The organism is Gordonia sp. 852002-50816_SCH5313054-c (assembly GCF_001665925.1).
GTDB lineage: Bacteria > Actinomycetota > Actinomycetes > Mycobacteriales > Mycobacteriaceae > Gordonia > Gordonia jacobaea.
On the sequence record NZ_LZTE01000019.1, the window covers coordinates 1 to 56,697 of the forward strand.

Here is a 56,697-nt window from a genome sequence, read left to right on the forward strand (position 1 = left end):
TGTCGACGGCGTGGTGGGTGTGCGGTCGGGTGGCGGCGACGACGAGCATGTCGTCGGCGATCGATTCGCCGATGCGGTAGGCGAGAAGTGCGGTGCGTGCTTCGGCTTGGCGTGCCAGCCGTTGGGTGGTGCGGGCGACGTCGTTGAGTTCGACGCCGGAGAGGTGGCCGATGGTGTCGAGGTCAGCGGCGGTGAACGACAGGGGCGAATCAGGGGACGGTGACGTCGGGACGTGGTCGCCGTTTATGTTGTCGATGATGTCGGTCATGGCCACCCCCTTTTCGCCGCTATGTCGTCGATCGCTTATGTGTTCGATCTGACAACAACGCTACAGGGTGGGTACGACAATTCGGACACGCGGAAAACTCAGTCGGCGAGCCCCGGCACCCACTTCTCCATGATTGCCCGGTAGGGAGCCTCGGCGTCGAGTTGCGAGGCGATGCCGACGCAGCCCGCGAGGACACGGAACACCATCACATACTGCTTGGGCACGTTGAGGTTTCGCGATGTCTTGTACACGTCGCCCCGCACGTCGGTTGCCTTGCCCGCGGCGCGTTGGAGCCACTTGCGGGTGAAGTGGAATGACTCGGTGTAGAGCGGATCGACGTAGGGCTTCAGGTAGGCCTCGATGTCGGTGGGGCTGACCCGGTCGGCGCGGGACCGCAGGATGAAGCCTGCCTTGATCATCTCCTCGGTCAGCTCGTCGTACTGCTTGTCACGAGCGAGTCGCAGGATGGGACCGGTTTCGGGAGGTAGACCGTTGGGGTAGTGGCCGACGGCGCCGAAGTCGAGTACGCCGAAGCGACCGTCGTCGGTAATGAAGAAGTTGCCCGGATGCGGGTCGCCGTGCAGCAGTCCGACGCGGAACGGCGAGCTCACCTCGAACGTCGCCATGCGTGCGGCGGCCTCGTTGCGGGTGGCCTGATCGCCGGAGGTGATGATTTTCGACAGTGGTGTGCCGTCGAGCCACTCCGACACGACCACCTTGGGCGCGCTCGCGATGACCTTCGGGATGACGAAATCGGAGTCGCCGTCGAATGCCTTCGCGAAGGCGCGCTGGTTGTCGGCCTCGCCGAGATAGTCGAGTTCGGCCTCTGTGCGGTCGATGAGTTCGTCCATCATCGCTTTGACGTCGGTCCCGGGCGAGAGTTTCTGCAGCAGTCCCGACATCCTCGACAGCGTCTTGAGGTCGGCCTTCAACGCGTGGTCGGCGCCGGGATACTGCACCTTGACGGCCACTTCGCGGCCGTCGGACCAGACGCCCTTGTGGACCTGACCGATGCTCGCCGATGCCGCGGGCTCGTCGGAGAATTCGCGGAAACGCTGACGCCACTTGGTGCCGAGTTGTTGGTCGAGAACCTTGTGGACCTTCGGCGCGGGTAGCGGGGGAGCCTCGGCCTGCAGTTTGGTGAGTGCTTCACGGAAGGGTTCGCCGAACTCGTCGGGGATCGCGGCCTCCATGATCGACATGGCCTGGCCGACCTTCATCGCGCCGCCCTTGAGCTCACCGAGCACCGAGAACAACTGATCGGCGGCCTTCTCCAGGAGCTCCTGGTTGACCTCGTCCTTGTCTTTTCCGACCATCCGTTTGCCGAAGCCGGCGGCCGCTCGACCTGCCATACCGATGGGTAGCGTCGCCAACCGTGCGTTGCGACGATGCTGCCCGCGTGTGATGTCGGTCATGGTTTTGTGGTGTCCTTTCCCCATCACAGGATAGAGGACCGACCTGAGGATCGGCCTCAGCCATCAAGCCCCATCACCCGGCGGCGACGTCGTATTGGCACCGGCACAACGGATGCGGAACCCACGTTTTGGTGACGATCCTCGTCGTCGGCTCGGAATGAAGTTCGACGGTGCGCCCGAACAGCTCGGGTGGTCGCGCGCCCAGGGGTGCGCAGATCGCCACGGACAGTTGCTCGATGTGCTCATGGGCAAGGGCGGCGGTCGCCCGAACCGTGGCGGGCCGGCCGTGACCGGAGACCCGCACCAACTGCGCCGCGACGATCGGCCACTCGGGGTCACGGTCAGCGCGATGTAGGTCGATGCACGACAGGCAGCTCGTGAGTCCCGGCAGCACCAACGGTCCGACGATCCCGACCCCGTCACGCATCCGCACCTGAAGATGAGGCCGTCCCGCGTCCATGAGGCCGGAGACGAGCATTGTGTCGTGCACGAGGTAGTCGGTGAGCACCACCAGATCCGTCGGCCACCCCGACACCGGATGCTCGGGCGACGGCCGTCCGCTCGACCGCGTGACGGAGAAACCCGAGTCGGCCAGGGACGTCGCGAGATGCGAGCCCAATGGCCCCGAGCCGTGGACGCGGATGCGACGCAGCCGGTCGTCGATACGCCGAGGCGACGCCGCAAGTCCCTGCAACGCACGGCCCGCCGCGACCAGATGTTCGAGCAGGGTGGACAGGTCGTCGGGCGTCAGGCCTGTCGCGGCGAGATCGGTCGTGACATCGGACATTCGCTGTGGACTCTCGAGCTTCACGAGTAGATTCGCGAGTTGCCGCGCCGACACCTCGCGGTCGAGTTCGACCACGATGCCGCTGTCGGGGCCACTACCGATCTGCAGCCGATTTCCCGGACGGATGACCACGACGGTGCCCGGAATGACAACCGGCAGAGACTCATCCGACTCAACTGCAATCGACTGAGGGGCGGCCGCCGTAGGTGTCAGCAGTTCACGTGCACGTCGCGCCATGCGGCAACTCTGCCAGCAGAATCGGGGCGCGTGCCGAGCAGCGCGACGTTATCCACAGCCGACGCAGCGCGCCGGCCTTCATGCACAGATGTCGAGGACGTCAGGCGTTGCCGTCGTCCTTCTTGTCATCGCCGGACTCGCCGTCGGACTCGGGCTCGTCGCCGGAGTCTTTCGCTGCCTCTTCGGCGAGCGTGCGCTCCAGTTCGGCGATCGCCTCGTCGATGCCGCCCACGTCCCCGCCGATGACGCGGTCGATGAAGCCCGCGGGATTGTCGAGGTCGTCGGCGTCGGGCATCAGATCGGGATGCGCCCAGACGCCGTCGCGATTGTTGATGTCGCTGGCCTCGGCGAGTTGGCGCCACAGGGCCGACGCCTCGCGCACCTTACGGGGACGCAGCTCGAGTCCGACGAGCGTCGCGAACGTCTGCTCGGCGGGACCGCCGGACGCGCGACGTCGACGCATGGTCTCGGTGAGCGCGGCCGTGCTCGGGATTCGATCAGAAAGTGCTTGTGACACAACCTGTTCCACCCAACCCTCGACGAGGGCGAGCAGAGTCTCAAGCCTGCTCAGCGCAGCCTTCTGCTCGGGAGTCGTCGTGGGCTCGAACGACGCCGACGAACTCATCAGCTCCTCGAGCTTCGACGGATCGGAGAACAACTGCGCCGGATCGATGTTCGCGGTGAGGTCGGTGATGCCGCTGAAATCGACGGTGATGCCACGCGCGTACTCCTCGACCGTCGCGAACAGACGCTGACGCAGCCACGGCACATGCGTGAAGAGGCGCAGATGTGCAGCCTCACGTGCGGCGAGGAAGACGACGATCTCCTGTGCCGGCTGCTCGAGTCCTTCGGCGAACGCCGCGATCGCCTCGGGGAGCAGCACGGCCTCACCCTCGGGTGCGAGGGGCAGACCGATATCGGTGGAGGTGAGAACCTCCTTGGCCAGTTGGCCGAGTCCCTGACCGAGCTGGGTGCCGAAGGCCATGCCGCTCATCTGGGTCAGCATGCCCATCATCGGGCCAGCGAACTGCGCTGCCTCGGGAGGCAGATTCTGCTCCCAGGTACGCGAAAGCTGTTGGGCGACGGGATCGCAGAGGCGCTTCCACGTCGGCATGGTCTCCTCGAGCCACTGCACCGGGGTCCACGCGACAGACTTGCTGACGCCACTGGGAAGTGTGGTCGCGTCGTCGAGCCAGACGTCGGCGAGACGCACAGCGTCGGTGACGGCGTTCGTCTCCCGCTCCAGGACTGGGGTGAAGTTCCCGATCTGCTGGCGGGCGAGATTCGACGCGAGGTCGTAGTTGACCGGCCCCGATCCCTTGCCCTGACCACCGAATCCGAAGGTCCCCGAACCCATCCCGCTGAGCATGCTCCCGAGCTGGCTGAACACCTGGCCGAGTGCCGCAGGGTCGAGGGACTCACCGCCGAGCGCGAAGCCGAACGGGTTCTGTGCGGAGTCGCCGCCACCAGAGGCGCCGCCGGACGCACCGCTGCCCTTGTCGTCGCGGTTCTTGTCGCGGTTGTTGTCGTCACCGTCGCCGGACGGGGAGAAACCGAAGGGCAAATCACTCATGGGTTCCACGGTACCGTCCGAGTCGACCGTGGGTGACCTGCGAGCCGTTCGCCTTGAGCGTAGTTCGCTCAATGATCTTCGACGCTGCGCGGCGTCGACTCAAGCGCGCCTGCTTGCGCCTGCCTGCATATCCCGCTCGCGGCGTCGATTATGGTGGGCGGAATGACAGGTCCCGCAACGATGGTGCGGCAGCATTCCCGCCGAATCGCCACCATCGCAGTGACGACGCTGCTCCTACTCATTCTCATCGTCGTCGGCACAACGGTGCAGGTGCCCTTCGTCGCCCTCGGACCAGGTCCGACCGTCAACACGCTGGGCAAGCTCGACGACAAGCCCGTCGTCGACATCACCGGTACCCCCGTCGACCCGACGAACGGAAACCTCAATCTCACGACGGTGTCGGTCAGCGACGGCCTCACCCTGTTCGACTCGATCCGTCTGTGGGTCTCGGGCCGCTACACCGTGCAGCCCCGTGAGCAGATCTTCCCGCCCGATCAGACGACGCAGCAGGTTCAGGAACAGAACCAGCAGCAGATGACCGGGTCGGAGAGCACCGCGACCGCAGCTGCGCTGCGCCATCTCGACCGTCCGACCAAGCTGATCGTCGACTCCGTCGCCGCAGACGGACCGTCGTCGAAGGTGCTTCGGCAGGGCGATCAGATCCTGTCGGTCGGCGGGGCGGCGGTGTCGACCTCGGAGGACGTGCAGTCGGCCGTACGCAAGCAGAAGCCGGGTGCGCAGATCCCGATCGAGATCGATCGCGCAGGCACCAAACAAACCGTGACGGTCACCACAGCCGCTCGTCCCGACGACAACGACGTCGCCTACATCGGACTCACCCCGGATGTGGTCAACGCTGACCCCAACCTGAAGATCTCCTACAACGTCGGCGACATCGGCGGACCGTCAGCGGGTCTGATGCTGACCCTCGCGGTGATCGATCGCCTCTCGCCCGGCGAGCTGACCGGCGGCAAGTTCATCGCGGGCACCGGGACGATCACCGACGACGGCACAGTTGGCCCCATCGGCGGGATCACACACAAGACCCTCGCCGCCCGCGAAGCAGGAGCCACCGTCTTCCTGGTGCCGGAACGCAACTGCACAGAAGCCAAGTCCGACGCTCCCGACGGCTTGCAACTGGTCAAGGTCAACTCACTCGACTCCGCGCTCTCGGCACTCGACGACGTACGCGCGGGCAAGGACGCACCCCACTGCTGATCCGGCGTCGACCCCGCTGAGTTCTACCCCTGCGCCTCGCGGTCGTCGAGCGTGGCAGCTAACGCCGACTGCAGCGTCGATGCCAGTTCTGGATGCGTGAGCAATTCCATCGGCGCGTCGGGATCGTCGTCGGGGGCGGGCTGTAACCGCATCAGCGACAGCGTTTTTCCACCGCGCAGGGCGCCGACGGCCAGGCGTGCTGTGCGGGCCGACGGATGTTTGCGGGCCGCGGCGCGCGCTGCGGACTCGCTCGCGGCGGGATCGGCGAGGAGTGGTTCGAATGCGGAGTCGAGGTCGCCTTCGGCATCCGGCGGCAACACGACGATCTCCAGAACCAGCGCCACGCCTTCCACCGGCGGGCTCCACGTCGCCGTCGCCAAGAACTCCTCGAGCTGTGCGTACGGTTCGTCGCCCGCGGAGACCTCGAGTGGCTCCTGCGCGACGGGACTAAGCGCGGAATCGTCGTCCTCGGCGACCAGGCCCGGATTCTGCTCGGCGATCAGACTCGTCGGCACCAGAGCGAACAACTGCGGCGGCTGACCCCACCCGCCGAGTTCGACGTGATCGAGTATGTCGTGCAGTGCGCGGCCGAGATCGTCGGGGGAGAACTGGCCGAGGTCGGTGTGCTCGTCGGTCATGGCTGTCAATACTGCCTCGTGTGCCACGAAGACGTACCGGGACCATGGGATCCGATGGCTCTCGCGCGAGGACAGTACAGTGAATGCCACGATCGCGCTGTGAGGTGCGGCAGCCCCGGAGATGTCCGAAATGACCGAACCGGGTACGCCCTGCAATGATCGCGCTGAGAACAACGATCGCACCGAGAACGATGGCACTGGGAGAGTGGGTTAGTGGGCGTACGCGGGCCGGCGGGCATGCCGACACTGTCGCGCAGAAGCAAGATTGCCATCGGGGTGGGTGTCGCCATCCTCGTGGTGTTGTTGGTGGGGCCACGGCTCGTCAGCATCATCACCGACTGGCTGTGGATGTCCGACGTCGGATACACCGAGGTGTTCTCCACGATCGTCTGGACACGCATCGCGCTCTTCCTGATCGTCGGCGTTCTCGCCGGCGGTCTGATCTTCGGAGCCGTTGCGCTGGCTTATCGGTCGCGTCCGGTTTTCGTGCCCGCGAGCGGTCCGAATGACCCACTGGCCCGGTACCGGGCCTCGATCATGGGCCACATCCGCTGGTACGCGATCATCCCGCCGATCCTCATCGGACTGATCTTCGCGCTCGTCGCGCAGGGGTCGTGGGCCACGGTGCAAACCTTCCTGCACGGAACCGAATTCGGGCAACGCGACGCACAGTTCGGCCTCGACGTCGGGTTCTACGCCTTCGACCTCCCGTTCTATCGGTTCGTGCTCAACATCCTGTTCGTGGTCGTGGTGATCTCCTTCTTCGCGAGCCTGATCACCCACTACCTCTTCGGCGGCATTCGTCTCGGTGGCGGAGGCAACTCGATCACCAACGCCGCGCGTATTCAGTTGGCAGTCCTCGCGGGAACCTTCTTGGTGCTCAAGGCGGTGTCGTATTGGTTCGATCGATATTCGCTGTTGTCGAGTCAGCGCAAGCAGGAGATCTTCACCGGCGCGAGCTACACCGACATCAACGCGGTGTTGCCGTCGAAACTGATCCTCATGGTCGTCGCGATCATCTGTGCCGTCGCATTCTTTGCGGGCGCCGTGATGCGCGATCTGCGTGTCCCTGCGCTCGCGACCGTGCTGATGTTGTTCACCGCGCTTGTCATGGGCGTCGGTTGGCCGCTGGCAATGGAGCAGTTCTCGGTCAAGCCGAACGCGGCCCAGAAAGAACTCGAATACATCCAACGCAATATGGATGCGACGAAACAGGCGTACGGCCTCGTCGACGGGACCAACGTCGAATATCAACGCAATTGGACACAACAACCGGCCGATCCTGTCGCGGTCAACAATGACAGCGCAACGCTGTCGAACATCCGCGTCCTCGATCCCAACGTGATCGAGCCCGCATTCACCCAGCGTCAAAAACTCAAGAACTTCTACGGATTCCCGACGCAGCTCGCCGTCGACCGCTACACCGTCGACGGTCAGCAGCGCGATTTCATCGTCGCCGCACGCGAACTCGATCCCAGCAAGTTCGACGCCAACCAGCAGAACTGGATCAACAAGCACACCGTCTTCACACACGGCAACGGATTCATTGCCGCGCAGGCGAACACCGTCGACGAAGCGTCGTCGGATGCCGAGAGTGATCGTGGTGGTCTGCCGGTGTTCGCGGTGAGCGACCTGGAGAATTACCAGACAGAAGACTACAAGGCCAATGCTCCGATCAAGGTGAGCCAGCCGCGCATCTACTTCGGCGAGCTGATCGCCAAGGTTGATCCCGACTACGCGATCGTCGGCTCCACAGAAGGCGACCGCGAGTACGACCTCGACGGCAAGAACTACACCTACAGTGCCGATTCGGGTGTCTCACTTGGCAACTGGTTCAACCGGATCCTCTATTCGGTCAAGTACACCGAACGCAACATCCTGCTGTCGAACGCGATCAACTCCAACTCGAAGATCATCTACAACCGTGACCCCCGCGACCGCGTCAAGAAGGTCGCACCGTGGCTCACCGTGGACTCCAAGACCTATCCGTCGGTGATGGCCGACGGGTCGATCAAGTGGATCGTCGACGGCTACACCACCCTTGCGACGTACCCGTACGCGCAGAAGACCTCGCTGCAGGATGCGACGACCGACGCCCAGGAGCTCAACCGCGGACAGACCGGCAGGACGCAGGTCAACAAGCAGGTGTCGTACGTGCGCAACTCGGTGAAAGCGACCGTCGACGCCTACACCGGCAAGGTGACCCTGTACGAGGTTGACCAGAACGACCCGGTACTCAAGACCTGGATGAAGGTCTTCCCCGGAACGGTCAAGCCGCGCAGCGACTTCGACAAGCAGGAAGATCTCAAGCAGCACGTGCGCTACCCCGAGGATCTGTTCAAGATCCAGCGTGCGCTGTTGTCGCGCTACCACGTGTCGGACCCGGGAACGTTCTTCCGCAGCAACGACTTCTGGTCGATCCCGAACGACCCGACAAAGGATGACGCGACCCAGCAGGGCCTGAGCCAGCCGCCGTACTACTTCACCGCGGCCTCGCCGCGTGGGCCGCAGGCCGAGTTCCAGTTGACGACCGTGATGAACGGCTTCAACAGCCGATTCCTCTCGGCGTACATGACGGCGTCGTCGGACCCCGACGACTACGGCAAGATCACCGTCAAGACGCTGCCGACGACCAAGCAGACCGTCGGACCGCAGCAGGCACAAGAAAACATGAAGAGCGCCGGACCCGTGGCATCCGACCGAAAACAGGTCGAGGACACCACCAAGGTCACCTACGGCAATCTGCTCACCCTTCCGGTGGGACAGAACGGCGTGCTCTACATGGAGCCGATGTACACGCAGTCGAAGACCGACGACTCCGCGATACCGAAGCTCTACCGCGTGCTGGTCTACTTCAACGCGGCCAGCGACGAGGCCCGCGTGGGCTACGCGGCGACGGTGGCCGAGGCGCTCAAGCAGGTGGGCATCTCGCCCGCCCAGGCGACGACACCCGAGAACGGGCCGGTCGATGTCGGCAACGATGGCCAACAGCCGATCGCGCAGCCGACACAACCGACCCAGCAGGGCCCTTCGTCACCTCAGCGTGAGGCCGCGGTGAAGGAGATCGGTGCTGCACTCGGCCAGCTCAAGGATGCGCAGACCAAGGGCGACTTCACCGCCTACGGCGAGGCGCTCGACCGGCTGAACAAGGCTGTGCAGCAGTACGAGTCACTGCCCGCGGGTAACTGACCTCAAGCAACGGTGATTCTCGGCGTCGGACCATAGCGGTCCGACGCCGAGTTTCGTTGTGGGTCCTGTCTTGCCGGTCTCATCGTGCGCCCAAATGTGCTCTGGTGCACTGAATACCGTGTTTCACGGGACCATCACATCGGTCCTTCACGATGCAAGCATCGTCGATGCCGATGGCTAATGTGACAATCGCGAGTGCTCGATTCGCCGGGTGCCGATTGTTCGTTGGGGAGGTCGGGGAAGATGCCACCGCTGAGTCGGCTCGCTCGAATCCAGATCGCTGTGCTGATCATCGCAGGGCTTGTGGTGTCGATCTTCGCAGGCATTCGCTACGTGCATCTCAATCGTGTTGTCGGCGTGGGGATCTACACGGTCGACGCTCATCTACCGGAGTCCGGCGGCATCTTCACCAACGCCGAGGTCACCTATATGGGGGTCCCCGTCGGTCGCGTCGGCACACTGGCGCTCAGGTCGGACGGGGTCACCGTGCCGCTGATCCTCGAATCCTCCGGGCCCGACATTCCCGCGAATTCGGTTGCCGTGGTGGCGAATCGGTCGGCTATCGGTGAGCAGTATGTCGATCTGCGCCCGCAGTCGGGGTCCGGACCATTCCTGCACGACGGATCGGTCATCACCAAGACTTCCGTCCCGCCGCCGATCGAAGACGTCGTGTCGTCGGCGCTCGACTTCACCTCGTCGATTCCGATCGACGATCTGCACACCGTCATCACCCAGCTCGGCGCGGCGTTCAACGGACAGGCGGATAACCTCACACGGCTCGTCGACTCACTGGGCAAGCTCTCGCGCGCCGGGGTTGACTCACTGCCGCAGGCGATCTCGCTGATCAATTCGGCAGACTCCGTGCTCGCGACGCAAGCGGTGCAGTCGGATCAGATCCTGGCTTGGTCGCGCAGCCTTGATCTGATCACCGCGACGCTCGCATCGTCGGACCCCGATCTGCGCAGACTGCTGACAACGGGAACGACTTCGGCCACGCAGATCTCCACACTCATCCAGCGCAACGGTGGCGACATCGGCAAGGTGGTCGGGCAACTCTCCGAGGTTGCGCGCACCATCGAGCCCGCGGGCTACAACATCGGAAACACCTTCGCGATGCTCAGTCTGCTGTCGGCGCAGGGGCATACGACGGCGCCGGGCGACGGTCAGATCCACTTCGGCGTCGTCCTGGAGACCAATAACCCGCCGGCGTGCACGCAGGGCTACGAGTCGACCGACGCGATGCTCGCGCGTGTTCGACGTGAGAAGCCGAACTTCGACATCAACTACGACGAGTTCCCGTTCAACACCGAGGCGCGCTGCACAGCGCCCTTCGGTAACCCGACGGCCGTCCGTGGCGCACAACGAGTCTCGACCGCCAACCCTGACACCCCGCAGCCGTGGGACTCGACGCCGAAGAAGGACCCCGACAAGCTGAATCTGAACCCACTCGCTCAACAACTCGCGGGTCTGATGGGCGTGCGGTCGGCGGGGTGATTCGGGCAAATGTGTCGTCGGTCACCACCACGCACGTCGACCCCACTTTTCGACGCATCGCCGCAGTTCAGCAGGGGTGGCGCAATGGATTTGCATCTGCGCCGAACGCACCTGTAACGTGGTGTTCACCAACGCGGGGTGGAGCAGCTCGGTAGCTCGCTGGGCTCATAACCCAGAGGTCGCAGGTTCAAATCCTGTCCCCGCTACGAGAACCGGCCCGCTACCAGCGGCGAGACAATCGCCAAGGTAGCGGGCCGGAATACTTCTCAGCCCCAACGGGGCGAAAACGGGACGCTTTGCGGTGTGCACTAGGGCAAGCGACGGCGGGCGTTCTCATCGGCCACACACCGAACGCAGACGCGCGGCGGATACGGCGGCACGGCGTCATCAGCGAACGGGACACCACAGTCACGGCACACGATGAGTTCACCGTCGGCATCCCGCGCCAGATGCACCCGACGTCTACCGGCGACCATGACGACGACCGCGACACGCCGATGCACGACACGCCGATACCCCAAATCGCGGAGTGTGGCGCAGATCACAGGCGGGCGGCGGCGGGTTAAGCGTTCCCGCAGGTAGGGCACTATATGTCGACATGTAGGGTCTCCTAACTCGGTTGGTTTGGTCTCTAAGCCCGGCCCACCTTGGCCCACCTTGTTACAGCTTCGGCGGGAGGCTCACGAGAACGCCCGGCGACCCCGCGCCGACCGCTTGGATCGTGACGAGTTCGCCGGAACCAATGAGGTTGTCGAGGACTTCGGCGGCACGCTTGCGGTTGCGCGAGCTAAAACGGCGTAGCAGCTTGCCGCGCGGCAAGCCTTCGCGATTGTCGGCCAGCACGGCGAGCAGCCTGTCGACAATGCGATCCTGCTTGTCGGTCTCGGTCTCTGCGGCGTAGTCGGCGCGTTCGATGGCAGCTTGGGCGCGGGCGATGTTCGCGCGGCGTTCGGCATCCTTGGCGGCGGCGAGTAGCCCGTCGCGGGTGCGCTTGGACATGTCGAGGACGTACCCGGCGCGGTCCCAATCATCGAGTGTGAGGGCGAACTGTGCGCCGCGACCGTCGAGGACGGCGAGCAGATACCCGACACGTAAGCGCAGTTCGTTGCGGTAGGTGTCGAGCGGGTCGCTTATCGGTTCACGCTTCGAGACACGGGCGTAGAACGATGTGCGGACAATACCGAGGTCGCCGCCGACCTCATCGGGTAGCGCGATGAACTTGCCGCAGGTGTGCCGTCGCGGTCGGCGGGGTCGCGGTCATCGAGTACCCAAGGGATAGGGACTTCCAGCGGCGGGACCGAGCCGTTACCGCCGACCTCATCGACCGGTGGCATCGTCTCATCTTCGCCGTACGCCCACAGGAACCGTTGGGCGGTGCCGCCGGGGTCGTTGAGCAGTGGCCCGAGCTTTTCAGGCTGGCACTCGACAATCATGCCGAGGGTGTATGTTCCGGCGGGCACGGTCACCGACGATGACGTGTCGGCGTTCTGTGACCCGAGAACACCGGAGTTGAACGCCGACCGCAACGTCGGGAGCAGCGTTGCACCTTGCCGAGACCCGCGAGCAACGAACGTTTCTACCTCATCGACGGCAATGAACCCGCGATCCCGAGGTTGGCGGACACCGGCGGTCTCATCACCCTTGGCAGGCTTGGGCATGTCACCGGCGAAGAACCGCGCCAGCCCTTCGCCGGTGGGAATCGGCATCAGCGTCGGGTCGCGGCGGGTGCGTGATCCGGCGTTGACGAACACAACCCGGCCTTCGGCGGTGGACGTGGCAACACCCTTACCGCCGCCAGAATCGCCCACAATGGCGGCGAAGATATTCAGCGGCGGTGTACGCCCGCCGACAATGGCCGGTAACCGGATGCCGGGATCGAGAACCGAGGACAACCGCGCCAGGACCGCGAGCAGCGTTGCATACGGCGATGCCGATTGAGCGAGAGCGCAACGGCGTATGTGGTCGAGGGCGGGCGAGGACGACCAGAACACTTCGGCGGCGAGCTGGTCTAGCTCTGCGGCGGTTTCGGCATCGAGAGCGTCGTCGTCATCGAGTTTGAGGGCATCACTGTCGTGGTGTCCGGTGTCGACGCCGACGGTCGAGGGGTCGACGTCCACTAGGTCGGAGTCGACCAGACCGGCGGCGATGTGGTCGGCGGCGTCCTTGCCGTAGGCGGCGTGGACTACCGACACCGAGACCGCGCCAGCGGCCAGGGCCAGACCCCATACGTCGCGGGCGTAGTTGTTCCCGGCGGTGTCGTTGTCGGCAACGATGACGACCGGGTGCCCGGCCAGCGGTGACCAGTCGGCGCGGTGCGGTGAGTTCGCACCGTGAGGGGCGGTCGTCGCCAGCGAACCCCATTGCGAAGTGATTGCGTCGCAATCCTTTTCGCCTTCGGTGACGTAGACCAGTGCGCCGGGGTCGGCGGTGAGGGCGTCTCGGTTGTAGAGCGGGTTCGGGTCGCCGTCGACGTGGGCGGCGTTGTACTTCGGGATGAACGACCCGGCGGCCTTGCCGACGTAGCGGGGAACTGTGCGGTCGGGGTAGACGTAGGTGACGCTTCGGCGGTTGTCGAACAGATCACGCGGGGTCAACCCGACCGAGGCCAGGACGAAAGCGACCGGGGCGGCGGGATCAACGTCGGGGCCGAGGGTCGACTCGACGTGTGCGAGCACGTGGCCGGGTATCTGAGTAAACCGGGCGAACCCCGGTTTTCCTTCGAGGTCGACCAGGCCCACGGTGTCACTCACCGGTTGCCAGGTGCGCCCGGCCTTGGTGAACGCTTCGCGTACCCGGTCGAGGGCGGTCGTGTTGTGTGCCATACTGGCCTCACTTTCGAGTGATTGAGTAGTGGCGGGGGCCGATTCGGTTCGGTCCCCCGCGAGATAGGCCACCGGGACGGCACCCGGTGGCCTATCTGTTTTCATGCGAACGGGCGCGGATCGCCGTGGTTCACCCACATGCACCAACGGTTCGGCGTCTGGTCGAGGTGATATGCGACGTCGAGACGTCGAGAGAGCACGGAACGACGACCGCAGGCACTACAGCTCACTAGCGGGTCGCCAGCGGCCAGCGATTCAAGTAGCACCCCGACCACATCGGCAGGATCGGCGGCGGGATCACTCATGCGACAACACCAATCTCGCCGAGGCGGGCGGGGCCGGTCTCATCGAGTCGGCGAACCTCATCGGCGGCAGGTAGCGGCAGGTCGGCGGCGTCGAGCAGTTCACCCACGCGGGCGGCGATAGCGTCGTTGTCGCGGCGAGCGGCCAGGCGTTCTACGGCGGCGGCGCGGATCGTTTCGGCGCACAACCCGCAGACCTTGACGGCAATATCGGAGATGCCGGGCAACCCTTCGAGCGGGTGACGCTCACGCGCGGCCCACGATGCACTCACGCCGACGGGGGCCAGCCCGCACAGGTCACAGGAACGACCGATGCGCCGGTTGTGGTTATGTCGGCGGTCATAGACGCCTTGGGCGCAGGTGAGGGCGGCGTAGTGGTCGGTGAGCTTGTCGCCGTCGTGGGCGGCCCATGCCGCCGAGCCGGGTTCGGTGTCGGTGAGGAACTTCTCACGGACGGCGGTCGAGGCGGTGCCCGGCGGAACTAGATCAGTCCCCCAACCGCGCAGCAGCAGACCGGTTTTCGGTTCGACCATCTGTGACAACGCCGACCGGCGGACGCCGAGAGCATCGTAGTTCTCGACAAGCCAGGTCGGGGCGTAGAGGTCTCGGACCACGATCAGCGCCGCTACCCGGCCCGCGGCCAGATCAGACGCCGAGGGCACCACGGTTCGGTAGAGCATCGTGAGGAACCCGGCGACTCGCCAGGGCGCGAGACTGTGGACGTAGGTTCGCGGCATCGACACGAGACCCCAATCGGGGGCCGGTTCGGGTGCGTCGTGCCCGGCGGGCAGGTCACGCACGACCGGGGCGAGCTGGTCGGGATCGAGGGCGGTCACGGTAGGTGAGGACATGAGACGGTTTCCCTTCGAGGGTCGAAATGGATTGAGAGACAACGGAATTACACCCTTCAGGAACTACGGTCGGGTTGGGAGATGAGCCACGCATCGACGTCGACACGACGGAACCGCAGGTGCCGACCGACCGAATAGGCCGGAGGCCCCGAACCTGTCGACCGCCAGCGGTACAGTGTCGCCACCGGTACCCGCAGGTACGCGGCAACCTCACCCGTCGTCATTACTTCGTGTTCACGTGACATAAAGCGATACAGTACACGGATGCCGACGAATAGGATGCGATCCGTGAACACACCTGCCGACAATGCCGAGGAATACCGAATCCGGTTCGTCACCGAGACCGGGGAACCGTTGCACCACGACGAGCTGGAACCGCCGAACCCGATCACGGTCGAGTTCGAGCTAGACGACCACACGTTGCGCCTTCGCTTGGACAACGACGGTAAGAAACATCAGCTACGGCGCGTCGACCTCATCGCCGGTGAGGGACAACCGCATCTGCGAATCCGGGCACTCGCCGCGATACGCGTCGGGAGGCTGATCGACGTCGCGGCGCGCGCCATCGCCCACACCGAACGGCGCGGACGTTGGGATGCGCCGGTCACGATCCGGTTCGATGAACCCAACGTGCCGCTGACGGCGATCTTCTCCCACTTGGGATTGCCCGCGCCCGACATGAGCGGCGAGCTACCAGTCGCAGCGCCAGGAACCGACGAGATCGTCCGCAAGGCTGGCCCCGGTTCAGAGTTGGGGAGTTCGGCGGTCGGGGCGGTCGCCGAATATGCCTTGGCCCGGGGATTGTCTCGCAACGGGTTCGTCGGTGACTTCTTCGGCGTCAACAAGTCGACCGCGCAGTATTGGGCCGAGACCGCCGCCGCTAAGGGCAAAGTGAACATTGCCTAGAGCACCGCTTGCGGTCGGCACGTGGGGAACCATCACGAGGTCGAAAGCGCCGCAAGGATATTGGATTGCGCGGGCACGGTTTCGCGACTTCGACGGCATCACCCGCAAGGTGTCGGCGCGCGGTAAGAGCGGGGCCGAGGCCGAACGGCGGTTGCGTAAATCCCTTGGGGAGCGGGCGACGCCGACGCGTGAGGACATACGCGCGGACACCCGGCTATCGGTCGTGGCGGCGGTATGGCTGGCAGACGTCGAGGCGTCGGGCCGGGCGATCAACACCAAACGACGCTATGCCGAGGTTGTCGCGCTGCACATCACGCCCGGCGTCGGGCAGTTGCGGGTACGTGAGGCGACCGTCGCGGCGTTGGAACGGTTCATCAAAGAGCTGTTCGAGCGGGTCGGCCCGGCTACTGCGAAGCTCGCCAGAACCTGCCTCAGCGGCATCATGGGCACCGCCGCCCGACACGGCGCGGCCCCGCGCAACGTTGTTCGCGACGTCTCGACACCGGCCCCGCGACGCCCACCGGTGCGGGCGTTGACCGTCGATGAGGCACGCCGGTTTCGTGGTGCCCTACGCGCCGACCGCAAGGCGATGCGCGCCGACGTGCCCGATGTGGTCGACATGATGCTCGGCACCGGGGCCAGGATCGGCGAAGTGTTGGCGATCCGATGGACCGAGGTCGACCTTCTCGCCGAAGTGCCACACGTGGTCATCACCGGAACCGTGGTGCGAGAAACCGGGGTCGGGTTGATCCGCCAGGAACACACCAAGACTCAGACCGGGCGGCGGCGGCTGGCATTGCCGAGGTTCGTTGTCGGCGTACTTCTCGAACGCCAGGTGCGCGCCGACGATGACGCCCTGTTTGTGTTCCCGAGTTCGGTCGGCACGCTTCGCGATCCTACGAACTTTCGCGATCAGTTCCGCGCCGCCCGCGACCGCGCCGGGTTCGGTTGGGTCACCCCGCACACGTTGCGTAAGACCGTCGCGACCTTGCTTGCCGAGGGCGGTCTCGGTGACCTTCGCCTAGCAGCACAGCAGCTAGGGCACGGCGACGACACCACGACCGCCAGGTTCTACGTCGCCAGGACTGGAACCGCGCCGGACTCGCGAACCGTACTCGACACGTTCGGCGACTAGAACACGTTGCAAACCGAATCGGACATAACGCCCGCCAGGCAGTCGGATAACCGCAGGTCAACGGCCCGACGGTCGGTGGCACATCAGGTAGAACACGTTACAGTTCTTGAGAATCGCAGTGCGGCAACAGGTTTCGATCCGTTGGGTTCGAGTGCCCAAGGGGCCGAGCGACTGACGCGAATCGCTAGGACGGGCGCGGGCCGGTCCATCCGGTCGGCAGGCCCGAGCCGGTCGTCGGGGCGGTCGGCACCGGTGGCAGGGATGCGGGATCGAGGGCGTGGCGGGCGATGAGGTCGGCAATCACCGAGGCGTAGCGGGAGAGTTGGCGGCGTTGGAACGGCGACGGTCCCGCCGGTGCCACAGGATCACCGACGATCAGGATGCGACCGTGGAACCGCAGACCGCCGCCGCTGGTCGCGGCGGCGTACCCGGTCACGGTCGGGTTGAGCTGATTACTACCGGCGTCGAGGCTCAACGCCCACAGTTGCGCGCCGATCTGCACCCGCTGGAACGCATCGAGGGCCGGGGCGGTCGGCCCGACGATGAGCCGTTCATCTACTGCACCGCCGGGATGGACGACGACACCGACGGCGGCGGGAGCGTAGGACCGTCGCGGGCCGAGAGCGCCGACCGGGATCGGCGCGCCGGGAATGGTTTGCTTGGATAGCGACGGGGCGTGATCGAATCGGGGCGGCATCGTCTCAGTCTCTCGAAATGGATTACGGCGGTTCATATTCGGGACGCGCTAACGACGCCCTCGCAACACGAGACCATTGAGGCCCAATCCTCGAACGCGCAGACCAGGGCGTCGGGCGAGTGTGGGGAACCGGTGTCGGCGTAGTGGGCATCGAGGCGGTCGTGGGCGATCTGTGCGACCGGGGCGGCGAGACCGATGATTGCACCGGCTACCGAGGCCAGCGGCCCCAACGCGCCAGAGACCGACGACACGTAGCGCCCGGCCCGGCCTTCGGCGTCGGAGACGTAGCGGCGGGCGTCATCGAGCGATGACGTCGGGGCGGTCGAGGACAACCGAGGGGCCGAGAGAGCAACACGACGGGCATGTTCTAGTCGCGCTTCGAGATGTGCGCCTAGTTCGAGCACCTGCCCGAGTAGTTCATGTTCGCCATCGACCAACTCAGGAACCGAGAACGCCCGCCGACGCCGGAAGTCGGCAACCGTGGACGGTTCACGATCAGCGCGGGTGCTGGCAGCAACACCGACTGCGAACGTTGACAGGTTGGGGCGCGGACGGACCCGACCAGCGGTGTCGGTGCGGTGCGCTTCGGTTGTGCGGGCGAATCGCTGCACCACGGCGTCACCCAACGCCGACGCGTGGGGATCAGGGGCCGAATCGAGATGCACGAGACGCCGCGTTGCATGGGTCTCGACACCATCAACGAAATCGGCAGCAGACCCGACCGCCGCCAACACCGACGACCGGGCGGCGGCGATCCGGCGGGTGTGGCCCACCAGCTCAGCATCGAGAGACCGGCCAATATCGGAGGCGGACGGACCACCTTTGACGCGACGACCCATAGCCGCCGATTGTATCGACCTTTGTAGCAAGCCGCGGGCGATTCCGGCGCATACGATCACCACATGCCACAACGCGCAGGCGGAACACGACGCCGGGGACGTATGAAAATCATCAGCGACGCCGGGACCGAGGCGGCAATGGCCCGCGCGGCCCGCTCAACGCCACCACAACGGCCCACACGGCGCACCATCGACCCCGAGGCGCTGATCGAGGCCCGGCGCGTGTGGCGGGGCGTACAGCCGCGCATGTTCCGCGAGACCGTCGCACACTACGGGCCGGAGTGCATCGCGTGCGGCGCGACGGCGACAACCGTCGACCACGTGACGCCGCTAAGCCAAGGCGGCTCACCGACCAGACTCGACAACTGCCGACCGATGTGCGGGTCGTGCAACTCACGCCGAGGCGACCGGCCACTAGTTGAGTTCGTCCGGCAAGTACGCGCCGAGCAGCAGGACAACGGCACCCGCGACCGCCGCAACCGCCAGCCATCACGGAATTGGTTCGGCACATAAAACCCGCCGGGACACCGCAAGCCGCCGACGCAACCAGCCCCGAACCCAAACCAGCGCGCATCCCCAGCAATCTTTCCGGCGACCACAACGACAACCGCCAGCCGCGAACACCAACCAGACCCGCCGGAAAAACACGCGTTCTCAAATACGTGCCTTGACCAGCACAAACACAACCAGCGTAGACCGTCTCGAATCATCCCATAATCTGCGAAATCCGTTGCGCCCGTTATCTATTCGGGTTCATCACGCCAGAACGGCTCGAATCCGGTTGTGCCACTTTATGTTTCACCCCGCGTGAAAATAGCCTACCGGGGAAATCAAAGCGACCGGCGCGGGGGGCGGCTGGCAGGTCGCCACTCGAAAAAAGCCACGCATGTAACGTGAGAATCGTTGGCACGCAACAACATTCACACGTTGCGAATCCAACCACGTTGCGGCGCAACGATTATGGTCGCAAGGCGACCAACACCCCGCGCGTGGCGCGCGGTCGCCGCGCAGCGGCGACACAACAAGGAATAGATAGAGATTCTTTTTTCCTTCGCTTTGCCGCATAATACGGCCTCGCGAGCGAGTCCTTGCTCTAAGCGTAACCGGCCTGTCAAGTCACCGACCAGGGCCAGGGCCAGAGCCAGGGACGGGGACGGGGACAGAGGGCAGGGCACAGAACACCGCGCGAGCTGTTCGAGCAACAGTTGAGGGTGAGCAGATGCGGTTGGTGTTGCCCCTCGGAGGGTGAGCAGATGCGGTTGGTGTTGCCCCTCGGAGGGTGAGCAGATGCGGTTGGTTGTTGCCCCTCGGTCGGTGGTCGTTCGGCCACAACGACGACGCCCCGCCGACAATCTCGGCGGGGCGTCGTTATCCTCAGTGCGGCATTATGCGGTAACGCCGCGCTGAGATTGTCGGCGGTGGCGTTGGGCGGCGTCTATTCGGTTGCGGCCCGTAGGTGAGTCCGAGGTCTGCTAGGTGGCGTTGTGCGCGGTGCGGGCCGTACTCGGTTGGCTCACCAACTAGCACAACCGAACACGACGACGCCCCGCCGAACCATCGGCGGGGCGTCGCCTATTTTCGTCGGCGGGCGGTCGGCCAAACGGATGTTCGTCGTGAACGGGTCAGGACGAACATCGGTCGGCGGGCGGTCGGCCAAACGGATGTTCGTCGTGAACGGGTCAGGACGAACATCGGCGTCGCCTATTCGGTTTTGCGGACCTTCGAGGGCGGGCAGACGTTGAGAGTTCGAGAGACGCCCGGCGGCGAGAATGCGGGGCGGTTACGGGGCGGAAACGATGCGGAACGTTGCGGGTTACTGCGAAACGTTGCGGGTTCGGTTTCGCGGTTGTCGCTGGTCGGGTTAGGTTCGGTCGAGGTTGGCCGATAGTGGCATCGGTAACCCAGAGGTCGCAGGTTCAAATCCTGTCCCCGCTACTAGGAACCGGCCCCGCCGGGACGACGCAAATCGTCTCGGCGGGGCCGGATTCATTTGTGCCATTTGGTTCTCTGCCATCGCGAAACCATGTCACCGCGGGTAGGTGACGATCACCTGGCCGCTGCGCCGACTACGCCATTCCACCCTGCGGTCGGTGTGGAGCGTCGGTACCCACTCTCCAAGATGTTTCCGCTGGTGATCGGCCCGGCACAGTGGGATGAGGTCGTCGAGTACCGTCCAGCCGCCGGCCTCGGGGTCGGTGTGGTTGAAAGGTCGCCAGTGGTCGAGGTCGCACAGGTGAGAGGGCATGCCGCAGAACGGGTATCGGCACCAGGCGTCATTGGCGAGCACCTCGGCGCGCAACGTGGCGCTGGGTGCATAGGTCAATGCCCCAGGTGGTGGCACGGTGTGAGAACCGTGGCCGGTCGGATCGGCGGGTGGTGCTTGGGGTCGGTCGGAGATCTGCGGGATGAGTGGTCCGGCGGCACGTACGGATTGGGGGTAGTGAATGGTCTTCGCGACGTCGGCGAGGGTGGTCGCATAAGTGGGATCAATCGGCCCGTATCCCTGCAACCGGGGTACAAGCACACCGTCGGGGTCTATGAGCACTGTCAACACGGGTGCATCGGGCATCACCAGGGCTCGTCCGAATGGGACCGGCACCTCGGTCGGGGTAGGCGCGTCGGGAACCTCGGGTTCGGCGACCGAACCCACCGCATCGGTGGGTTCGGGTGGCAGTGCGTCCTCTGCTTGCGCGTCCTCGGCGTCGGCGAGAGTTTCTGCCGATCCGCTGTTGATTGCCCCGCTGCCCTTCGAGCAGGTGTCGAGGCCGCAGTCGCAGGTGAGGTGCGCTCCCGGTACACCGGTGATCTCCCCGAGCGCGATCACCCGCAGTAACCCGAGCCGACGGGGATCTTTGCGGCAGGTGCGTTCATCGATCAGCGCGTCGATCTGCGATTTGAGGAACACCCCATAGTGGGCGGGGATGACCGCATCCAGGTTGGAGTGGCCCGCAACCTCTGCGGTGATGGTGACGTCACCCACCAACTCGGAAATGGTGTCGCGTTCCTCGGTGACACTGTCGGGGCTCATCGAAATCAACGCGGCGTCGAGCTGTTGGGATAGCACCGGGTCGGTGGTGGCGCGGGACCCGTAGTCCAAGACGATCTCTTCGAACGACGTCTCCGAGTCATCACCCTCGATGTAGTCGGGATCGATGTCTCCACCACGTTGGGCGGCGCGCGCCATGATCGAGATCCGGTTGGTGGAGTAGTCGCCGTTCAGATAGGCGGCGCGGATGAGCGGGAATTTCTCGAGTAGATCCGCCAACGCCACCCAACTCCCGGCCTTGCTTCGAGAGACACCGAATTGCAGAGAGACTTCGGCCCGCCCGAGTTTCTCGGCATGCTCGATCACCGAACCCCACACACTGGTCTCGGACCGACCGGCGAGGTGCTCGCGATACACCTGCTCAGCCAGTGCCGCGCCCGCCAGGACCGTCCGGGCCTCGTGCTTGCGGGACTCGCGCAACAACTCCCGGCCGGTCTCGGTGAGCTCATCTCGCGACATGGATCTGATCGTGGCGGCGTCGGCATCCGGATCGGTGAACGTCAACACACTGGACATCTGAATCACCTCCCCTCCGCGGCGATCGAACTCATGGGCACAAGTGTACGAAGGGGTACCGACAAAACCGGCACGGCAGCGGCCGGGCCGGAGGAATCTGTGGATGACTTTTTTCGGCGCACCCCGCGCCCCACCAGCCGATCACCAGGCTGGCCACGGCGACGACCTTCCACCACGTCGACCCGCCGGACGACTGTTGTTGAGCAGCAATCGAGTTCGCATCGGTGGCCGACGCCGCGCCGTGTGCGGCGTCATGATCGCGCGACGCGGGGCCGAGCGTCACCACGGGTGCGGGATGTTCAGGTTCCGTTGCCACGTGATCTTTGAGACACGCTCGGAGCCGTAGGGCTGTACGTTCTGAAGCAGCCCGTCCACCCCGGAATCGGCAGTGTACGAACAGAACTGAGGGCGACCCCGGCCGGCAGCCCAACTCGATGGTGCGTCGAAGGAAGGGCCCGGGCCCGTGTCAGTTCGACCAGCGTGAGCATCTCGGGGGACGTCGTCGGGTGGCAGCTTCTCGATTTGCGGCGACTTGGTGGCGGGCCGCAGCGTCGGAATAGATTGCTGTCATCACACCTCCCCGCAGTGGATGCAGATGAACAACACCCGATTTACTAGACACCGGAGCGGCCGGTGGTGGCAGTCTTAGGCTCACGTCGATTTTTCACTTTGCGATGTGAGCGGCACACTTTGGCTTTATGTGAATTCGACAATCCGACGCGTTGATGGGCACCTTCAATCGGAGATTCGATATACTCATTCCGATTCGATGACAATGCGTGTGCTGTGAGTTGTAGGGGCAACGGGCGCACGGTCCGTCCGGGGGGTGAACCGTGCGGTCGGCAGCGTGACGTGTGCGAACACCGTGCACTGACCTGGTGTAGTGATGCTCGTCACTAAAGGGTTGCGTCGAGTCACGGGTGCCGCCGGGGTTGTCGGGTTCCGGCGTAATACGAGGGAGGGGACCGCCACTATGGCGACAAAGAAGATAGTCAGGTTCGTCGACGATCTCGACGGTTCTGAATTGGACGAAGCGGTGACCGTTGTTTTTGGTCTGAACGGAAAACAGTACGAGTTCGACACGTCACCTGCGCATGCGAAGGAATTCGCACAATCTCTTCAGAAGTATCTTGCAGTTTCTCGCGTTGCGAATGGTTCGGGCAACGAGCGACCCTCCAAGCGGGCGCATCCGCGCACGCAGGCGATCCGAGCGTGGGCGCGCGAGAACGGTTATGAGATCAGCAACCGCGGTCGCATCTCGTCAGAGATCGTGGCGGCATTTGAGGCTGCGGTCTGATATTTGCGGCTCGTGGCGCATCGTCGGGACTAACGTGGGGGTCATGGCGACCGACAAGCAAATCCACGAACACATCAACGACCTCATCGCCGAGGAGCACGAACTTCGTGCCAAAGTGGGGCGCGGCGACATCACGCCGGACGAGGAGAACGCGCGCCTGTCGAAGATCGAGGTATCTCTCGATCAGGCCTGGGACCTGTTGCGGCAGCGTCAGGCCAAACGTGACGCCGGCCAGGACCCCGACGCCGCGGCAACAAGGCCTGCCGACGTTGTCGAGAAGTACCTGGACTGAGCGCGAGAAGAGCGTTCGATGGCTAGCTACGACGACACTTTTGCGCGCAGCGTCGACGACAGGGAGAACTTCTGGCTGCGGGCCGCGGCCGACGTCGAATGGTCGGTTCCACCGACGGTCGCGCTCGACGATTCGGCAGCGCCGATGTATCGCTGGTTCCCGGATGGTCGACTCAACACCTGCTACAACGCGCTCGATCGACACGTCGCTGCGGGACACGGTGACCGACTCGCGCTGATCTGGGACTCCGCGATGGTCGACGAGATCCGCGAGTACACCTACGCCGAGCTGCTCGTAGAGGTCTCACGATTCGCCGACGTGCTGCGCCGCCGGGGTGTCTCGCGCGGCGACCGGGTCATCATCTACATGCCGATGATCCCCGAGGCAGCCATTGCCATGCTCGCGTGCGCGCGGCTCGGCGCAGTGCACTCGGTGGTGTTCGGTGGCTTCGCCGCCCCCGAACTCGCCACACGCATCGACGACGCCGAGCCGGTGGCGATCGTGACCGCATCGGGCGGTCTGGAGCCTGGACGCAGCGTCGAGTATCTGCCGATGGTGGCAAGTGCCCTCGACCTCTCCGACAGCGCCGTCTCGACGGTCATCGTGAAGGATCGCCCGCAGGTGGCGGGCTCTGCCGCTGACTATGGCTCGTCGAGCAGAGAGGGGCGCACCTGGCTCGACTGGGATGCCGAGATGGAGACGGCCGGCCTCACCGAACCCGTCGACGTCGCGGCGGCCGACCCCCTCTACATCCTCTACACGTCGGGCACCACGGGAAAGCCCAAGGGGGTTGTGCGCGACAACGGCGGGCACGCTGTCGCACTGACCTGGTCGATGGCCAACATCTATGACATCGGCGCAGGCGATATCTGGTGGACCGCATCGGACGTCGGGTGGGTGGTCGGCCACTCGTACATCGTCTACGCGCCGCTGCTCGTCGGCGCGACGACGGTGATGTACGAGGGCAAACCGGTTGGCACACCTGATGCGGGAGCCTTCTGGCGAGTCATCGCCGAGCATCGAGTCAAAGCGCTGTTCACCGCGCCGACTGCGATCCGGGCCATCCGCAAGACCGACCCTGACGCGAAACTTCTTGACCAGTACGACATCTCGTCGCTCCGCGCGCTCTTCGTCGCGGGTGAGCGGCTCGACCCCGACACGCTCGCCTGGTCGTCGAACGTGCTCGGTGTACCGGTGATCGACCATTGGTGGCAGACCGAGACCGGTTGGGCGATCGCGGCCAATCTGCGTGGGCTGCAACCGATGCCGATCAAGGCGGGATCGGCGACTGTCGCCGTCCCGGGCTTCGGAGTCGGTGTCGTCGACGCCGAGGGGAACGTGGTCGATGCGGGCGTCGAAGGCAATATCGTGATCGCACTGCCGTTGCCGCCGGGCACACTGACCGGACTGTGGGGTGACGAAGAGCGCTATCGCAGTTCGTATCTCAACGCCTTCCCCGGCTACTACCTGACCGGCGACTCCGGATACATCGATCACGACGGGTACATCTTCATCCTCGGACGATCCGACGACGTGATCAACGTCGCCGGGCATCGCCTGTCGACCGGCAGCATCGAGGCTGTCGTGGCGTCGCATCCCGCGGTCGCCGAATGCGCCGTGATCGGTATCCACGACGACCTCAAGGGTCAACGCCCGAGCGGCTACGTCGTACTCAAGTCGGGTGTCGAGATCGAACCCGACACGCTGCGTGACGAACTGATCGCGAAAGTCCGCGACGAGATCGGACCGGTGGCTACGTTCCGCGACGTGACCGTGGTTGCCGCGCTACCGAAGACGCGGTCGGGCAAGATTCTGCGAAAGACCATGCGGCAGATCGCCGATCACCAGGAGTACGCCGTGCCGTCGACCATCGAGGATCCGGACGTACTGGCGCGGCTCGCGCAACAGATCGGGCAGTGACATCGCGGACATCGATCCCGACGCGCCGGCCGACCGTCCTCTGCACCTGCAGTTCGGAGCGATCGCACTGGTCTTTCTCGGGGGAATCTGTGGAACGGGTCTGCGCTATGTGATCGAGGAGGCGTTCCCCACGGTCGGCACCGGATGGCCGTGGGCGACGTTCGCGATCAACATCAGCGGTGCGTTCGTGCTCGGCGCGTTGCTGGGGTTCCTGGCACTTGTGGGTCCCGACGACGGTTGGCGTCGCAATGTCCGTGTCTTTGCGGGCACCGGACTCTGCGGGGCATTCACGACGTACTCCACGTTCGCGCTCGAGACCACGCAACTCGGCCATCACGGGCCGCCCGGCGTGGCGATCGCGTATGCGGTTCTCAGCGTCGTGCTCGGCGTGCTCGGCGCCTGGGCGGGCATCGTCGTGGCGGGTGCGGCTGGTCGACGGAATGCGGTGCGGCGAGGCGGTGTCTCGTGACGGTGCTGGCGATACTCATCGCAGGTGCGCTCGGAGCCGTGGCGCGGTTCGTCGTCGACGGCGCGATCAAACGTTGGCGAAACACGACGTTCCCGTGGGCGACGCTGATCATCAACGTCTCCGGCTCGTTGCTGCTGGGTGTGCTCGCGGGGTTGGTGATCTACCACGGGGCGCCGAGCGAGGTGCAGGCGATTGTCGGGACCGGATTCTGCGGCGGCTACACGACTTTCAGCACGGCGAGCGTCGAGACCGTGCGTCTGGCCGAGCGGCGCGCAGGCGGACTCGCGCTGTGCAACGCGCTGGGCTCGGTGGTTGCGGCCACTGCCGCCTGCGCCGTCGGGCTCGCGCTCGCGTGGGCCGTGTGAGCGGGCCGGCGGTGGGGTGATCTCGACAAGCTCGATCAGCGGTGGGGCGGCTCGATCAGCGGGGAGGGCGGCTCGGTCGGCGGGGTGATCTCGACAAGCTCGATCAGCGGTGGGGCGGCTCGGTCGGCGGTCGGGAAAGAGTCGAGCCCTGCGACACGGTGTGCCGCAGGGCTCGTGACTCGTCGAGAGTCAGTGTCTCACTTGAGTTCTGCGCTGCTCTTGTTCAGCACGCGGCGCGCGATGATGAGCTGCTGGATCTGCTGGGTGCCCTCGAAGATGTCGAGGATCTTCGAGTCGCGGGCCCACTTCTCGAGCAGCAGGCGCTCCGAATACCCAAGCGTGCCAGTCAGTTCGACGGCCTTGTTGGTGACATCGGTGACGGTGCGGCCGGCCTTGGCCTTGGCCATCGACGCCTGCAGCGAGTTGGGTTCCTTGTTGTCGGCCATCCACGTGGCGCGGATCGTCAACAGGTAGGCGGCCTCGAAGTCGGACTCCATCCGGATGAACTCGGCGGCTGCGGCGTGCTGGTTCTCGGCAGGCTTGTCGTAGTCGATCTCGATGCCCGCCTCCTCCAGGATGCGGCGCAACTCCTCGAGGGCGGCACGCGCAACACCGACGGCCATACCCGCGACGAGCGGACGGGTGTTGTCGAAGGTCTGCATGACCCCGCCGAAACCCTTCTTGGTATCCACCTCGGGGCTGCCGAGCAGATTCTCCTTGGGGATGCGGCAGTTCTCGAAGCGGATCACGGCGGTGTCGGAGACGCGGATGCCGAGCTTGTGCTCGAGTCGCACCACCTCGACGCCGGGATGCTCGCGCGGCACGACGAAGCTCTTGATTGCCGCGCGTCCGAGGCTGCGATCGACGCTGGCCCAGACGACGATGTGGGTGGCGCGCGAACCGGAGGTCACGAAGATCTTCTCGCCGTTGATCACGTACTCGTCGCCGTCGAGCTTGGCGGTGGCTGTCACCGCGGCCGAGTCGGAGCCGAAGCTGGGTTCGGTGATGGCCATGGCGGCCCACACCTTGCCGAAGCGCTTGAGCTGCTCGTCGGTGGCGACAGCGGCGATGGCCGAGTTGCCCAGTCCCTGATAGGGCATCGACAACGTCAAACCGACGTCGCCCCAACATGTTTCGATGACATTCATCACCGACTGCATGTTGCCGCCGTTGATATTTGCGCCCTCGCGCTCCGGCTTGGCCTTCTTCTCCTGGCTTCGCCCGCCGTCGGCACCCGCACCGGCCTGGCCGGTCTCGGCGAGGCCGTCGTACAGGCTTGCGAGAGTGTCGAGTTCGACGGGATAGGAGTGCTCGGCGAGGTCGTACTTGCGCGAGATGGGTCGGAAGATTTCGGCCGCGGCCTGGTGGGCCTGGTCGATCGTGGTGTTCAGCTTCCGGGGGAGTTCCAGATTGATTGCCATGTCAGATGCTTTCTCGGTCGGTCTCGTCGTCGGAAGACAGCCGCCGTCAGAGGACGACGATGCCCTCGCCGATGCCTGCGCCACGCAGATCGCGGTACCAACGCTCGACCGGGTGCTCCTTGGTGAAGCCGTGACCGCCGAGCAACTGCACGCCGTCGAGTCCGATCTGTAGGCCCTTGTCGATGGTCAGCTTGCGTGCGAGTGCCGATTCGCGCGCGAACGACAGACCCTGCTCGGCTCGCGATGCGCCACGCAGCGTGACCAGGCGGATGCCGTCGAGCTCGGTCGCGATGTTGGCGACCATGAAGGCCACGGCCTGCCGGTTGGAGATCGGCTCGCCGAATGCCTCACGCTCGTTGACGTAGGGGATCACGTAGTCGAGGACGGCCTTGCCGGTTCCGGCGGCAAGCGCCGACCAACCGAGGCGTGACAGACGTACGACGTCGCGATACGCGGCCAGGGCTGCCTCGCCGGCTTCTTCGCCGAGGAGCGCGCTTTCGGGGACGGCGACGTCTTGCAGCAGCAGACGACCCATACCTGCGGCGCGCACACCCATGCCCGGATCTGCTTCGACGATCAGTCCCTCGGAGTCGGATTCGACGATGAACAGCGCGGGCTGGCCGTCGAGCGCGGCTCCGACGATGAACAGTTCGGACGAACCAGCGGCAGGCACGAACGACTTCACGCCGTTGAGCCGGTAGCCGCTCGGCACCCGAGTTGCCTTGGTCTGCAACGAGAATGCGTCGAACAGCGCGCGCGGCTCCGCGATGACGACGGACGACTGCGGCACGTTCTCGCCTGCGAAGTCGGGCAGGTAGGTCTTCTGCTGGCTGTCGCTGCCGAAGTTGGTGAGAGTGGTTGCGACGCCGCTCGGGGCGAGGAGCGGGAGGGCAAGTCCCATGTCGCCGTAGGCCATTGCCTCGGCAACGAGGGCGTTGGTGACGACGCCACGCTCGGAAGCTGCGCCGTCGAACTGCTCGGGCACGTTGATCATCGTGATGCCGAGTTCGGCGGAGCGCTTGACGATGTCGTCAGGTGCGCTCGCGGCGGCGTCGGCATCGTAGGCGGCGGGGCGCAGGATCTCCTCGGCGAACTCCTTGACCGTCTCGGCGATCATCTGCTGCTCGTCGTCGGGGTTGAGGTTGAAGTAGTCCTTGGGCGTGGTGCTCAATCGCGCTGCGCCGCCGGAGCCGCCCTGCACCTTCTTGAACGCGCGGTTGGCTGCGCCAAGGGTTTGGAAGCCGGTCTTGGTTGCCTGGTAGGCGATCAGGTTGATGGGCTCACGGATCTGGTACTTCTCCGCGAAGTCGGAGCCGGTGACCGTCGTGAGCACCCGCATGGCGGTACCGATGGCATTGCGCTTGTGCGGGTTCTTGCCGACTGCTGAAGTGTCGCGGGGTTCGGTGTGAGTCGTCATGACAACCATTTCTCTTCGCACGGGTGCTGGAGCTGACCGTGAGCAGTATCTTACTCGGTAGTAAGTACGAACCTTACTACTCGGTAAGGAGATTGTCACGCGCTCGTCGAACATAGTGTTCTCCTCGCCGGTTTAGGCTGGTCACGTGTCAACTGATCGTGCCGACGTCCCTGGTCGCCATACCGCTGCGCCGTCGGGTTCGGATGGCCGACGAAGCCGAGTCGGACCGGCGATGGTGGTCGCCGTCGGCGGGGCGGCATTGCTCACCGCGATCGTGTGGCCACTGGACTCGGTCGATCACGGCCCCGACTTCTGCCCGTTCCGTGCGCTCACGGGTCTGCCGTGCCCGGGTTGCGGACTCACGCGCAGTTGGGTGCACCTCATGCACGGTGACGTGAGCGGGGCGTTCACCTACAACGTGTTCGGCCCGTTGACGCTGGCGGCGACCGCTATCGCAGTCGTGGCCGGAGCCGTGTGCCTCGTCGCCGGTCCGGGGGCATTGAGGCGACTGCGCCTACGTCGACTGCTGCCGGTGTTGGTGGTGGCGATCGGTGTGTGGCTTGTCTACGGAGTCGCCCGCATCGTCGACGCCGCTGCGGGATGGGGTGTGTTTCCCTCGGTCGTGTGACTCGGTGTTCGTTCGGATCAATGCGCAAACCCATATGTGAGAGCACAGTGGACACATGGAGATCACCCACTTCGGCCATTCCTGCGTGCTCGTCGAATTGGACGGGACGCGAATCCTCTTCGACCCGGGAACCATGTCGCACGGCTTCGAAGGACTCACCGGACTCGACGCGATCCTGATCACTCATCAGCATCCTGATCACTGCGACGTCGGGCGACTGCCGAATCTGGTCGGCGAGAACCCCCAGGCGATCCGTATCGCCGATCCGCAGACCGCCGCGCAACTCAACTCCGACGATGTGGCAGGGGAGTGGACCGCGGCGCTCGCGGGCGGCCAGGTCGGCGTCGGCGCGGTGACAGCTCGATTCACCGGAGGACGCCACGCTGTGATCCACCCCGAGATCCCCGTCGTCGACAACGTCGCGTATGTACTCGGAACAGCAACGGCTCCAGGACGTTTCATGCATCCGGGAGATTCGTTCTACATTCCGTTCGAGCAGGTCGACGTGCTCGCGCTGCCCTCGGCCGCGCCGTGGATGAAACTCAGCGAGTCGCTCGACTACCTGCGTGCGATGGCGCCGCGGGTCGCCGTCCCGATCCATCAGGCTGTGCTTTCCGACGCGGGGACCGGCGTTCACTACGCGCGGTTGCAGGAGATGAAGGATCCCGGCACCGAGTTCGTCGTGCTCGGCGAGGAGTCGGCGACCCAGGTGTGACGACCTCGTCGCGGCTCACGCGGGAGGGGCGAAGAACTCCAGCGCGATGTTGTCGGGGTCGCGGAAAGAAATGCCGGATCCGTAGCGCGCGTGCTTGATCTCGCTGTGCGCGACGCCGAGCTCGTCCAAGCGCACCAGCCAGTCGTCGAGTTCCGCACGACTGACGGCGAAGGCGATGTGGTCGAGTCCCGTCCTGTGTTCGTCGAAGCTTCCCGACGCCGCCGAGCCGGTGTGCGTGTGCAGTCCGAAGAGGGTTCCGCCGGCGAGCGTGAACACCGCGTGGTGGAAATCGCCGGACTCCTCGTCTTCGTCGAGGACGGGCGCGGCGTCGAACAGCGCTGTGTACCAACGAGTGCTGGCGTCGAGGTCGGTGACGGTAATGGCCACGTGGGTCAGTGCGGGAAAGCTGGGCATCGCGAATCTCCTGGAGCGTTGGGTCTCAGACGCACACGCTAGGAGCTGTCGGCGGTCGCCACGCGGGGATTGCGCACGGACTATCCGAGCGGGCAGGTAGCCCGGAGAGGACGCCGCGGGTTACGCCTCGAGTGCAGCGAGCACCTCGTCGTGGAGAAGTCCGTTGGTCGCGACCGCGCTGCCGCCGCCGGGACCGGGTGAGCCGTCGAGTGACGTGAACCGCCCGCCTGCTTCGCGGACCAGCACGTCGAGCGGGGCGAGATCCCATAGCGACACCTCGGGTTCTGCCGCGATGTCGACGGCGCCCTCGGCGACGAGGCAGTAGTTGAGGAAGTCGCCGTAGCCGCGCACGCGCCAGACACGGTCGGTGAGGTCGATGAACTTGTCGCGGACTCCGCGGTCGGCCCAGCCGGACAGGCTCGAGAAGGTCAGGCTCGACGACGCGAGGTCGGCGACATTCGAGACCGCGATCTGACGCGCGTCGCCGTGGTCGAACGCGACGAACGCACCGTGACCGGTGGCGGCCCACCAACGGCGGCTCAACGCAGGCGCCGACACCACGCCGACCACCGGCACGCCGTCGACCAACAAAGCGATCAGCGTGGCCCAGATCGGGACGCCGCGCACGAAGTTCTTTGTGCCGTCGATGGGGTCGACGACCCACTGCCGACCGGTCAGGACCGCGTCACCGCCGAACTCTTCGCCGAGGACCTCGTCGTCGGGGAAGACAGCCGCGAGCCGTTCGCGGATCATCTGTTCGCAGGCGAGGTCGGCGTCGGAGACCGGGGTGAGGTCGGGTTTGGCGTCGACCTCGAGGTCGATCGCGCCGAAGCGCCGCATCGTCAGCGCGTCGGCGGACTCTGCGAGAGAGAGCGCGAAATCGAGGTCGGCGGTGGCGTCGGAACCGGGCGTCGGAAGCACCCGGTCAGCGTAACGCTTGGCCGCGTTGCGAAAACTGTGGACTGATGGCTGCCACGATGACCGTCGACGCTGCGTTCGCCGCCCGAAATGCCCGGTCGGGTCGGTAGGGTTGATGCCATGTTGACCGTCATTCTCGTCATATTGCTCGTCGTCGCCGTGATCGCGATGATCATGCGTTTCCGCGGACAGCGGATCGGCGGATTCGGTGGGAACACGGCGGGCTACGCGCAAGGAACGCTGACCGTCACGGGCGTGAGTGATCAGGCCGAACCCGACAGCAAGGGGCAAGCGTTCTGCACCATCTCCGGAACGATCAACGGTCCGGGAACCAACCCGACCGAGGTGTACGGAACGATGATCCTCACCGAGGGCGAACCGTGGCCGCAGATCGGATCCGAGCATGCCGTGGTCTACAAACCGGGGAAGACCGCGACGACGTGGAGTTTCGGCCAATTGCCTCCCATGCAGACACCCGACGTGCCGCCCTCGGTACCGCCGTCGGCGTGAGGAGTGGGGGCACATCGGCAATCAGCAGTCGGTACCCTGGTAAACCGTGCATCCTGACGTAGCAACCGATCTCGAATCGCTCGACTCGACCCTGACGACCGTCGAGAAAGTCCTCGACGTCGAGGAGTTGCGTCGGCGGATCGACGAGCTCGAGATGCAGGCGTCCGACCCGGATCTGTGGAACGACCAAGACCACGCGCAGAAGGTGACAAGCGAACTCTCGCACGCCCAGGCGGAGCTGCGTCGCGTCACCGAGTTGCGGCAGCGACTCGATGACATGCCCGTCCACTACGAACTCGCGGAGTCCGAAGAAGGTGAGGCGCGCACGTCGGCGCTGGCCGACGCCGACGCCGAGCGCGAATCCCTGCGCAGCGACATCCAGGCGATGGAAGTCAAGACCATGCTCGCCGGCGAGTACGACTCGCGCGACGCCGTGGTCAACATCAGGTCGGGTGCGGGCGGCGTCGACGCCGCCGATTGGGCGCAGATGCTGATGCGTATGTACGTCCGCTGGGCGGAGAAGCACGGCTACGGCGTCGAGGTCTACGACACGTCGTACGCGGAGGAAGCGGGCTTGAAGTCGGCGACGTTCGCGGTCAAGTCGCCCTATATGTACGGCACGCTCTCGGTGGAGCAGGGCACGCACCGGTTGGTGCGCATCAGCCCGTTCGACAACCAGGGCCGTCGCCAGACCTCGTTCGCCGAGGTCGAGGTGCTGCCCGTCGTCGAGACCACCGACCACATCGACGTCGACGAAAACGACGTGAAGGTCGACGTCTACCGGTCGTCGGGTCCCGGCGGTCAGTCGGTCAACACCACCGACTCGGCCGTGCGGTTGACCCACATCCCGACCGGCATCGTCGTGACCTGTCAGAACGAGAAGAGCCAGCTGCAGAACAAGGCGTCGGCGATGCGGGTGCTGCAGGCCAAGCTCCTCGCCCGCAAACAGCAGGAGGAGCGCGCAGAGCTCGACGCACTGAAGGGCGACGGCGGATCGAGCTGGGGCAACCAGATGCGTTCCTACGTGCTGCACCCCTATCAGATGGTCAAGGACCTGCGGACCAACGTCGAGAACAACAACCCGACCACGGTTCTCGACGGCGACATCGACGAGTTCATCGAAGCCGGCATCCGCTGGCGGATGGCTGATGCCGATGCGTGAGGTCTTCGCGCAGGCAGGTTCGTCGGTGCTGGCGCGGGCCGACCTCACCACACTCGCGTTCGCACCCGGTGCGACGGAGTCGGTGATCGGGCGCTTCTACCGGTGGATGGCCACGAACGGCCTCGAAATCGTCATCTGGATCCTCGGCGGCATCCTCGTCGTGCGGTTCATCCGCTGGTCGGCGCAGAAGTTCAACGACCGTATCGAGGCCAAGTTCCACAACAGTGATCTGATTGTGCAGAGCGAGGACTCCAAACACCGCCGCGCGATGATCGACGTGGTGTCGTGGACGCTTGTCGTCGTCGTCGGCATCATCGTGTTCCTGCACATCCTCACGGTGTTCAAGGTGCCGTTGTCAGGCCTGGTCGGCCCGACTGCCGTCGTCGGTGCGGCACTCGGTTTCGGTGCCCAACGGGTGGTCCAAGACATCCTCGCGGGATTCTTCGTGGTCGCCGAACGGCAGTACGGATACGGCGACGTCGTGGCTCTGACCGTCACCGGCAACGGCGAAGCCGAGGGAACCGTCGAGGACGTGACGTTGCGCATCACCCGACTTCGCACATCCGAGGGCGAGGTCATCACCGTTCCCAACGGGCAGGTCATCAAGACCACAAACCGCTCGAAGGACTGGGCGAGAGCCGTCGTCGACGTTCCGGTGCCCGCCGACTCCGACATCGGAGTGGTCAACGAGGTTCTCTCCGAGGTTGGCCAGCGCTTCTACAACGATCCGTACTGGCACGACTTGCTTCTCGACGCGCCGTCGCCGCTCGGTGTGACAAACCTCGAGCTCGATTCGATGACCGTCAGGATGGTGACCAGGACCCTGCCCGGCAAACAGTTCGAGGTCAGTCGTGCGCTGCGCGCATGGATTGTGCGCGCGCTGGCTCGCCGCGGTATCAACGTCGCCTCGGGTAAAGAGGTGCAGGCGGGGTCAGCGCCGCCCAGCGGTCATTCCGAAGCCGACGCACAAGCATCGTCGGGGGGTGACAAGTGATGGTTCACCGTCATGACGGCCCCGACCACAGCGCGGGTCGATCCGACGACGACGCCGCGAAGGCAGCGGCCGAGGAGGTCGTCGCCAAGATCGAGCAGGCAGAAGCCGCCGCCGACAAGCAGGAAAACGCTAAACGCAACGGCAACAGCAACGGCGACGCGAATGCCGACTTGGACGCAAAGGACGACTCGGACGCGGATCGCACGGTGGCCCCGCAGCCGCGCACGGACGAGATCGGCAATCCACACAGTCTGCGCCACCGACGCGACTGGCACCACATTCCGCACACCGGGGTCCGTACCAGTACGGCGATCGTGTCGGTGCTTTTCATCGTGTGCGTCATTGTCTACGGCTACACCTCGCAGCGGTACGGAATCGTCGACGCTCCTGCGCCCCAGCCGACTCATCACCGCACGTCGGTCGAGACGACTCCGGAGACGACGTACTCGACGCCGTCCTCGTCGTATCCCTCGACGTCGGTGCCGTCGGGCGTCTCGGGTGAGTCGGGTAGTCCGAGCGAAGAGCCCGGTCAGGGAGGCGCCGTTCCGGGCACCCAGAGTGGGCAACCGACCACGACCGGTGGCAACGGCTTCTCGGACTTCTTCAACAACCGGAACAACCAGCAGGAGACGACAGCAGTCCCGTCGCGCTGACCGAGCGGGTCGGCGCGCGGGTGCGCACCTGAACAGACCTCTCAGGCGTCACCGTTACACTCTGTTGTCGTGATCAAGCTGGAGAACGTGACGATGAAGTACAAGGCATCCAGCCGACCCGCCCTCACCGACCTCGATCTCGAGGTCGACAAGGGCGAATTCGCGTTCCTCATCGGCCCCTCCGGTTCAGGCAAGTCGACGTTCTTCCGGCTGCTGCTCAAAGAGGATCGGCCGACGAAGGGTGAGGTGTACGTCGGCGAATTCCACGTGAACCGCCTTCGCGGACGATCGGTACCCAAACTGCGTCAGTCCATCGGGTGCGTGTTCCAGGACTTCCGGTTGCTGCAGCAGAAGTCGGTGGCCGACAACGTGGCGTTCGCGCTCGAGGTGATCGGCAAGCAGCCGTCGACCATTCGTCGTGTGGTGCCGGAGGTTCTCGAGTACGTGGGTCTCGAGGGCAAACAGGACCGCATGCCCTATGAGTTGTCGGGCGGCGAGATGCAACGTGTCGCCATCGCGCGGGCGATCGTCAACCGGCCACTTGTCCTGCTCGCCGACGAGCCGACGGGCAACCTCGATCCGGAGACCAGCGAAGAGATCGTCGACGTGCTCGACCGCGTCAACCGGCGCGGAACCACCGTCGTCATGGCGACGCACGATCGGCACATCGTCGACGCGATGCGACGTCGGGTACTCGAGTTCGACAACGGCAGACTCGTCCGCAACGACGCACAAGGCGTGTACGGCATCGGCTGACCGTCGATCCGGGGTGAGTGCGACTACGCGCCACCGACCGCTTCGACGCCCGTCAGTCCGCGTACCACCGAGCCGCGCACCACACAGACCAAAGGACGTGTAGCACCAGCATGCGAGCGAACTTCATCATCAGAGAGGTCCTCAACGGTCTCCGCCGCAACGTCACGATGACGGTCGCGATGATCCTCACCACTGCCATTACCCTCGGCATGCTCGGTGGCGGATTGTTGGTCATCCAGATGGCGAACAAGAGTCAGAAGATCTTCCTCGACCGCGTCGAGATGCAGTTCTACATCAACGACGACGTCAGTGCGGCCGACCCCGACTGCCAACGCGCACCGTGTTCGACGCTGCGCACCAACCTGGAGAACGAGCCGGGCGTCGGCTCGGTGACCTACGTCAGCAAGGCGGACGCCTACAAGGCGGCGAAGGCGGCGTTCGAGCAGAGCGCACCCGAGATCGCCGACATGATCTCGCCCGACGCCAACCCCGCGTCGCTCAAGGTTCGGATGAGCGACGCGAGCCAGTTCGGTGCCGTGCTCGACAAATATGCCGACCGGAAGGATCTGGGCGTCGACGGCGTTCTAGATCAGCGAGAGTTGGTGAAACGCATCTTCAGCGTGCTCGACGGTGTGCGCAACGCGGCGTTCGCGGTGGCCGCGGTCCTTGCGGTGGCGGCGATCCTACTGATCGTCAATACAGTTCAGGTCGCGGCGTTCACCCGGCGGACAGAGGTGTCGATCATGCGGCTTGTCGGTGCGACCCGTTGGTACACGCAGCTACCCTTCCTCTTGGAAGCGGTGGTCTCGGCGTTCATCGGTTCGCTGCTGGCGATAGCCGGTCTGTTCGCGGCGAAGGTGTTCTTCTTCGACAAGGCGTTGAACGACCTCTACGGCGTCAACATCCTGGCCAGGATCACCGCGGGCGACGTGTTGTTCGTGTCGCCGTGGCTGATCCTCGCCGGAATTGTGTTGGCAGGCGCGACGGCGTATGTCACGCTGCGTGTCTATGTTCGTGAGTAATAGCGGGCTGTAGCGAGGAGGCTCGGAGCGACGGCTGGCCGACGATTAGCGACAGAAAGGGCTGAGTGATGGCGAGGGAGAAGGGGCGCAACGTGATTGCGTCGAATCGGAAGGCTCGCCATAACTACGCCATCCTGGACACCTACGAAGCCGGTGTCGCTTTGGTCGGCACCGAGGTCAAGAGTCTTCGGGAGGGCAAGGCGTCGTTGGTCGACGCATTCGCCACCATCGACGACGGCGAGGTGTGGCTGCGTGGCCTCAACATTGCCGAGTACGGGCGCGGTTCGTGGACGAACCACACGCCGCTGCGCAAGCGCAAGCTCCTCATGCATCGCAGTGAGATCGACAATCTGATCGGCAAGATCCGCGACGGCAACCTCACCTTGGTGCCCCTGTCGCTGTACTTCAACGACGGCAAGGTCAAGGTCGAGCTCGCGCTCGCACGCGGTAAGCAGGCACACGACAAGCGCCACGACATTGCTCGACGCACCGCGCAGCGTGAGGTCGAACGCGAGCTGGGTCGTCGCGTCAAGGGCATGTGACCGCGACGTCGACGTCTCGTGGAGCGCGCTTCCCGGTGGTTGCCGCCGTCGTGGCGGTGATCGCTGTGTTGGCGGCTGTCGCGTGCGCGCCGCAGCAGGAGGGTCGGATCGGCGGTGACGGACCCGCGATCCCCGGGCTTGCGGGGGTTCCGCCGATGGGGTGGAACAGTTGGAACACCTTCGGATGTCGGATCACCGAGCAGATCATCCGTGCGCAGGCCGATGCGCTGGTGTCGTCGGGACTGCGCGATGCCGGTTACAAGTACGTGATCGTCGACGATTGCTGGGCTGCTCCGCAGCGCGACGCCTCCGGCAGGCTGCAGGCAGATCCGGTTCGATTTCCGTCGGGTATGGCCGCTCTTGGGGACTACCTCCATCAGCGTGGCCTACTTTTCGGGATCTATTCAGGCGCACGGGATAAGACCTGCACCCAGTTCCAGGGCACGTATCCGGGCGCGACGGGCAGCGGTGGCCACGAGGCAACCGACGCCCAGACATTCGCCGGATGGGGCGTCGACTATCTCAAGTACGACTGGTGCTCGTCCGACACTTCTCACGACGATCAGGTCTCATCGTTCACCGCGATGCGAAATGCGTTGCGCGACACGGACCGTCGAATCGTGTTTGCGATCAATCCCAACAGCGGCGTCGCGGGATCGGTACCCGGTGCCGAATTCGATTGGGGCGGAACAGCAACCACGACGCGTGTGACCAACGACGTCACGCCCGCATGGTCGACCGCGAATGGATCGTCGGGATATCAGGGCATCGTAAACATCGTCGACGCCGCGGGGCCGTTGACCGCACGGGTGAAGCCGGGTTCGTTCATCGACCCGGACATGCTGGTCGTCGGATCAACTGGGCTCACACCCGCGCAGCAGCGCACTCAGATCTCGATGTGGTCGATGATGGCTGCGCCTCTGATCGCGGGAAACGACCTGACGAACATGTCGCAGCAGACTCTCGACACGTTGCGTAACGCGGCAATCATTGCGATCGACCAGGATTCGCGAGTCGTCGCCGGTGCGATGGTCGACGACGACCCTGAGGTGTGGTCGCGGGCCATCGGCGAGAAGGGGTTGGTCATCTCGCTGACCAACCGCGCCGATCATGCGCGCACGCTGTCGGTGTCGTTGGGAAGCATCGGACTCGTTGGCGATGCGTCGGTGACCGGTGTGGACGCGTGGACCGGGCGCTCTTTCACGGCGCAGCACGGCGAGTTGTCGGTACCTGTCGGCGTGCACGACACGGTGGTCCTCGAGATCCGCTGAGTGTGATCACTTCGCGAGGTGCGGTGTCGTTAACGGCTCGAAGGTGTCTGGGGACGCTCATTTGGGTCGCGATCCGGTGACGACTGACCGTTAGCGGCGCGTCAAGTCTGGAAGGTTGCTGTGAGTGTCGGTAGACATGCCGGGTGATCACGAGGGGACTACCACAAACGGAACATAAGCCACAGGCGTCACAGGCGACGCGAGCATGGCGACCGGTGAAGACGCCGAGGCGTTCTCGACGCGGGACGTCGATCGTCGCCACGTTGCTGGCCGTTGTCATAGCGGTTGCGGGGGCAGCGCTCACGGGTACCGCGGTCGCGGCTCCTGCTTCGGCGGCGGTGGTGCGGATCGACCGGGTCGACGACCAACTGTCGATCGTCTACGTGTACTCGCCGTCGATGAGCAAGGTGATCCCGAATCAGGTGTTGCGACCGCGAGGCGACGGCTCGGCGCCTGTCTTCTACCTGCTCAACGGACGGTCAGGCGGCGTCGAAGGTGACAGTTGGCTCAAGCAGACCGATTACCGATCGTTCTTTGCTGCAAGAACGTGACCGTGGTGTCGCCACTGGGTGGGCCGTACTCGTGGTACGCCGACTGGCAGCGGCCGGACCCTGCGCTCGGCGTCAACAAGTGGGAGACCTATCTGCTGCGCGAACTACCGGCCGCCATCGCAGGTCCCTTGCGGGCGAACGGCCGCAACGCGATCGCAGGTTTGTCGCTCTCCGGAGGTCCCGCGCTCGACATCGCCGGCCGCGGCGGATCGCTCTATCGTGCCGCGGCGTCGTACAGCGGTTGCCCCGCCATCAGTGCGCCACCCGCGACCGCAGGCGTCTTGGCGACGACCTCGATCGGTGGTGGCAACGCGCTGAACATGTTCGGACCTCCCGGATCGCCCGCATGGGTTGATCACGACCCATCGCGGAACCCGACGCGGCTGCGTGGCAAGGCGATCTACCCGGGCGCGGCGTCTGGCCTACCGGGACGCACCGACGGCGCTCCCGTTGGCGCGCCGTCGCTGCTGGCCGGACCTGCCGAGGTGGAGATGGGAACGCGCTGGTGCACCGACCAGATGGCCGCGGCACTGAACGGCGCGGGAGTACCGCACACGTACCGAGTGTTCGACCAGGGTGCGCACACGTGGTCGCTGTTCGCCACCGAGATGCGCGACAGTTGGCGGGTGATCGGACCAGCGCTCGGCGCGTGAGAGGGCGCTTTGAACCGAGCCGCCGAGAAAAGGGAATGAACAGCGAGCCGCAGGTTGTTATAGTGGAGCTTCCGCCGGTTTCCGGTGGAACCATCTCGGGGCTGATCGGTTTCGACTACGTGCGTCGAGGTGGGGGAAGCGTGTCGGTGCAGGCCAGAGACCACCGTTAAGCGTCGCGGCAACCAATTAAGCGCCGATAAGAATCAGCGCGACTACGCACTCGCTGCCTGACAGCGACTGCGTGTCTGTCGGCCCGGGTTTTGCTCCCTTACCCGGTGCCGGCATCATCTCGGGGAGCTCACCGTCCACTCCGGTCGCGGGAGTGAACGGGACAACTCACAGCGACTGGGATCGTCATCTCGGCTTGTTCGCGTGACCGAGAGATCCGAGTAGAGATATAGCGGACTGCACACGGAGAAGCCCTACCGAAGCGACGGAGGACCCGGGTTCAATTCCCGGCAGCTCCACGAAGGCCTCCCACCTGTTTACTCAGGTGGGAGGCTTTTTTGTGCGGTGCCGTCGCCGTACATGGTGAGCCAGAACGATCGAGCCATGGCTGCGGCGAATGCGTGGTCTTGGGCGTCGTCGGCGAGTTGCATGACGTCGGAGAAGCCTGCCTGCATGCCTACGACGATGAATCGCGCAGTCTGGTCGGGTTCGATGTCGGGGGACACGAGACCCGCGGCCTGTTCGGTGCGGATTCGTTCGGCGATATCGGCTGTGTAGTTCTGCAGGCCTCGTCGAAAGTTGTCGCCGAAGCGGGTGTCGGTGCTGGTCGTCTCGAGGTACGCACGCCAGATCACGCGGTAGCGGCGGGCTGAGGCGAGGAGTTCGACGATGACGTCGGTGAGGGCCTCCGGACGTGCCTGCGACGGTTCCTTCCAATAGCGGTCGGCCGTGGCCACGAACTCTGCGAGCAGGGGAGCGGTGAGCTGCAGAATCAGCGCGGTCTTGTCGGGGAACCACTGGTAGAACGTCGACCGCGAGACGTCGGCGACCTCGAGGATGCGTTCGACGGGGATGTCGGCGTAGTGCTCGCCGGTTTCCAGAATTTCCGATGCAGCATCGAGAATTCGACTCTCCGACATCGTTTTCCGCCTACCCGCCCTCGGCATGCGCAACACGGTACCGCGTGGGACAACCGGACGATGCCCGGTGCGCAGCGCGCATCGGGTTTCCGCGATAGCCGATGGACTTACGCGCCCTCGGCGAGCGCACGACCGACGAGGTCGAGTGCCGAACCCTGCCACAGGGAGATGTGGTCGAGCATCGCGTGCCGACCCCCCGGCACCGAGACGAACGTGGCGTCGTAACCGTCGTCGCGCAGTTCGGCTATGCCTTCGGCGGTGCGTCGAGCTGAGGTGAGTGTGTCGGCGTCGCCGTGGATGGCGCGCACGTGGGCGCCTCGACGGATCTGACGCCAGTCGCGATGCTGCCACCACGGGGCCAGCGCGAGTAGGCCGGTGACCCGTGGGTCGGCGCCGAGGTGTGCCGCGACGCGTCCACCCATCGAGTGTCCGATGAGTACGACGGGAACGTCGGGGTTGTCGCGCGTGATCGAATCGAGCGCTGCTCGCGCATACGGTAAGGGACTTGCCTGGCCGCCGTTCCAGCCGTACACGCGGTAGCGCACCTGCCGTACGTCGACGGCGCTGCCGAACCGCGCGCGGATCGACCACGTGAACGGGTACATCCTCAGTGCTGTTCCCTGGGTCGCTCGGAAAGGTCGGTAGCTGTCGTCGGTGCCACCGGGCAGGACGAGCACGTTGAGTCGCGGAGTCATCGACTCCAGCATGCCGCTGACGGAACAAGGGACTGACGGCGGCGCCGGTTTCGGGCACAATCTAGGACTATGGCTTCTCCTCGTGCCGGCACTCCGGCTCAGCCCGAAGACCTCATCGACGTCGACGCTGTCGTCGGCGCCTATTACGACAGGGTGCCCGACCCGGATGATCCCGGGCAGCGCGTCGTCTTCGGTACCTCGGGGCACAGGGGGTCAAGCCTCGACTCGGCTTTCAACGAAGCACACATCCTCGCGATCACACAGGCGATCGTCGAGTACCGCACGGGCGCGGGTATCACCGGCCCGCTGTTCATCGGGTTCGACACGCACGCACTGTCGATTCCCGCGTGGAAGTCCGCACTCGAAGTTCTGGTCGCCAACGGGGTGACCGTCTATACCGCAGAAGACGACACCTACACGCCCACCCCTGCTGTCAGCCGTGCGATCCTCACCTTCAACGCTGCCAATCCCGGTGTCGAGTCCGACGGCATTGTCGTCACCCCGTCGCACAATCCGCCGCGTGACGGTGGCTTCAAGTACGACCCGCCGACCGGCGGACCCGCCGATACGACGATCACGTCGTGGGTCGCCAACCGCGCCAACGAGCTGCTTACGGCGAAACTCGATGGGGTCAAACGGATTTCGTTCGAGAAGGCCCGACGCGACGACTTGGTGCACGACTATTCGTTCGTCATGAACTACACCGACGGACTGGGGTCGGTCGTCGACCTCGAGGCGATCCGCAACGCAGGGGTTCACATCGGTGCCGACCCCCTCGGTGGTGCATCGGTCGGCTATTGGGCTGCCATCGGATTCCGCTACAACCTCGACAAGCTCACCGTCGTGAATCCGACTGTGGACCCGACGTTTTCGTTCATGACGCTCGACACCGACGGCCAGATCCGGATGGACTGTTCATCGCCGGACGCGATGGCGTCGCTCATCGATTCGCGTGATTCCTACGACATCGCGACCGGTAACGACACCGACGCCGACCGCCACGGCATCGTCACCCCCGACGGCGGGTTGATGAACCCCAATCACTATCTGGCCGTTGCGATCGACTATCTGTACACGCATCGGTCGAACTGGTCGCCCGATGCCGCGGTCGGGAAGACGCTGGTGAGTTCGAGTCTCATCGACCGAGTCGTCGCCGGTATCGGCAGAAAACTGATCGAGGTGCCCGTCGGATTCAAGTGGTTCGTCGACGGCCTGCTCGATGGCAGTATCGCGTTCGGCGGCGAAGAGAGTGCAGGCGCGTCGTTTCTCATGTTCGACGGCAGTCCGTGGTCGACCGACAAAGACGGCATCATCATGGCGTTGTTGGCGTCGGAGATCTTGGCGGTGACCGGCAAGACGCCGTCGGAGCGCTACCGCGAGCTGGCCGCGGAGTACGGCGAATCCGCTTATGCCAGAACGGATGCGCCTGCCACGCGCGAACAGAAGGCGGTGCTGGCGAACCTTTCCGCTGATCAGATCACCGCCACCGATCTGGCCGGGGATCCGATCACCGCGGTGATGACGAAAGCGCCGGGCAACGACGCGCCGATCGGCGGCGTGAAGGTGACCACCGCGGACGCCTGGTTCGCCGCACGACCGTCGGGTACCGAAGACAAGTACAAGATCTATGCCGAATCGTTCAAGGGTGTCGACCACCTCGCGAAGGTTCAGGAGCAAGCGCAGGAGGTCGTCGACGCCGCACTGTCGTGACTCGTTGGTGCTGTCGTCAATTGCTGGTGCGTTAGGCTCGCCCGTGGTGCCACGCTGCTGATCGGTGTTGCACACCTGCTCCATGGGAGGGCACGGCGACCACACGAAGGATGATCTGTGACTGACAGGCGTAAGCCACCCGCATCGACGTCAAAACACCAGCCTCGCGCGACGTCGAGCACCTCGACGTATGTGTTGCTAGGAATCGCCGTTGTGGTGGTGATCGCTCTGGTCGTCGGCGGCGTTCTGTGGAACCGCAATCGCGATCACGGCGGAACAGCCAACGAGCAGGTCCTCAATTCCAACGCCGCGTTGATCATCGGTGCTCCCGACTCGAAGACGACGATCGACGTCTTCGAGGACTTCATGTGCCCCGTGTGCAAGCAGTTCGAGGAGCAGTCGGGTCAGGCGATTGTCAGCGCCGTCGATGCGGGCAGGCTTCGGGTTCGCTACCACATGCTGAACTTCCTCAATCGTCAGTCGGCGTCGGGTAGTTACTCGAGTCGTGCCGCGGGCGCACTGCAATGTGTTGGCGCAGGCGAAAACAAAGAGGTCTTCTTCAAGTTCCACTCCGCGCTGTTCGCAGATCAGCCGAAGGAAGGTGGCGACTCCGATAAGTCGAACGCCGACCTGGCGAAGGTCGCGGCCGAGCAGGGCGCCAACGGGGTGACGCAGAAATGCATCGCCGACGGGGCCAAGGTCGCCGAGGGCGAGAAGGCGGCTGAGGAGTCGGAGAATCAACTGGCCAAGGCCACCGGCGGGCAGGTTGCCACACCGACAGTGCTCTCCGGAGGCGTGCCTGTTGACGGAATTCTCAACGGAACCGGATGGCTCGACGCCCTGCTCGGCAAGGCGAGTGAATAGTCGGGGTAGCGCCATGCTGTCGCAACCCCGCTGCAACGGTCGCAGATCTCAAACACGTTGCGACGACGCGACGCGAGAGCGCAATGGCGCGAAATCGCGCGATTGCTGTCGTTTTGGTGGCACCCTGGGTATCACTTGTTATCAGGGGGGCCTGATCGGCGTGCTCGGGGGCCCACTCGGTGTTCTGCTCGGATTCGGTCTCGGTGCCGCAGGCGGCGCGCTCGTTGATGCCAGCCGCTCCGACGACCTCGACGACGCGATCACGGAGTTCGGCAAGACTGTTCGCCCCGGCGGCAACGCCATCATCGCGCAGACCGACGAGGCCGACACCGCAGCTCTCGACGCCCTGGTGACCAAGTACGACGGTGCCATCGTGCGTCGCCCGCTCGACGAGGTTCTGGCCGAGCTCGAGGCTCAGCAGGACGCTGCAGAGGCTGCAGCCGAGGCCGCTCGTAAGAAGCTCCACGACGAGAAGAAGGCTGAGAAGAAGGAGAAGCGCGAAGAGCGCGTCGAAAAGCTGAAGGCGAAGTTCTCCTGAGCTGACACTCCTACTGCTTGAGCGAGACCCCTTCGACGACGCGTCGAAGGGGTCTCGTTCTGTTTGTGGCGGGTTTGGGTATTGGCGAATCTTGTTGCGGCAGTATGGACTTCCTCGGGCGTGTGATGTCGGCGACCTGATGTATGCAGATGAGCGATCCGACGGGAGCCTTAAGCGCATATGGACTTTTCGATCGACTAGTTGTAACACCCGGGGAGGTTGTGAACGGCGTGGCGTCTGTGAACAGGTGAGGGCCTCCGGTATCGGTGGGGTTACCACACACACGCCGACTACCAAGAGGCCCTCATGACACACCGTAATGCCTTCCTGGCCGAACGTGGCCGTCTGTCGCTGGCCCAGTGCGTCGTGGAGTCCGGCTGGACGCTGCGGCGAGCTGCTGAACGGTTCAACTGCTCACCCGCTACGGCCAAGAAGTGGGCCGACCGCTATCGGCAGGCCGGTGCGGCCGGGATGACCGATCGCTCCAGCCGCCCCCACCGATCCGCCAACCGGCTCGCGCGGCGGCGGGAACGACGAATCATCAAGGTGCGCTTCTGCCACCGGTGGGGAGCCGCCCGGATCGCGGCGCATTTACACATTGCGCAATCGACCGTGGAGGCAGTCCTGGCGCGCTATCGGATGCCGTTGCTACGCCATCTCGACCAAGCCACCGGCCTGCCGGTGCGCGCGCCACGCCCCCGCCGCTACGAACACGACAATCCTGGTGATCTGGTCCACGTCGACATCAAGAAGCTCGGCCGCATCCCCGACGGCGGTGGACATCGCCAACTCGGGCGCACGATCGGCAATCGGCACAACAACAAGAAGGGCCGCGGCTACTCATTTCTGCATCACGCCGTCGATGACCACTCACGTCTGGCCTATTCGGAGATCCTCGGCGATGAACGCAAGGAGACCGCCGCCGGGTTCTGGACCCGTGCCAACGACTTCTTCACCGCTCACGGCATCACCGTCACCCGAGTCCTGACTGATAACGGGTCCTGTTACCGCTCAAGGGTTTTCGCTGAAGCTCTCGGCCCCGACATCAGGCACAAACGGACCCGCCCCTACCGGCCGCAAACCAACGGCAAAGTCGAACGATTCAATCGCACCCTGGCCTCGGAATGGGCCTACGCACAGCTCTACACCTCTGATGGGGCCCGGGCGGCGACCTACAACGACTGGCTCCACCACTACAATCACCACCGAACCCACAGCGGCATCGGCGGCCTCACCCCGATCGAACGCCTACACGTTCACAACCTGGCCGGGTCTTACAACTAGTCGGCTGAGTCGGTCACACGAATCATGTTGTTGTACAAGCGGAGTGGGTCCGCATTGCGTCTGGCGCGGTGAATATCCACAAGTCGATCTTGTGTTCGAGATTTCCTCGACGCTGTCGGTATTGTCGGGTAATGTAGAACACATATTCGACATGACGTGGGGCGGGGGTGGCGGCACGTGAACGGCAACAGCAATCGCAACAACAGCGAAAACGGTGGCGCGCCTTCGGCTGTGGGGTCGTCTGTGTTGGCCTCTGCTGCGGTGGGTTCTGCGGATGCGGTGGTGGCGGAGAAGCTGTCGCGCTTGGCGTCGGTGTTGGATGAGTTGGCTGCCGTCGATGTGTCGCTGGTATCCGACGCGGCGCTGGTCGAAGCCACTGTGGAGGCCGAACGCCTGGCGTTGCGGACCGCGGGCGCTGTCACGGATCGGTTGATTGTGGAAGCCTCCGACCGCGATCTACCCCGCGCCCTGGGTTTCCGCGATGTTCGCAACTTTATGGGGCACGGTCTGCACATTGGTGACCCGGCGGCGCGGCATCGGGTGATCGCGGCGACCGGATCGTTCACCACGATCTGCGGTGACCGACTACCACCGTCGTGCCCGACGTTGGCTGGGTATGTGGCGGAGGGTCGGGTCGCGGGCGCGCACGTGCGTGCGGTGTTGGAGGTGTTGGAGGCGATCCCCGGTGAGGTGTCGGCCGAGACGAAAGCTGCCGCCGAAGCGCAGATGGCCGGGTATGCGGTCCAGTTCACGCCCGCCGAAATCACCAACCTCGGGTCACGATTGTTGGCGCATCTCGATCCGGACGGGACACTCACCACCTCGAAGGACCGTAAACGTCGACGCCGTCTGTGGGTGAACCGACAGAACGCGCAACTCATGTCACGGTTGACCGCCGATCTCGATCCGATCGCCCGCGCCCGACTCGATACGGTGCTCGACTCGTGGGCCAAACCCGGCATGAACAACCCGGATGATCCGGAGTCGCCGGTCGGTCCGATCGCGACCGCGAATGCCGAGCAGGTCGCGGCGGCCGCGCTGCGTGATGAACGCTCGCCTGCGCAACGCAACCACGACGCCTTCTCCGCACTGCTCGGGCAGGTGTTGGAGTCGGGGATGCTGGGTAACACGCATCGGGGGTTGCCGATTCAGGTGATCGTCACCACCAGCCTGCACGAGTTGGAAGCGCAGGCGGGGATCGCACAAACCACGTCCGGAACACTGCTGCCCATTCAGGACGTGATCAACATGGCCGCCTCTGCCGGAGCGAGTCAGTATTTGGCGGTGTTCGGTGACCACACCAGTGTCCCGCTCTACCTCGGTCGGTCGAAGCGGATCGCGTCGCTCGGGCAACGGTTGGCCTCGTTCGCCTCACCCGGCGGGAAGATGTGTTCGGCACCCGGCTGTAACCAGCCCGCGTCACGGGTGCAGATGCATCACGCCGCGAAAGACTGGGCCGACGGCGGACTCACCGATATCGATCAACTCGTCCCGGCCTGTGATGTGCACAACCGCAGAGTCGGCACGAAACCCGGCCAGTTCACCACCCGCATGATCACCGAAGGACCCGACACCGGTCGCGTCGCCTGGCGGCTCAACGCCAAACCGGGTATGCCGGAGAATCCCGAACGCATCAACCGCATCGCCGACGTCAAAGCCGACTTCCACGACTACCTCGCCGCCGAACACACCAGCAACGACGCTGCTGCAGCCGCAGCACGCGCGGCTGGTACCGGGATCGACACAGACACAACCGTTACCTGGATTGTGTTGCCGCACTTGGTGCCCAACCCGCCCAGCGGGCGGATCGAGCTCGCACTGGTGGGCAGGGTGCCTGTCGGCGATACCTCGCTCCTGAGCAGGCGGGTCGACATCCGATGGAACCTCTCCAGGCCACTCGAACTCGACCCCGAGCCGCCCACAGATCCGGAAGCGCCAACGGGTCCAGCTCCACCAGCCGGCCCCATCGCGCCCCACGGCGCCGACCCGCCAGACAGCCTCGGCCCACCGCTGGCCGACGCCGCCTAACCGGCCGCGGCGACCAGGCCGACACGCTGAACTATCCGGACGCAACGTCGAACCTGGTTGTGCCGCAACCCGTCTACACCCCGCCACCACACTCGGTGGCGGGGCAGACGTGGTTGGGCACATCTGCTTAGGGCGACGGATGAAAGCCGGAACGGCCTCAGGCCCCAGAGGTAGCGCGAGATTCGCGAAGCTCGGCGGCGTCGTCGATGGCTGTGCGTAGTCGTCGAACTGCTTCGCGAAGTGTGTCGGGTTGCAGGGTCGCGAAGCTGAGTCGTGCACTGTCGGTGAGATCGGCATCGACGGCGAATGCCGAACCCGGAACGAACGCGACGCCGTAAGACAGTGCGACACTCAGGATCTCGCTGGTGTCGACACCGGGCAGTCGCACCCAACAGAACATGCCGCCGCTGGGTGAGGTGTATTCGACCGAATCGCCGAGCTCGTCGTCGAGAGCAGACGTCAGGGCGTGTGCGCGGAACGCGTATGCCGAAGCGATCGTGTCGATGTGGGCGTCGAACCACGTTGTGTCGGAGAGCAAGTCGGCCACCATGAGTTGGTTGAGCGTCGATCCGCACAGGTCTGCAGACTGTTTCAGTCGTTCCACTAAATCCACCACAGCGGGTGTCGCGTTCAGCCAGCCAACGCGCAGCGCCGGTGCCAGTGTCTTCGACGCAGAGCCCAGCCGAATCGTGCGATCGCCGGGAATCGGTGTGGGCGGAGCCCCGTCGAACGCCAAGCGTCCATATGGATCGTCCTCGACGATCCAGAATCCGTATGTCTCGGCCAAATCGGCCAGACTGTTGCGGGTCGCAGTGCTCGCGGTTGCTCCTGAGGGGTTGTGGAAGTTGCTCACCGTATGCACTATTCGCGGCCGGACGCCACGTTCGAGGAGCCTCGAAAGTGCTCCGACGTTCGTACCGTCACTCGTGATCGGCAGGGCCACGATCTCGGCGCGGACGCATTGAAACGCTTGTAGGGCACCGACATACACGGGATCGTCGACGACAACGACGTCTCCGGGGTCGACCAGTGCCTGAGCGAGCAGCGACAATGCCTGCTGAGATCCGTGCGTCAGCAGGATTCGGTGTGGGTCGACGCCTTCGACGCTCGCAACCACATCGCGGCAGAGCGATACTCCGCGGCTGGTTGTGTACTGCAGCGCATTTGGGTGGCCGATCATTCGTGTAGCGGCGTCGGCTATGCGGTCGCCCGGGATGAGGTCGGTGGCGGGAAGGCCGCCTGCGAGGCTCAGCACTCCGGGTTGCTCGGTGACCTCGAGGAGGTCGCGAATCGCCGAGCCTCGAACTCCTCGGAGTGCTGCTGACTCGATCGGGACTGTGGGCATTGTCGAGGAATGCGGCATCGCACATCGCTCCTGTTCTCGGGAACTGAACGGGGGAGGTGATGCGGATGGTCACCGGGAAGGCGTGCATCGGGTGGATCGCCTGCCACAAGACTAGCCGAACAGTCTCACTAAGCGATATCGAAATCCCAAATAGTGAAATCCACACGATCGTCTTCGCGTGGGCTTCGCCCCGCGACGGGAGCGTTAATCTAATGAAAACGACTATCGTTTACAATAGTGACATGAAGGTACGCAACTCGGTTCGCTCGCTGAAGAACAAGCCCGGCGCCCAGGTGGTGCGACGTCGCGGGCGCATCTTCGTCATCAACAAGAAGGACCCTCGGTACAAGGGCCGCCAGGGCTGACTACTGCGGCAAACCGCCGATGGTTCACTGCTCGGATGAGAGAGTCCCGGGTCGTAGGTGACCTTCCGCCAGAGCTCGATCTCTCCCCATTCTCGGGCTGGGTTCGATTCGCCGAATTGCCGAGCGCCGATGTGCCGCGTGGGCCAGGCGTTTACGTAGTGGTGCGACCTACTGACGCCCCGCCGCAGTTCCTCGATGTATCACCGGCCGGCCGTTTCAAAGGCATCGATGGCACCGAGCCTGTCGCGGATCTCCGAGACCGTTGGGTGTCCGAAAGCCGTGTGATGTACATCGGCAAGGCGAACGTCGGCAGGAGCGGCCGACGCGGGCTGCGTCGACGGCTGGATGAATATCGTCGCTACGGGGCGGGTGCACCCGTCGCGCACTCAGGTGGCCGACGCATCTGGCAGCTCGCCGATCATGGCGATCTTCTCGTCGCGTGGCGTGAGACCCCGGACGCCGATGCCGCCGCTATCGAGACCGCGATGATTGCTGCGTTCCGTCGCCACCATGGGCGTCTGCCCTTCGCCAACGCGCGGCTGTGATGCGCGCAGGCCGCGTTAGGGGCACTCGACGGTCGTCCCGCCGTCGTCGTATCGGCGACGCTCTGCGACGAGGTCGGTTCGCATAGGAGTCAGCACCTGCCGGGATCACTTCAGCGACTGACGAAGTGGGACCGAAAAATAGCAGAGAAGAACACTTTTCACCCCTATCGCTCTTCAGATCACAAAGCTGCCATGGTGAGACGTGGGAATCGAGACGGGATGGCACAGGTTCGTGCCTTTCCGACCGCGGCACTCGGTTTGGGACTAGCCTGAAAAATGGTCCTGGAAATTGTCGGGATTTCGCAAGAGTGACGACAATGAATGGCATCGATCACAGCTTCTTCGGGAACGTGGGATCGACCGCTCTGCCGCTGAACATGTTGCCGTCACGACCACTGACCAACAGAGAGAAGGCATTCAGAATGCACTACAGTGCCGGCAACTATGAGGCTTTCGCACGACCGCGCAAGCCTGACGGAGTCGAGGACAAGACCGCGTGGTTCGTTGGCGCCGGGCTCGCCTCCCTGTCGGGAGCGGCGTTCCTGATCCGGGATGCGCAAATGTCCGGCGACAAGATCACCATCTTCGAAGAGCTCGATCTGCCTGGTGGCGCGCTGGACGGCATCAAGGAACCCAAGAAGGGGTTCGTCATTCGCGGCGGACGCGAGATGGAGACCCACTTCGAGTGTCTGTGGGATCTGTTTCGCTCGATTCCGTCGATCGAGCAGGACGATGCCAGTGTCCTCGACGAGTACTTCTGGCTGAACAATGACGATCCGAACTTCTCGCTGCGGCGTGTCACCATGGAGCAGGGTGTCGACGCAGGCACGGACTTCAAGTTCAAGCTCACCGACAAGGCCCAAAAGGACATTGTTCGCATCTTCCTCGCCACCCGAGAGGAGATGGAGAACAAGCGCATTGAGGACGTCGTCAGTGAGGAGTTCTTGAACAGCAACTTCTGGCTGTACTGGCGCACAATGTTCGCATTCGAGAATTGGCACAGTGCACTGGAGTTCAAGCTCTATTTACACAGGTTCATTCACCACATCAAGGGATTGCCGGACCTCTCGACGCTCAAGTTCACCAAGTACAACCAGTACGAGTCGCTGGTGCTCCCGCTCTACAAATGGCTGCTCGATCACGGCGTCACGTTCCGGTTCTCCACCACCGTGACCGACGTCGACTTCACGATCGATGGCACGCGCAAGCAAGCCACCAAGATTCACTACACCACCAAGGGTGAGGAGGGCAGCGTCGATCTCGGGGAGAACGACCTGGTCTTCATGACCATCGGATCTCTCACCGAGAACTCCGACGAGGGTGACCATCAGACTCCGGCCAAACTGGACCGCGGACCGGCGCCGGCCTGGGATCTGTGGCGGCGCATCGCCGCGAAAGATCCGGCGTTCGGCCACCCGGACGTCTTCGCCGGTGATATCGACAAGACCAAGTGGGAGTCGTGCACAGTCACCACGTTGGACAAACGTATCCCCGAGTACATCCACAAGATCTGTGAACGCGACCCATTCAGCGGCAAAGTGGTCACCGGCGGCATCGTCACTGCCCGGGACTCGAGCTGGCTGATGAGTTGGACTGTCAACCGCCAACCGCACTTCAAGCAGCAGCCGTCCGACCAGATCGTCGTGTGGGTGTACGCGCTGTTCTCCGACACCCCGGGCGACTACGTCAAGAAGTCGATTTCCGAGTGCACGGGCGAGGAGATCACGCGCGAGTGGCTCTACCACATGGGTGTGCCGACCAATCAGATCGACGAGTTGGCCGCAACGGCAGCGAAGGCGGTGCCGTGCATGATGCCGTACGTCACGGCGTTCTTCATGCCACGCCAGCACGGTGACCGCCCGTCCGTGGTGCCCGAGGGAGCAGTGAATTTCGCGTTCATCGGTCAGTTCTCCGAGAGTCAGAGCCGAGACTGCATCTTCACCACGGAGTACTCGGTTCGCACGCCGATGGAGGCCGTCTACACGTTGCTCGACATCGAGCGTGGCGTGCCGGAAGTCTATGGATCGACCTACGACGTCCGGGAGTTGCTGAACGCGACTTCACGGCTGCGGGACGGCGAAGAGGTCAAGCTACCTGGCCCGCACCTGCTCCGAGAGAAGTTGTACGGCAAGTTCCAGGAGAACGAAGTCGGCAAGCTGATCTCGGAATACAAGCTGATCGAAAAGCCCTGATCCGCCTGTTACCCAGCTAGCGCAGAGCTGTACGGAAACCCTCTCCGACGCGACGTCCCGAGCCGCGTCGGAGAGGGTTTTCCGTGGAGCTGAGCGGGGCTTGAGTCATTGGCCCACTGCAACTTACGCAGTGCAGCGCCGGTGAGCGTCGCGTCGTCGTCGCCACAGGTACACCGCGCAGAGGACGCCCTGCACCATGACGATGGCGCTGATCGTGGAGGCGATGATCCCGGCCGATTGATCGGCCGCGGTGAGCAGGTCGAATCCGGCGTGCCAGATCAGCACCGGAATGATGCTCCAGTTCGCGCCCACCGCCATCCACGCCAGCAGATACGACCCGCAGAAAAGAGCAAGCATCCAGCCGACGATGCCCGCCCCCATCTCCATGTAGGTCGGATTGAAGTAGAACGCCGGAAGGTGCCAGGCTATCCAGACCACTGCCACCACGGCCGCCGCCCAGAAGATCGACATCCGGCGTGAGAGTGTTGGGAGCAGCCAACCTCGCCATCCGGCTTCCTCTCCGACGCCGAAGGTGAGAATCCACACCGCCATCACGATGGGCCAGGCGAGCCCCGGCAACTTCTCGGTGGCGCCGAACTGGTCGAGATCCGGCCACTCCCCGGTAACGATCGCACTCACCACATAAGCGATCACTCCGTAGGCCACCGGCATCCCGATGGCGACGAGCCACCAGATCGGCCGGAAGTTCACCGCGAACGTTCGCCGTGCCCACTGCCGCACCCCTTGCGTGCCGCCTTCCCACATCGCTGCGGCGACGGCACCACATGCGGGTCCGGCCGATCCGAGGAAGAACGTCCACGGCATGGAGCCGAGACCGTCGGTCCGAGCTGTGATCAGAATCGGTAGCCAGATGAGCCACGTGACGGCGAACGACACGAGCACAAACACGACGACGGCGCCACGCCTGCTCTCGGCGGGAGTCTCGCCATGTGACATATGGGCGATTCAATACCGCGAAGCCCCAGACTGCACACCGAACACGACGACCAATCAGCAAAAAACCCTCTCCGATCAGGTCGGAGAGGGTTTTCTCGGTGGAGCTAAGGGGACTCGAACCCCTGACCCCCACACTGCCAGTGTGGTGCGCTACCAGCTGCGCCATAGCCCCGTATTCGTGAATGCGCGCCCAGTGAAATCCGTCCCAAGCGCAAAGGCGAAACTACACCATGCGCGTAGGCGGAACCAAATTCGCTTGTCGCCCGTGGACGCGACATGCGCAGCGGTGAGGCCGTGGCGCTCCCGAACATCCCGTTCATGTCACGCACCGGCTGTCCGACGAGCTGGTCGTCTGGCTCACCGCCGTCGACGCAAGTAGGGCGTCTACGCCGCCGATGCTGCGTAGACGCCCTACTCGTTAGTGGCGATACAAGTGTCGATTCAATGCGGCGCGACAGTCGATATGACGCGCCGCTCGACGTCAGTGTGCTGCTTCGAATGCCTCGAGCACATTCAGCGGGATTCGACCGCGGTCGCTGACCTCGAAGCCGTTCTTGGTTGCCCATGCGCGAATTGCCTGCGTCTGCTCTTTGCTTCTTGCGCCGGCGCCGTTCTGCGCAACCCGCTTGGGGCTGCGCGAGCCGCTTGCGCGAGAAAATGATATGTATTTCGCCAGGCCATCCCGGAACTGCTGGGCATGCTTCGACGATGTATCGAACTCGTAGCTCTTGCCGTCGAGGCTCCAGCGGACGGTTTCGTACTCGTCGAGTACTTTCCCGTCGACGTCATCGATGACCTGGACGATTTCCTTCTTTGCCATTTTCCCCTCCGGGTTGTGCTGTGGACCTACGGGCGCAGCGGGTCGATCTTACTGCGACATACTGCTGTTCTTGTGGGCGAGCGGGCTGTACGTTCGGCTCGACTCTGAAGTCATGACTCGTCGAACCCCGAACGTATATACATTCTTTATACACCTTTTGTTTGAATACTTGGAATCAGTAATCGAGCCGACGCCGTGAGTATGAGTGGCCGCAAGGCTTCACGCGTCGAAATGCGGTTTGCGTCACTACTGAGCATTGCTGATCAAGCAATGCCTACTTCAATTCGTCGGAGACGCGGGGGTGTCGTTGTCGGGCTGCTCGGGCTCGGTAGTCGTAGCTATCGGAGATTCGATCCCCGCGGAGTTCGAAAGCGATCCGGGAGCCTTGTCTGCGGCGTTGAGTGGAGCGAAACCCTTTGAGCTGAGCGAGAATCCGGATTGCGAGTCCGACTGCAGGCAGAAGATTCCAGGGGTATCGATCAGACACGAGAATCTGCCGACCGAAATGGTCGTTCCGTAGTCGACGATTGCACTGCGATACAAAACAGGGTGCTCATTCTCGCAGCCGCCCTGTTGGGCGCGCTCGTCCGTCAGGACGACGAGATCCTCAGCCCATACACAGGAACGGGGTGTGCGAGCCGGGCGTGGCGCCGATGACTGGCCGTCATTTGACCGGCATGTCAGTGCACGACGAGAAGCGTCGACATTGATCTCCGTGGAGCAACTGACAGCTCTATCCGGGCTGGTGAAGTGAAACCCCGACGTCTCGATGACCGGACCACGTGGGGTCGTCGAACCTTGGTGATAACGCGAATTGTCGGCGCGTGGTGCGGTCGCTATCGCCCGGCCGATTGTCCCGGTTGGCAGAAACGTCGCAGTACGGCTTTGGGTGGCGATCGTGGTCGATGAGCTCGGGTAATCCGATTCTGTCGACAGGTTGTCAGTTGGCGGTAACACGATCGACGAGGGAGTGGTGCTGGTGTTCAGTCCGCACGAGGTGATCGCAACGGCGAGTAGCGCTGCGGCGGCGAATGCGGGAACCGCTAGAAAACGCGCGCGGCGCCGACCGTACCCTTGCACTGTGTCGACCCCCAAGATCGTGTTGTTCTATGTCTTCACGCCACTCCCGGATCCCGAAGCGATACGCCTGTGGCAGTTAGCCGTGTGCGAATCGCTTGATCTTCGCGGAAGAATCATCGTGTCCCCGCACGGTATCAATGCCACTGTCGGTGGCGAGCTGGACAGCGTCAAACGCTACGTCAGAAAATTGCGTGAATATCCTGCATTCCGGGATGTTGATATCAAATGGTCGGAAGGTGTCGGCGACGACTTCCCGAAGCTGGTCGTTCGGGTTCGGCCGGAAATCGTCACATTCGGTGCGCCCGATGAACTCGATGTCGACGAGAATGGCGTCATCGGGGGCGGCGAACGACTCGACCCCGATGGCGTCCACCGTCTGGTTGCCGAGCGCGGCGACGACGTCGTTTTCTTCGACGGACGCAATCAGATCGAGGCGCAGATCGGACGTTTCGCCGGTGCGGTCGTACCGGACGTGGAGACGACGCGTGACTTCGTTCCGCTCCTCGACAGTGGCGCTCTCGATCACCTCAAGGATCGTCCTGTCGTCACCTACTGCACGGGCGGTGTGCGCTGCGAAGTGCTCTCGATGCTGATGCGTAAGCGCGGCTTCTCGGAGGTTTATCAACTCGACGGCGGCATCGTCCGCTATGGCGAGCAGTACGGCGACAACGGCCTCTGGGAGGGCTCGCTGTACGTCTTCGACAAGCGTATGACCGTCGACTTCTCCGACGATGCCGCTGTAGTCGGCAGGTGCCGCGAGTGTGGTAGGCCGACGAGCAACGTCGACAACTATCCGGATCGGCTGGGACGCGAGCTGGCAGTGGTCTGCCCCGACTGCTTCGACGGACTCGCCGACTCATCCGCATGACTGCCGAGGCGGTGCCCGTCGTCGTGCTCGCAGGCTTTCTCGGTGCGGGCAAGACGACCGTGCTCAATCATCTCCTCCGCGCGGGAGGGGCCGGCGAGACCACAGATGGGGGAGTCGCGGGCAGGGCACGGCTCGGTGTCCTCGTCAACGACTTCGGCGCCATCAACATCGACGCACTCCTGGTGGCGGGTCAGGCCGACGGAGCGGTCACGTTGTCCAACGGCTGCATGTGCTGCTCGGTCGACCGTGAGGGGCTCGACGCCGCGCTGGTGGAACTCGCGCGACCGGAGGCCGGGCTCGACGCGATCGTGATCGAAGCGAGTGGCATCGCCGAACCCAAGGCGCTCGTTCGGCTCGTCGCAGGACTCGACGACCCGACTATGCGCTACGGCGGACTCGTGTACGTGGTGGACGC

The 56,697-nt window shown here is 64.3% G+C and carries 54 protein-coding genes, 2 tRNA genes, 1 other RNA gene and 1 pseudogene (1 of these 58 only partly in view); 35 read left to right on the forward strand and 23 right to left on the reverse strand.

Translation table 11 applies throughout. From position 1 onward, the window contains the following. The 4 genes and pseudogenes from A5788_RS01180 to A5788_RS01195 all read right to left on the reverse strand — a co-directional run. Positions 1-268, reverse strand: a pseudogene (locus tag A5788_RS01180) (HNH endonuclease); the annotation flags it as partial. Positions 269-366: 98 nt separating this feature from the next. Next, positions 367-1,683: an ABC1 kinase family protein gene (locus A5788_RS01185; protein ID WP_064870545.1), complete on the reverse strand. Its 1,317-nt coding sequence runs from the start codon at positions 1,681-1,683 to the stop codon at positions 367-369. A gap of 73 nt (positions 1,684-1,756) precedes the next feature. Beyond that, positions 1,757-2,707 carry a hypothetical protein gene (locus tag A5788_RS01190; protein WP_064870546.1) on the reverse strand — a complete coding sequence of 317 codons (951 nt, stop codon included), beginning with the start codon at positions 2,705-2,707 and terminating at the stop codon, positions 1,757-1,759. Positions 2,708-2,807: 100 nt separating this feature from the next. After that, positions 2,808-4,280 (reverse strand): zinc-dependent metalloprotease, encoded by a 1,473-nt coding sequence (locus tag A5788_RS01195; RefSeq protein ID WP_064870547.1) that lies wholly within the window; start codon positions 4,278-4,280, stop codon positions 2,808-2,810. 180 nt (positions 4,281-4,460) lie between these two features. On the opposite strand from A5788_RS01195, the gene A5788_RS01200 reads away from it, so the two are divergent. Beyond that, the gene (locus tag A5788_RS01200; RefSeq protein ID WP_064870559.1) at positions 4,461-5,498 is read left to right on the forward strand and encodes a YlbL family protein; all 1,038 of its coding nucleotides are present in this window, start codon (positions 4,461-4,463) and stop codon (positions 5,496-5,498) included. A gap of 23 nt (positions 5,499-5,521) precedes the next feature. Here A5788_RS01200 and A5788_RS01205 read toward each other — a convergent pair whose 3' ends face one another. After that, on the reverse strand, positions 5,522-6,136 hold the full coding sequence (locus A5788_RS01205) for a PPA1309 family protein (protein ID WP_064870560.1): 615 nt from the start codon (positions 6,134-6,136) through the stop codon (positions 5,522-5,524). A gap of 213 nt (positions 6,137-6,349) precedes the next feature. Between A5788_RS01205 and A5788_RS01210 the strand changes: the two genes are divergently transcribed. The 3 genes from A5788_RS01210 to A5788_RS01220 all read left to right on the forward strand — a co-directional run bounded on the left by A5788_RS01210 (position 6,350) and on the right by A5788_RS01220 (position 11,025). Then, on the forward strand, positions 6,350-9,325 hold the full coding sequence (locus tag A5788_RS01210) for a UPF0182 family protein (protein WP_049698984.1): 2,976 nt from the start codon (positions 6,350-6,352) through the stop codon (positions 9,323-9,325). 243 nt (positions 9,326-9,568) lie between these two features. Further along, the gene (locus A5788_RS01215) at positions 9,569-10,819 is read left to right on the forward strand and encodes an MCE family protein (protein WP_064870561.1); all 1,251 of its coding nucleotides are present in this window, start codon (positions 9,569-9,571) and stop codon (positions 10,817-10,819) included. A 132-nt stretch (positions 10,820-10,951) separates the two neighbouring features. After that, positions 10,952-11,025 (forward strand) — tRNA-Met (locus A5788_RS01220). A 454-nt stretch (positions 11,026-11,479) separates the two neighbouring features. Here the strand turns inward: A5788_RS01220 and A5788_RS01230 are convergent. The 5 genes from A5788_RS01230 to A5788_RS24545 form a co-directional block, all read right to left on the reverse strand. Next, complete coding sequence (locus tag A5788_RS01230; protein WP_064870549.1) at positions 11,480-11,818, reverse strand: hypothetical protein; 339 nt, start codon at positions 11,816-11,818, stop codon at positions 11,480-11,482. Positions 11,819-11,949: 131 nt separating this feature from the next. Next, entirely contained in the window at positions 11,950-13,641 is a 1,692-nt protein-coding gene (locus A5788_RS01235; RefSeq protein ID WP_064870550.1) for a hypothetical protein, read from the reverse strand. 101 nt (positions 13,642-13,742) lie between these two features. Then, positions 13,743-13,946, reverse strand: coding sequence for a hypothetical protein (locus tag A5788_RS01240; protein WP_064870551.1), 204 nt, complete (start codon positions 13,944-13,946; stop codon positions 13,743-13,745). Then, on the reverse strand, positions 13,943-14,794 hold the full coding sequence (locus tag A5788_RS01245) for a hypothetical protein (protein WP_156525420.1): 852 nt from the start codon (positions 14,792-14,794) through the stop codon (positions 13,943-13,945). The genes A5788_RS01240 and A5788_RS01245 overlap by 4 nt, the downstream gene beginning before the upstream one ends. Before the next feature lie 56 nt (positions 14,795-14,850). Next, positions 14,851-15,039 (reverse strand): helix-turn-helix domain-containing protein, encoded by a 189-nt coding sequence (locus A5788_RS24545; protein WP_064870562.1) that lies wholly within the window; start codon positions 15,037-15,039, stop codon positions 14,851-14,853. A gap of 43 nt (positions 15,040-15,082) precedes the next feature. On the opposite strand from A5788_RS24545, the gene A5788_RS01255 reads away from it, so the two are divergent. Next, entirely contained in the window at positions 15,083-15,700 is a 618-nt protein-coding gene (locus A5788_RS01255; RefSeq protein WP_064870553.1) for a hypothetical protein, read from the forward strand. After that, entirely contained in the window at positions 15,693-16,835 is a 1,143-nt protein-coding gene (locus tag A5788_RS01260) for a tyrosine-type recombinase/integrase (protein WP_156525421.1), read from the forward strand. Before A5788_RS01255 ends, A5788_RS01260 begins: the two co-directional genes overlap by 8 nt. A gap of 184 nt (positions 16,836-17,019) precedes the next feature. On the opposite strand, the gene A5788_RS01265 is transcribed toward A5788_RS01260, so the two are convergent. Both A5788_RS01265 and A5788_RS01270 read right to left on the reverse strand, forming a co-directional pair. Further along, positions 17,020-17,532, reverse strand: coding sequence for a hypothetical protein (locus tag A5788_RS01265; RefSeq protein WP_064870555.1), 513 nt, complete (start codon positions 17,530-17,532; stop codon positions 17,020-17,022). A gap of 32 nt (positions 17,533-17,564) precedes the next feature. After that, positions 17,565-18,305: a hypothetical protein gene (locus tag A5788_RS01270; protein ID WP_156525422.1), complete on the reverse strand. Its 741-nt coding sequence runs from the start codon at positions 18,303-18,305 to the stop codon at positions 17,565-17,567. 129 nt (positions 18,306-18,434) lie between these two features. On the opposite strand from A5788_RS01270, the gene A5788_RS23990 reads away from it, so the two are divergent. Then, the gene (locus A5788_RS23990; protein WP_197494601.1) at positions 18,435-18,884 is read left to right on the forward strand and encodes an HNH endonuclease signature motif containing protein; all 450 of its coding nucleotides are present in this window, start codon (positions 18,435-18,437) and stop codon (positions 18,882-18,884) included. 1,513 nt (positions 18,885-20,397) lie between these two features. Here the strand turns inward: A5788_RS23990 and A5788_RS01280 are convergent. Further along, positions 20,398-21,933: an HNH endonuclease signature motif containing protein gene (locus tag A5788_RS01280; protein WP_064870564.1), complete on the reverse strand. Its 1,536-nt coding sequence runs from the start codon at positions 21,931-21,933 to the stop codon at positions 20,398-20,400. 973 nt (positions 21,934-22,906) lie between these two features. On the opposite strand from A5788_RS01280, the gene A5788_RS01285 reads away from it, so the two are divergent. From A5788_RS01285 to crcB (A5788_RS01305), 5 genes are read left to right on the forward strand one after another with little or no spacing between them, the layout of a single operon-like run. Further along, positions 22,907-23,230, forward strand: a complete 324-nt coding sequence (locus A5788_RS01285; RefSeq protein WP_049698987.1) for a histone-like nucleoid-structuring protein Lsr2 — start codon at positions 22,907-22,909, stop codon at positions 23,228-23,230. A gap of 43 nt (positions 23,231-23,273) precedes the next feature. Further along, the gene (locus A5788_RS01290; RefSeq protein WP_049698988.1) at positions 23,274-23,522 is read left to right on the forward strand and encodes a DUF2630 family protein; all 249 of its coding nucleotides are present in this window, start codon (positions 23,274-23,276) and stop codon (positions 23,520-23,522) included. Positions 23,523-23,540: 18 nt separating this feature from the next. Continuing rightward, positions 23,541-25,442, forward strand: a complete 1,902-nt coding sequence (locus tag A5788_RS01295; protein WP_064870557.1) for a propionyl-CoA synthetase — start codon at positions 23,541-23,543, stop codon at positions 25,440-25,442. Continuing rightward, on the forward strand, positions 25,399-25,911 hold the full coding sequence (gene crcB, locus A5788_RS01300) for a fluoride efflux transporter CrcB (protein ID WP_064870565.1): 513 nt from the start codon (positions 25,399-25,401) through the stop codon (positions 25,909-25,911). Before A5788_RS01295 ends, crcB (A5788_RS01300) begins: the two co-directional genes overlap by 44 nt. After that, complete coding sequence (gene crcB / locus A5788_RS01305) at positions 25,908-26,276, forward strand: fluoride efflux transporter CrcB (RefSeq protein ID WP_064870558.1); 369 nt, start codon at positions 25,908-25,910, stop codon at positions 26,274-26,276. Before crcB (A5788_RS01300) ends, crcB (A5788_RS01305) begins: the two co-directional genes overlap by 4 nt. 197 nt (positions 26,277-26,473) lie before the next feature. Here crcB (A5788_RS01305) and A5788_RS01310 read toward each other — a convergent pair whose 3' ends face one another. Further along, positions 26,474-27,697, reverse strand: a complete 1,224-nt coding sequence (locus A5788_RS01310) for an acyl-CoA dehydrogenase family protein (RefSeq protein WP_049698991.1) — start codon at positions 27,695-27,697, stop codon at positions 26,474-26,476. 46 nt (positions 27,698-27,743) lie between these two features. Beyond that, positions 27,744-29,114 (reverse strand): acyl-CoA dehydrogenase family protein, encoded by a 1,371-nt coding sequence (locus tag A5788_RS01315; protein ID WP_064868259.1) that lies wholly within the window; start codon positions 29,112-29,114, stop codon positions 27,744-27,746. A gap of 145 nt (positions 29,115-29,259) precedes the next feature. Between A5788_RS01315 and A5788_RS01320 the strand changes: the two genes are divergently transcribed. Further along, positions 29,260-29,742: a DUF2752 domain-containing protein gene (locus tag A5788_RS01320; RefSeq protein WP_049698992.1), complete on the forward strand. Its 483-nt coding sequence runs from the start codon at positions 29,260-29,262 to the stop codon at positions 29,740-29,742. A gap of 55 nt (positions 29,743-29,797) precedes the next feature. Then, positions 29,798-30,457, forward strand: a complete 660-nt coding sequence (locus A5788_RS01325) for an MBL fold metallo-hydrolase (RefSeq protein ID WP_064868247.1) — start codon at positions 29,798-29,800, stop codon at positions 30,455-30,457. 15 nt (positions 30,458-30,472) lie between these two features. Here A5788_RS01325 and A5788_RS01330 read toward each other — a convergent pair whose 3' ends face one another. Then, positions 30,473-30,871, reverse strand: coding sequence for a VOC family protein (locus A5788_RS01330; RefSeq protein ID WP_064868244.1), 399 nt, complete (start codon positions 30,869-30,871; stop codon positions 30,473-30,475). A 120-nt stretch (positions 30,872-30,991) separates the two neighbouring features. Continuing rightward, positions 30,992-31,792: a histidinol-phosphatase gene (gene hisN, locus A5788_RS01335; protein ID WP_064868241.1), complete on the reverse strand. Its 801-nt coding sequence runs from the start codon at positions 31,790-31,792 to the stop codon at positions 30,992-30,994. Positions 31,793-31,909: 117 nt separating this feature from the next. Here hisN and A5788_RS01340 point away from each other — a divergent pair, with 117 nt between their 5' ends. The 11 genes from A5788_RS01340 to ssrA all read left to right on the forward strand — a co-directional run bounded on the left by A5788_RS01340 (position 31,910) and on the right by ssrA (position 40,373). Continuing rightward, positions 31,910-32,299: a hypothetical protein gene (locus A5788_RS01340; RefSeq protein ID WP_049698996.1), complete on the forward strand. Its 390-nt coding sequence runs from the start codon at positions 31,910-31,912 to the stop codon at positions 32,297-32,299. Between the two features lie 46 nt (positions 32,300-32,345). Beyond that, the gene (prfB, locus tag A5788_RS01345) at positions 32,346-33,461 is read left to right on the forward strand and encodes a peptide chain release factor 2 (protein WP_064862386.1); all 1,116 of its coding nucleotides are present in this window, start codon (positions 32,346-32,348) and stop codon (positions 33,459-33,461) included. Next, on the forward strand, positions 33,454-34,455 hold the full coding sequence (locus tag A5788_RS01350) for a mechanosensitive ion channel family protein (RefSeq protein ID WP_152930072.1): 1,002 nt from the start codon (positions 33,454-33,456) through the stop codon (positions 34,453-34,455). The genes prfB and A5788_RS01350 overlap by 8 nt, the downstream gene beginning before the upstream one ends. Beyond that, positions 34,455-35,108 carry a hypothetical protein gene (locus tag A5788_RS01355; protein ID WP_064868238.1) on the forward strand — a complete coding sequence of 218 codons (654 nt, stop codon included), beginning with the start codon at positions 34,455-34,457 and terminating at the stop codon, positions 35,106-35,108. The genes A5788_RS01350 and A5788_RS01355 overlap by 1 nt, the downstream gene beginning before the upstream one ends. Before the next feature lie 69 nt (positions 35,109-35,177). Further along, positions 35,178-35,864 (forward strand): cell division ATP-binding protein FtsE, encoded by a 687-nt coding sequence (gene ftsE, locus A5788_RS01360; protein ID WP_049698999.1) that lies wholly within the window; start codon positions 35,178-35,180, stop codon positions 35,862-35,864. A gap of 110 nt (positions 35,865-35,974) precedes the next feature. Beyond that, positions 35,975-36,886, forward strand: coding sequence for a permease-like cell division protein FtsX (gene ftsX / locus A5788_RS01365; protein ID WP_064868256.1), 912 nt, complete (start codon positions 35,975-35,977; stop codon positions 36,884-36,886). Positions 36,887-36,954: 68 nt separating this feature from the next. Beyond that, positions 36,955-37,428, forward strand: coding sequence for an SsrA-binding protein SmpB (smpB, locus tag A5788_RS01370; RefSeq protein ID WP_064868235.1), 474 nt, complete (start codon positions 36,955-36,957; stop codon positions 37,426-37,428). 50 nt (positions 37,429-37,478) lie between these two features. After that, positions 37,479-38,699, forward strand: a complete 1,221-nt coding sequence (locus A5788_RS01375; protein WP_082937809.1) for a glycoside hydrolase family 27 protein — start codon at positions 37,479-37,481, stop codon at positions 38,697-38,699. Between the two features lie 215 nt (positions 38,700-38,914). Continuing rightward, a complete protein-coding gene (locus A5788_RS24190; protein ID WP_231894055.1) occupies positions 38,915-39,250 on the forward strand; it encodes a hypothetical protein in 336 nt (111 codons plus the stop codon). Further along, complete coding sequence (locus A5788_RS01380) at positions 39,247-39,903, forward strand: alpha/beta hydrolase (RefSeq protein WP_231895590.1); 657 nt, start codon at positions 39,247-39,249, stop codon at positions 39,901-39,903. The genes A5788_RS24190 and A5788_RS01380 overlap by 4 nt, the downstream gene beginning before the upstream one ends. 97 nt (positions 39,904-40,000) lie before the next feature. After that, positions 40,001-40,373: a transfer-messenger RNA gene (gene ssrA / locus A5788_RS01385) on the forward strand. Positions 40,374-40,388: 15 nt separating this feature from the next. Here ssrA and A5788_RS01390 read toward each other — a convergent pair. Both A5788_RS01390 and A5788_RS01395 read right to left on the reverse strand, forming a co-directional pair. Beyond that, positions 40,389-40,991, reverse strand: a complete 603-nt coding sequence (locus tag A5788_RS01390) for a TetR/AcrR family transcriptional regulator (RefSeq protein WP_064868229.1) — start codon at positions 40,989-40,991, stop codon at positions 40,389-40,391. Positions 40,992-41,098: 107 nt separating this feature from the next. Next, positions 41,099-41,686, reverse strand: coding sequence for an alpha/beta hydrolase (locus A5788_RS01395; RefSeq protein WP_064868253.1), 588 nt, complete (start codon positions 41,684-41,686; stop codon positions 41,099-41,101). Positions 41,687-41,755: 69 nt separating this feature from the next. Between A5788_RS01395 and pgm the strand changes: the two genes are divergently transcribed. The 5 genes from pgm (at position 41,756) to A5788_RS01420 (ending at position 48,110) form a co-directional block, all read left to right on the forward strand. After that, positions 41,756-43,396, forward strand: a complete 1,641-nt coding sequence (gene pgm, locus A5788_RS01400) for a phosphoglucomutase (alpha-D-glucose-1,6-bisphosphate-dependent) (protein WP_049698545.1) — start codon at positions 41,756-41,758, stop codon at positions 43,394-43,396. 117 nt (positions 43,397-43,513) lie between these two features. Further along, complete coding sequence (locus tag A5788_RS01405; protein ID WP_049698544.1) at positions 43,514-44,260, forward strand: DsbA family protein; 747 nt, start codon at positions 43,514-43,516, stop codon at positions 44,258-44,260. A 13-nt stretch (positions 44,261-44,273) separates the two neighbouring features. Further along, positions 44,274-44,798: a DUF1269 domain-containing protein gene (locus A5788_RS01410; protein ID WP_269449555.1), complete on the forward strand. Its 525-nt coding sequence runs from the start codon at positions 44,274-44,276 to the stop codon at positions 44,796-44,798. 306 nt (positions 44,799-45,104) lie between these two features. Next, the gene (locus A5788_RS01415; protein ID WP_064868226.1) at positions 45,105-46,082 is read left to right on the forward strand and encodes an IS481 family transposase; all 978 of its coding nucleotides are present in this window, start codon (positions 45,105-45,107) and stop codon (positions 46,080-46,082) included. Between the two features lie 177 nt (positions 46,083-46,259). After that, positions 46,260-48,110 carry an HNH endonuclease signature motif containing protein gene (locus A5788_RS01420; RefSeq protein WP_082943100.1) on the forward strand — a complete coding sequence of 617 codons (1,851 nt, stop codon included), beginning with the start codon at positions 46,260-46,262 and terminating at the stop codon, positions 48,108-48,110. Between the two features lie 157 nt (positions 48,111-48,267). On the opposite strand, the gene A5788_RS01425 is transcribed toward A5788_RS01420, so the two are convergent. Continuing rightward, on the reverse strand, positions 48,268-49,473 hold the full coding sequence (locus A5788_RS01425; RefSeq protein WP_156525423.1) for an aminotransferase-like domain-containing protein: 1,206 nt from the start codon (positions 49,471-49,473) through the stop codon (positions 48,268-48,270). Between the two features lie 224 nt (positions 49,474-49,697). Here A5788_RS01425 and ykgO point away from each other — a divergent pair, with 224 nt between their 5' ends. From ykgO to A5788_RS01440, 3 genes are all read left to right on the forward strand, one after another. Further along, positions 49,698-49,820: a type B 50S ribosomal protein L36 gene (ykgO, locus tag A5788_RS01430; RefSeq protein WP_039856405.1), complete on the forward strand. Its 123-nt coding sequence runs from the start codon at positions 49,698-49,700 to the stop codon at positions 49,818-49,820. Positions 49,821-49,855: 35 nt separating this feature from the next. Beyond that, a complete protein-coding gene (locus tag A5788_RS01435) occupies positions 49,856-50,365 on the forward strand; it encodes a hypothetical protein (RefSeq protein WP_064869993.1) in 510 nt (169 codons plus the stop codon). Between the two features lie 422 nt (positions 50,366-50,787). Then, a complete protein-coding gene (locus A5788_RS01440) occupies positions 50,788-52,557 on the forward strand; it encodes an oleate hydratase (protein WP_064869996.1) in 1,770 nt (589 codons plus the stop codon). A gap of 123 nt (positions 52,558-52,680) precedes the next feature. On the opposite strand, the gene A5788_RS01445 is transcribed toward A5788_RS01440, so the two are convergent. The 3 genes from A5788_RS01445 to A5788_RS01455 all read right to left on the reverse strand — a co-directional run bounded on the left by A5788_RS01445 (position 52,681) and on the right by A5788_RS01455 (position 54,334). Then, complete coding sequence (locus A5788_RS01445) at positions 52,681-53,514, reverse strand: CPBP family glutamic-type intramembrane protease (protein ID WP_064870406.1); 834 nt, start codon at positions 53,512-53,514, stop codon at positions 52,681-52,683. A 99-nt stretch (positions 53,515-53,613) separates the two neighbouring features. Continuing rightward, positions 53,614-53,686, reverse strand: a tRNA-Ala gene (locus A5788_RS01450). Between the two features lie 309 nt (positions 53,687-53,995). Next, positions 53,996-54,334, reverse strand: coding sequence for a histone-like nucleoid-structuring protein Lsr2 (locus tag A5788_RS01455; protein WP_064870405.1), 339 nt, complete (start codon positions 54,332-54,334; stop codon positions 53,996-53,998). Positions 54,335-55,415: 1,081 nt separating this feature from the next. Here A5788_RS01455 and trhO point away from each other — a divergent pair. After that, positions 55,416-56,282 (forward strand): oxygen-dependent tRNA uridine(34) hydroxylase TrhO, encoded by an 867-nt coding sequence (gene trhO, locus A5788_RS01465; RefSeq protein ID WP_064870403.1) that lies wholly within the window; start codon positions 55,416-55,418, stop codon positions 56,280-56,282. After that, positions 56,279-56,697 carry the beginning of a CobW family GTP-binding protein gene (locus A5788_RS01470; protein ID WP_064870402.1) on the forward strand. Its footprint extends 697 nt past the window's final position, so the window shows 419 of its 1,116 coding nt (coding positions 1-419); its start codon is at positions 56,279-56,281; the stop codon falls past the right edge of the window. Before trhO ends, A5788_RS01470 begins: the two co-directional genes overlap by 4 nt.

What these genes read in the sequence shown, in the direction of transcription:
- A5788_RS01425 (WP_156525423.1), bottom strand. Translation starts at nt 49,473, where the DNA reads ATGCCGCATTCCTCGACAATGCCCACAGTCCCGATCGAGTCAGCAGCA.
- A5788_RS24545 (WP_064870562.1), bottom strand. Translation starts at nt 15,039, where the DNA reads ATGTCACGTGAACACGAAGTAATGACGACGGGTGAGGTTGCCGCGTAC.
- ykgO (WP_039856405.1), top strand. Translation starts at nt 49,698, where the DNA reads ATGAAGGTACGCAACTCGGTTCGCTCGCTGAAGAACAAGCCCGGCGCC.
- A5788_RS01445 (WP_064870406.1), bottom strand. Translation starts at nt 53,514, where the DNA reads ATGTCACATGGCGAGACTCCCGCCGAGAGCAGGCGTGGCGCCGTCGTC.
- A5788_RS01395 (WP_064868253.1), bottom strand. Translation starts at nt 41,686, where the DNA reads ATGACTCCGCGACTCAACGTGCTCGTCCTGCCCGGTGGCACCGACGAC.
- A5788_RS01295 (WP_064870557.1), top strand. Translation starts at nt 23,541, where the DNA reads ATGGCTAGCTACGACGACACTTTTGCGCGCAGCGTCGACGACAGGGAG.
- ftsX (WP_064868256.1), top strand. Translation starts at nt 35,975, where the DNA reads ATGCGAGCGAACTTCATCATCAGAGAGGTCCTCAACGGTCTCCGCCGC.
- A5788_RS01235 (WP_064870550.1), bottom strand. Translation starts at nt 13,641, where the DNA reads ATGGCACACAACACGACCGCCCTCGACCGGGTACGCGAAGCGTTCACC.
- A5788_RS01315 (WP_064868259.1), bottom strand. Translation starts at nt 29,114, where the DNA reads ATGACGACTCACACCGAACCCCGCGACACTTCAGCAGTCGGCAAGAAC.
- A5788_RS01310 (WP_049698991.1), bottom strand. Translation starts at nt 27,697, where the DNA reads ATGGCAATCAATCTGGAACTCCCCCGGAAGCTGAACACCACGATCGAC.
- A5788_RS01415 (WP_064868226.1), top strand. Translation starts at nt 45,105, where the DNA reads ATGACACACCGTAATGCCTTCCTGGCCGAACGTGGCCGTCTGTCGCTG.
- A5788_RS01215 (WP_064870561.1), top strand. Translation starts at nt 9,569, where the DNA reads ATGCCACCGCTGAGTCGGCTCGCTCGAATCCAGATCGCTGTGCTGATC.
- A5788_RS23990 (WP_197494601.1), top strand. Translation starts at nt 18,435, where the DNA reads ATGCCACAACGCGCAGGCGGAACACGACGCCGGGGACGTATGAAAATC.
- A5788_RS01245 (WP_156525420.1), bottom strand. Translation starts at nt 14,794, where the DNA reads ATGTCCTCACCTACCGTGACCGCCCTCGATCCCGACCAGCTCGCCCCG.
- A5788_RS01205 (WP_064870560.1), bottom strand. Translation starts at nt 6,136, where the DNA reads ATGACCGACGAGCACACCGACCTCGGCCAGTTCTCCCCCGACGATCTC.
- A5788_RS01350 (WP_152930072.1), top strand. Translation starts at nt 33,454, where the DNA reads ATGCGTGAGGTCTTCGCGCAGGCAGGTTCGTCGGTGCTGGCGCGGGCC.
- A5788_RS01200 (WP_064870559.1), top strand. Translation starts at nt 4,461, where the DNA reads ATGGTGCGGCAGCATTCCCGCCGAATCGCCACCATCGCAGTGACGACG.
- A5788_RS01410 (WP_269449555.1), top strand. Translation starts at nt 44,274, where the DNA reads ATGCTGTCGCAACCCCGCTGCAACGGTCGCAGATCTCAAACACGTTGC.
- A5788_RS01190 (WP_064870546.1), bottom strand. Translation starts at nt 2,707, where the DNA reads ATGGCGCGACGTGCACGTGAACTGCTGACACCTACGGCGGCCGCCCCT.
- A5788_RS01265 (WP_064870555.1), bottom strand. Translation starts at nt 17,532, where the DNA reads ATGCCGCCCCGATTCGATCACGCCCCGTCGCTATCCAAGCAAACCATT.
- A5788_RS01290 (WP_049698988.1), top strand. Translation starts at nt 23,274, where the DNA reads ATGGCGACCGACAAGCAAATCCACGAACACATCAACGACCTCATCGCC.
- A5788_RS01440 (WP_064869996.1), top strand. Translation starts at nt 50,788, where the DNA reads ATGCACTACAGTGCCGGCAACTATGAGGCTTTCGCACGACCGCGCAAG.
- A5788_RS01455 (WP_064870405.1), bottom strand. Translation starts at nt 54,334, where the DNA reads ATGGCAAAGAAGGAAATCGTCCAGGTCATCGATGACGTCGACGGGAAA.
- A5788_RS01240 (WP_064870551.1), bottom strand. Translation starts at nt 13,946, where the DNA reads ATGAGTGATCCCGCCGCCGATCCTGCCGATGTGGTCGGGGTGCTACTT.
- A5788_RS01355 (WP_064868238.1), top strand. Translation starts at nt 34,455, where the DNA reads ATGGTTCACCGTCATGACGGCCCCGACCACAGCGCGGGTCGATCCGAC.
- A5788_RS01330 (WP_064868244.1), bottom strand. Translation starts at nt 30,871, where the DNA reads ATGCCCAGCTTTCCCGCACTGACCCACGTGGCCATTACCGTCACCGAC.
- A5788_RS01280 (WP_064870564.1), bottom strand. Translation starts at nt 21,933, where the DNA reads ATGTCCAGTGTGTTGACGTTCACCGATCCGGATGCCGACGCCGCCACG.
- A5788_RS01435 (WP_064869993.1), top strand. Translation starts at nt 49,856, where the DNA reads ATGAGAGAGTCCCGGGTCGTAGGTGACCTTCCGCCAGAGCTCGATCTC.
- A5788_RS01340 (WP_049698996.1), top strand. Translation starts at nt 31,910, where the DNA reads ATGTTGACCGTCATTCTCGTCATATTGCTCGTCGTCGCCGTGATCGCG.
- pgm (WP_049698545.1), top strand. Translation starts at nt 41,756, where the DNA reads ATGGCTTCTCCTCGTGCCGGCACTCCGGCTCAGCCCGAAGACCTCATC.
- smpB (WP_064868235.1), top strand. Translation starts at nt 36,955, where the DNA reads ATGGCGAGGGAGAAGGGGCGCAACGTGATTGCGTCGAATCGGAAGGCT.
- A5788_RS01195 (WP_064870547.1), bottom strand. Translation starts at nt 4,280, where the DNA reads ATGAGTGATTTGCCCTTCGGTTTCTCCCCGTCCGGCGACGGTGACGAC.
- A5788_RS01185 (WP_064870545.1), bottom strand. Translation starts at nt 1,683, where the DNA reads ATGACCGACATCACACGCGGGCAGCATCGTCGCAACGCACGGTTGGCG.
- A5788_RS01285 (WP_049698987.1), top strand. Translation starts at nt 22,907, where the DNA reads ATGGCGACAAAGAAGATAGTCAGGTTCGTCGACGATCTCGACGGTTCT.
- A5788_RS01230 (WP_064870549.1), bottom strand. Translation starts at nt 11,818, where the DNA reads ATGTCCAAGCGCACCCGCGACGGGCTACTCGCCGCCGCCAAGGATGCC.
- A5788_RS01390 (WP_064868229.1), bottom strand. Translation starts at nt 40,991, where the DNA reads ATGTCGGAGAGTCGAATTCTCGATGCTGCATCGGAAATTCTGGAAACC.
- A5788_RS01325 (WP_064868247.1), top strand. Translation starts at nt 29,798, where the DNA reads ATGGAGATCACCCACTTCGGCCATTCCTGCGTGCTCGTCGAATTGGAC.